Source organism: Ruegeria sp. BHSC223, from assembly GCF_059613025.1.
The window spans coordinates 1-52,179 of the sequence record NZ_JBXWRR010000021.1; the positions used below are offsets into that span (position 1 = coordinate 1).

47 protein-coding genes, 1 tRNA gene, 1 rRNA gene and 3 pseudogenes are annotated in these 52,179 nt (G+C 60.0%); 17 read left to right on the top strand and 35 right to left on the bottom strand.

The window, feature by feature from the left end:
* Positions 1-134 precede the first annotated feature (134 nt).
* Positions 135-647, top strand: coding sequence for a hypothetical protein (locus AC2FNY_RS19110; RefSeq protein WP_496803423.1), 513 nt, complete (start codon positions 135-137; stop codon positions 645-647).
* A 25-nt stretch (positions 648-672) separates the two neighbouring features.
* Positions 673-870: a hypothetical protein gene (locus tag AC2FNY_RS19115; protein ID WP_496803424.1), complete on the top strand. Its 198-nt coding sequence runs from the start codon at positions 673-675 to the stop codon at positions 868-870.
* Between the two features lie 178 nt (positions 871-1,048).
* Here the strand turns inward: AC2FNY_RS19115 and AC2FNY_RS19120 are convergent, their stop codons facing one another.
* The 7 genes from AC2FNY_RS19120 to AC2FNY_RS19150 form a co-directional block, all read right to left on the bottom strand.
* Positions 1,049-1,342, bottom strand: a complete 294-nt coding sequence (locus AC2FNY_RS19120; RefSeq protein ID WP_496803464.1) for a DUF7947 five-stranded beta-barrel domain-containing protein — start codon at positions 1,340-1,342, stop codon at positions 1,049-1,051.
* A 158-nt stretch (positions 1,343-1,500) separates the two neighbouring features.
* The gene (locus AC2FNY_RS19125; protein ID WP_496803425.1) at positions 1,501-1,905 is read right to left on the bottom strand and encodes a DUF7946 domain-containing protein; all 405 of its coding nucleotides are present in this window, start codon (positions 1,903-1,905) and stop codon (positions 1,501-1,503) included.
* 25 nt (positions 1,906-1,930) lie between these two features.
* The gene (locus AC2FNY_RS19130; protein ID WP_496803426.1) at positions 1,931-2,524 is read right to left on the bottom strand and encodes a hypothetical protein; all 594 of its coding nucleotides are present in this window, start codon (positions 2,522-2,524) and stop codon (positions 1,931-1,933) included.
* Positions 2,525-2,614: 90 nt separating this feature from the next.
* A complete protein-coding gene (tnpC, locus tag AC2FNY_RS19135) occupies positions 2,615-3,844 on the bottom strand; it encodes an IS66 family transposase (protein WP_496803427.1) in 1,230 nt (409 codons plus the stop codon).
* Between the two features lie 5 nt (positions 3,845-3,849).
* Positions 3,850-4,356, bottom strand: coding sequence for a hypothetical protein (locus AC2FNY_RS19140; protein WP_496803428.1), 507 nt, complete (start codon positions 4,354-4,356; stop codon positions 3,850-3,852).
* 319 nt (positions 4,357-4,675) lie between these two features.
* Positions 4,676-5,026, bottom strand: coding sequence for an IS66 family insertion sequence element accessory protein TnpB (tnpB, locus tag AC2FNY_RS19145; protein ID WP_496803429.1), 351 nt, complete (start codon positions 5,024-5,026; stop codon positions 4,676-4,678).
* Entirely contained in the window at positions 5,023-5,424 is a 402-nt protein-coding gene (locus tag AC2FNY_RS19150) for a hypothetical protein (RefSeq protein WP_496803430.1), read from the bottom strand. The genes tnpB and AC2FNY_RS19150 overlap by 4 nt, the downstream gene beginning before the upstream one ends.
* Positions 5,425-5,488: 64 nt before the next feature.
* On the opposite strand from AC2FNY_RS19150, the gene AC2FNY_RS19155 reads away from it, so the two are divergent.
* On the top strand, positions 5,489-5,770 hold the full coding sequence (locus tag AC2FNY_RS19155) for a hypothetical protein (protein ID WP_496803431.1): 282 nt from the start codon (positions 5,489-5,491) through the stop codon (positions 5,768-5,770).
* Positions 5,771-6,122: 352 nt separating this feature from the next.
* Here AC2FNY_RS19155 and AC2FNY_RS19160 read toward each other — a convergent pair whose 3' ends face one another.
* The 3 genes from AC2FNY_RS19160 to AC2FNY_RS19170 form a co-directional block, all read right to left on the bottom strand.
* On the bottom strand, positions 6,123-7,784 hold the full coding sequence (locus tag AC2FNY_RS19160; protein WP_496803432.1) for an alkaline phosphatase family protein: 1,662 nt from the start codon (positions 7,782-7,784) through the stop codon (positions 6,123-6,125).
* 112 nt (positions 7,785-7,896) lie between these two features.
* The gene (locus AC2FNY_RS19165; RefSeq protein ID WP_164130700.1) at positions 7,897-8,898 is read right to left on the bottom strand and encodes a DUF1214 domain-containing protein; all 1,002 of its coding nucleotides are present in this window, start codon (positions 8,896-8,898) and stop codon (positions 7,897-7,899) included.
* A 17-nt stretch (positions 8,899-8,915) separates the two neighbouring features.
* On the bottom strand, positions 8,916-9,983 hold the full coding sequence (locus AC2FNY_RS19170; protein ID WP_496803433.1) for a DUF1254 domain-containing protein: 1,068 nt from the start codon (positions 9,981-9,983) through the stop codon (positions 8,916-8,918).
* 75 nt (positions 9,984-10,058) lie between these two features.
* Between AC2FNY_RS19170 and AC2FNY_RS19175 the strand changes: the two genes are divergently transcribed.
* A complete protein-coding gene (locus AC2FNY_RS19175; RefSeq protein ID WP_164130702.1) occupies positions 10,059-11,078 on the top strand; it encodes an AraC family transcriptional regulator in 1,020 nt (339 codons plus the stop codon).
* Here the strand turns inward: AC2FNY_RS19175 and AC2FNY_RS19180 are convergent.
* Positions 11,061-11,753: a hypothetical protein gene (locus tag AC2FNY_RS19180; RefSeq protein WP_496803434.1), complete on the bottom strand. Its 693-nt coding sequence runs from the start codon at positions 11,751-11,753 to the stop codon at positions 11,061-11,063. The two genes, AC2FNY_RS19175 and AC2FNY_RS19180, sit on opposite strands and share 18 nt — an antisense overlap.
* Before the next feature lie 343 nt (positions 11,754-12,096).
* Between AC2FNY_RS19180 and AC2FNY_RS19185 the strand changes: the two genes are divergently transcribed.
* Positions 12,097-13,368: a tyrosine-type recombinase/integrase gene (locus AC2FNY_RS19185; RefSeq protein ID WP_496803435.1), complete on the top strand. Its 1,272-nt coding sequence runs from the start codon at positions 12,097-12,099 to the stop codon at positions 13,366-13,368.
* Between the two features lie 3 nt (positions 13,369-13,371).
* On the opposite strand, the gene AC2FNY_RS19190 is transcribed toward AC2FNY_RS19185, so the two are convergent.
* Positions 13,372-13,974, bottom strand: a complete 603-nt coding sequence (locus tag AC2FNY_RS19190) for a hypothetical protein (protein ID WP_496803436.1) — start codon at positions 13,972-13,974, stop codon at positions 13,372-13,374.
* A 627-nt stretch (positions 13,975-14,601) separates the two neighbouring features.
* Here AC2FNY_RS19190 and AC2FNY_RS19195 point away from each other — a divergent pair.
* From AC2FNY_RS19195 to AC2FNY_RS19235, 9 genes and pseudogenes are all read left to right on the top strand, one after another.
* Entirely contained in the window at positions 14,602-14,850 is a 249-nt protein-coding gene (locus tag AC2FNY_RS19195; RefSeq protein ID WP_496803437.1) for a helix-turn-helix transcriptional regulator, read from the top strand.
* Positions 14,847-15,086 (top strand): hypothetical protein, encoded by a 240-nt coding sequence (locus tag AC2FNY_RS19200; protein ID WP_496803438.1) that lies wholly within the window; start codon positions 14,847-14,849, stop codon positions 15,084-15,086. Before AC2FNY_RS19195 ends, AC2FNY_RS19200 begins: the two co-directional genes overlap by 4 nt.
* The gene (locus tag AC2FNY_RS19205; RefSeq protein ID WP_496803439.1) at positions 15,083-15,478 is read left to right on the top strand and encodes a VRR-NUC domain-containing protein; all 396 of its coding nucleotides are present in this window, start codon (positions 15,083-15,085) and stop codon (positions 15,476-15,478) included. Before AC2FNY_RS19200 ends, AC2FNY_RS19205 begins: the two co-directional genes overlap by 4 nt.
* Positions 15,475-16,485 carry a helix-turn-helix domain-containing protein gene (locus AC2FNY_RS19210; RefSeq protein WP_496803440.1) on the top strand — a complete coding sequence of 337 codons (1,011 nt, stop codon included), beginning with the start codon at positions 15,475-15,477 and terminating at the stop codon, positions 16,483-16,485. Before AC2FNY_RS19205 ends, AC2FNY_RS19210 begins: the two co-directional genes overlap by 4 nt.
* A 26-nt stretch (positions 16,486-16,511) precedes the next feature.
* Positions 16,512-17,171, top strand: a complete 660-nt coding sequence (locus tag AC2FNY_RS19215) for a hypothetical protein (RefSeq protein WP_496803441.1) — start codon at positions 16,512-16,514, stop codon at positions 17,169-17,171.
* Positions 17,172-17,648: 477 nt separating this feature from the next.
* Positions 17,649-19,085: an FAD-binding oxidoreductase gene (locus AC2FNY_RS19220; RefSeq protein WP_496803442.1), complete on the top strand. Its 1,437-nt coding sequence runs from the start codon at positions 17,649-17,651 to the stop codon at positions 19,083-19,085.
* A gap of 125 nt (positions 19,086-19,210) precedes the next feature.
* Positions 19,211-22,855: an adenylate/guanylate cyclase domain-containing protein gene (locus tag AC2FNY_RS19225; protein ID WP_496803443.1), complete on the top strand. Its 3,645-nt coding sequence runs from the start codon at positions 19,211-19,213 to the stop codon at positions 22,853-22,855.
* Positions 22,856-22,884: 29 nt separating this feature from the next.
* Positions 22,885-23,142 carry a DUF4242 domain-containing protein gene (locus AC2FNY_RS19230; protein WP_238906354.1) on the top strand — a complete coding sequence of 86 codons (258 nt, stop codon included), beginning with the start codon at positions 22,885-22,887 and terminating at the stop codon, positions 23,140-23,142.
* 479 nt (positions 23,143-23,621) lie between these two features.
* Positions 23,622-24,892, top strand: a pseudogene (locus tag AC2FNY_RS19235) (site-specific DNA-methyltransferase).
* A 55-nt stretch (positions 24,893-24,947) separates the two neighbouring features.
* Here AC2FNY_RS19235 and AC2FNY_RS19240 read toward each other — a convergent pair.
* Together AC2FNY_RS19240 and AC2FNY_RS19245 are read right to left on the bottom strand one after the other, a co-directional pair.
* Positions 24,948-25,517 carry a DUF3489 domain-containing protein gene (locus AC2FNY_RS19240; protein WP_496803444.1) on the bottom strand — a complete coding sequence of 190 codons (570 nt, stop codon included), beginning with the start codon at positions 25,515-25,517 and terminating at the stop codon, positions 24,948-24,950.
* Between the two features lie 95 nt (positions 25,518-25,612).
* Positions 25,613-25,843: a hypothetical protein gene (locus AC2FNY_RS19245; RefSeq protein ID WP_234140895.1), complete on the bottom strand. Its 231-nt coding sequence runs from the start codon at positions 25,841-25,843 to the stop codon at positions 25,613-25,615.
* Positions 25,844-25,959: 116 nt separating this feature from the next.
* Between AC2FNY_RS19245 and AC2FNY_RS19250 the strand changes: the two are divergent.
* Positions 25,960-26,438 (top strand): annotated as a pseudogene (locus AC2FNY_RS19250) (hypothetical protein); the annotation flags it as partial.
* A gap of 763 nt (positions 26,439-27,201) precedes the next feature.
* Here AC2FNY_RS19250 and AC2FNY_RS19255 read toward each other — a convergent pair.
* The 8 genes and pseudogenes from AC2FNY_RS19255 to AC2FNY_RS19290 all read right to left on the bottom strand — a co-directional run.
* A pseudogene (locus tag AC2FNY_RS19255) lies at positions 27,202-27,396 on the bottom strand (IS6 family transposase); the annotation flags it as partial.
* 77 nt (positions 27,397-27,473) lie between these two features.
* On the bottom strand, positions 27,474-28,130 hold the full coding sequence (locus tag AC2FNY_RS19260; protein ID WP_496803445.1) for a DUF3299 domain-containing protein: 657 nt from the start codon (positions 28,128-28,130) through the stop codon (positions 27,474-27,476).
* Positions 28,131-28,150: 20 nt separating this feature from the next.
* Positions 28,151-29,482, bottom strand: a complete 1,332-nt coding sequence (locus tag AC2FNY_RS19265; RefSeq protein WP_496803446.1) for an ABC transporter permease — start codon at positions 29,480-29,482, stop codon at positions 28,151-28,153.
* Positions 29,482-30,168, bottom strand: coding sequence for an ABC transporter ATP-binding protein (locus AC2FNY_RS19270; RefSeq protein ID WP_496803447.1), 687 nt, complete (start codon positions 30,166-30,168; stop codon positions 29,482-29,484). Before AC2FNY_RS19270 ends, AC2FNY_RS19265 begins: the two co-directional genes overlap by 1 nt.
* Positions 30,169-30,210: 42 nt before the next feature.
* Entirely contained in the window at positions 30,211-31,533 is a 1,323-nt protein-coding gene (locus AC2FNY_RS19275; protein ID WP_496803448.1) for a carbohydrate porin, read from the bottom strand.
* Complete coding sequence (locus AC2FNY_RS19280; protein WP_496803449.1) at positions 31,530-32,264, bottom strand: DUF3299 domain-containing protein; 735 nt, start codon at positions 32,262-32,264, stop codon at positions 31,530-31,532. The genes AC2FNY_RS19275 and AC2FNY_RS19280 overlap by 4 nt, the downstream gene beginning before the upstream one ends.
* 29 nt (positions 32,265-32,293) lie before the next feature.
* On the bottom strand, positions 32,294-33,922 hold the full coding sequence (locus AC2FNY_RS19285; RefSeq protein WP_496803450.1) for an amidohydrolase family protein: 1,629 nt from the start codon (positions 33,920-33,922) through the stop codon (positions 32,294-32,296).
* A 41-nt stretch (positions 33,923-33,963) separates the two neighbouring features.
* Positions 33,964-35,523: an amidohydrolase family protein gene (locus tag AC2FNY_RS19290; protein WP_496803451.1), complete on the bottom strand. Its 1,560-nt coding sequence runs from the start codon at positions 35,521-35,523 to the stop codon at positions 33,964-33,966.
* A gap of 193 nt (positions 35,524-35,716) precedes the next feature.
* On the opposite strand from AC2FNY_RS19290, the gene AC2FNY_RS19295 reads away from it, so the two are divergent.
* The gene (locus tag AC2FNY_RS19295) at positions 35,717-36,718 is read left to right on the top strand and encodes a helix-turn-helix domain-containing protein (RefSeq protein ID WP_496803452.1); all 1,002 of its coding nucleotides are present in this window, start codon (positions 35,717-35,719) and stop codon (positions 36,716-36,718) included.
* Positions 36,719-36,878: 160 nt separating this feature from the next.
* Here the strand turns inward: AC2FNY_RS19295 and cls are convergent, their stop codons facing one another.
* From cls to AC2FNY_RS19350, 11 genes are all read right to left on the bottom strand, one after another.
* A complete protein-coding gene (gene cls, locus AC2FNY_RS19300; protein ID WP_496803453.1) occupies positions 36,879-38,309 on the bottom strand; it encodes a cardiolipin synthase in 1,431 nt (476 codons plus the stop codon).
* A gap of 67 nt (positions 38,310-38,376) precedes the next feature.
* Positions 38,377-38,502, bottom strand: a complete 126-nt coding sequence (locus AC2FNY_RS19305; RefSeq protein WP_255455781.1) for a hypothetical protein — start codon at positions 38,500-38,502, stop codon at positions 38,377-38,379.
* A 14-nt stretch (positions 38,503-38,516) separates the two neighbouring features.
* Complete coding sequence (locus AC2FNY_RS19310; RefSeq protein ID WP_496803454.1) at positions 38,517-41,975, bottom strand: indolepyruvate ferredoxin oxidoreductase family protein; 3,459 nt, start codon at positions 41,973-41,975, stop codon at positions 38,517-38,519.
* Between the two features lie 150 nt (positions 41,976-42,125).
* Positions 42,126-43,511 carry an FAD-binding oxidoreductase gene (locus tag AC2FNY_RS19315; protein ID WP_496803455.1) on the bottom strand — a complete coding sequence of 462 codons (1,386 nt, stop codon included), beginning with the start codon at positions 43,509-43,511 and terminating at the stop codon, positions 42,126-42,128.
* A 3-nt stretch (positions 43,512-43,514) separates the two neighbouring features.
* Positions 43,515-43,919, bottom strand: a complete 405-nt coding sequence (locus AC2FNY_RS19320) for a RidA family protein (protein ID WP_496803456.1) — start codon at positions 43,917-43,919, stop codon at positions 43,515-43,517.
* 11 nt (positions 43,920-43,930) lie between these two features.
* The gene (locus tag AC2FNY_RS19325) at positions 43,931-45,379 is read right to left on the bottom strand and encodes a M81 family metallopeptidase (protein WP_496803457.1); all 1,449 of its coding nucleotides are present in this window, start codon (positions 45,377-45,379) and stop codon (positions 43,931-43,933) included.
* A 31-nt stretch (positions 45,380-45,410) separates the two neighbouring features.
* Positions 45,411-46,859: a M81 family metallopeptidase gene (locus AC2FNY_RS19330; RefSeq protein WP_496803458.1), complete on the bottom strand. Its 1,449-nt coding sequence runs from the start codon at positions 46,857-46,859 to the stop codon at positions 45,411-45,413.
* Position 46,860: 1 nt separating this feature from the next.
* Complete coding sequence (locus AC2FNY_RS19335; protein ID WP_496803459.1) at positions 46,861-47,382, bottom strand: TRAP transporter small permease; 522 nt, start codon at positions 47,380-47,382, stop codon at positions 46,861-46,863.
* Between the two features lie 4 nt (positions 47,383-47,386).
* A complete protein-coding gene (locus AC2FNY_RS19340) occupies positions 47,387-48,361 on the bottom strand; it encodes a TRAP transporter substrate-binding protein (RefSeq protein ID WP_496803460.1) in 975 nt (324 codons plus the stop codon).
* 43 nt (positions 48,362-48,404) lie between these two features.
* Positions 48,405-49,688 carry a TRAP transporter large permease gene (locus tag AC2FNY_RS19345; protein ID WP_496803461.1) on the bottom strand — a complete coding sequence of 428 codons (1,284 nt, stop codon included), beginning with the start codon at positions 49,686-49,688 and terminating at the stop codon, positions 48,405-48,407.
* Entirely contained in the window at positions 49,685-50,827 is a 1,143-nt protein-coding gene (locus tag AC2FNY_RS19350) for an NAD(P)/FAD-dependent oxidoreductase (RefSeq protein WP_496803462.1), read from the bottom strand. The genes AC2FNY_RS19345 and AC2FNY_RS19350 overlap by 4 nt, the downstream gene beginning before the upstream one ends.
* 99 nt (positions 50,828-50,926) lie before the next feature.
* On the opposite strand from AC2FNY_RS19350, the gene AC2FNY_RS19355 reads away from it, so the two are divergent.
* A complete protein-coding gene (locus tag AC2FNY_RS19355; protein WP_496803463.1) occupies positions 50,927-51,529 on the top strand; it encodes a helix-turn-helix domain-containing protein in 603 nt (200 codons plus the stop codon).
* 441 nt (positions 51,530-51,970) lie between these two features.
* Here the strand turns inward: AC2FNY_RS19355 and AC2FNY_RS19360 are convergent.
* Positions 51,971-52,047 (bottom strand) — tRNA-Met (locus AC2FNY_RS19360).
* A gap of 46 nt (positions 52,048-52,093) precedes the next feature.
* A 5S ribosomal RNA gene (gene rrf / locus AC2FNY_RS19365) occupies positions 52,094-52,179 on the bottom strand; the annotation flags it as partial.

Consider the following 52,179-nt stretch of genomic DNA (forward strand, 5'->3'; position numbering starts at 1 on the left):
TTCGATGTTCCGGATTTCTTGTCCATCTTCGCTCCATAATGGTTTTGATGAACCAGAAATCCTCCGTCGCTCAAACCCCTAAATCTGTCCGGTAGGTGCTGACGTCAGACACAGCACGCCTCAGGTCGCTATTGTTGTTCTACGATGAACTGCGAACAATAGTGCCGCACGTCGATCAATCTCACGTAGCCAATAGAGAACATGTTGCCGAACTCGTCGATGTTGGCTGCAAAATCGATTTCTTCGATCCATCATACCGCTACTCGGATTGGATTGACGATGGGGAAGCAGGCAAAGCTTTTGATCGGCTCGTTGCGCAATGCTCAAATAAGGCAACGAAAAAATGGAAATTTGACAAGATACGATTTGATGAGTGGGGTGTCGCTGATTGGGATCAGGAAGACGAAATCAATGAATTCGCTCGAAGTGGTTGGTCTATGATCGCCGCTCAGAAGATTCCGGAATCGAAGCTTGAAGAGTTGCGTCATAAGCGGGTCGCAATACCAATGCGGATGTACCGAAACCCGGAAACCGGACAGGTCGTTGAGGAAAACCCTGTCCTCATGTACCCGGAGATCGGCGATTTCATATTGGCTCGACTCGCGAGAGAAATTTCGCAGCAAGAACGGGTGGAGGAGCGAACTTGAGAAGGTTGACCGAGAGCTCGACAAGATGGTCGATGCCATTCTTCAGGGCTTCCCGCCGACGAAACTCAAAGACAAGGCCGAGAAGCTGGAGGCGAGGAAGGCGGAGTTGACCGAGCTTCTGGACAATGCCGACGAGCCGCCGCCGTTGCTGCACCCGAACATGGCACGGATGTATCAGGATCGGGTCGCGAAGCTCTGCGAGAACCGTAAGCGTTGCATCTAGCCCCCTATTTGAGGTCTATCGGCCACGCCTCCCCCATGTATGTTGGCGCTACGCGCCAATATGGCGGTTTCCAAACTGAACCCCACCTTGGCTGAGCGTAGTGACCTGCCAATGCTATCGGTACCTAGAAACTGATTAGCTGCAAATGTGTAAACAATCGCTCTCTTGCCTGATTTGGTTAGTCCAAAGGCGCGCGCTGGCAATCGGATAGGAGCAAACGCTTCACTTTTCCACTGGCTGAAGTAACTCTCCTTGCCCGCATGTCGATTTTACTGGGCGCACCAATATTGCTCCCGTGGAGCGACCAAGTGAGGTGCGCCAGATCGCCTGCGGGGAAATCACCATCTGGATGTATTGGGACCACCTTTTCAAATTGGTCTACAAACGCACGGCCATTTCTTGACAGTGCATTGTACCTAGTAACGTTTCCTCTCAGAACTTCCAACCCGACGGCTTCTTCCTGAGTATTCACCCAGTCTTTGGTTTCGGCGTCGAACTTTATCAACTCCTGCCTCGAGGTTCCAATCGAGATTGTACCGATGGTTCCATCGCCCCCAATCGGACGATGTCCGTCCTGCAAGCTTCCTTCTAGGGTCTCAGCCAGATGGTCCAAGTCGGCTGGAGGTTTTTTCAGAGTTGGCGGTTCCTTGCGTTCATAGAGATTTTTAGGTGCCGGGTTTCAGGTTCCGCATCGATTATACCAGTAGCTCTTTTAAATGCTGTTTTGATAAAGTCGTAAAAAGGTGCAGCTCCGAGCGCAACAGCAGCTCCTGTCGTGGCGGGGTTTGCCTCTATAAGCACCAACAAGTCGAAGATGAAGCTGCCTTGGCGAGCCGGTTTTATCACAATAGAAGCACCTTTCAGTGCGGTTGCTCGTGATACAACTTCACCCGTCATATAGGCATGGGTTGCGATGTGAATTGCGCGGGTGATCCCGTCCATAGACGTGACACCGTCGTATCCCGGAAGAGAGTTTTCATCTGCCAACCCACCTTCATACTTAATTTTCAATTTGTGCTGAGATTTTGGGATCAACCCTCTGCTCCACTTAGCTTTGTTGTCAGAGTTCTTTGACCAAAGTTCCGATGCTGTTGACGTCGGCCATGAGGATCAAGTTAGTGTTGTTTGTGATCTGCTTTTCCGAATACGTTCGGTTGGCGATGAGATCGGCAAAAAAGAACGAGCTGTTCGCCAAGCTACCGCTTGTGTAAGCTCTTCTCATAATATGGCATGCAACAGCACCGTACCTCTGAGTCAAAGGAGGCGTCTGAGTGGGCCAAAGACAATACGTTTGATGCACACCAGATTTAGACATCTGGAATAGCGGATCCACCGAGATTGCTATGCCCGCATTCGGGAATTTCAATTGCCTTGAGTTCTTCAATGACTCTAAAGTTGTGACTGCCCCAAACTTGGAATTGAAGCTTTCGAAGGCCGCCTTGTTGTGCTTTCGTTCGGTTGCGTTTGTTGGCCCATTGAGGATCGCTGCAGCCTCGGTTGAATTTCCAGAACAGTGCACCCGGACAGCATTTTGCAAAGGCTTATAGAAGTCGTACCCGCCGGGTCCTGTTAGCCGCTTTTGAATTTCTGAGATACGGCCACCCGTATCAAGCAAACAGATTTTAATAAATGTATTGAGAGAGAACGTGATCAAACGACACCCCTGCATTGAAAGCTGTGCCAGCGAACAGAGCTTCAATGTAAGGTAGATATCAGGTCGCTGTAACCCAGCGTTTTCGCCGATCTACCCGCCAATCAATAACTCTGAGGGAGCGTTCCAGGGCAGCAGCTTGTCGTAATCGCTGCGAGGCAATTTCGCCGCGATCTGGCCCAACATCCACTTCAGATAAGGTTCGACGTTCACCCCGTTAAGTTTGCAGGTCTCGACGATGGAGGCGAGAATAGCCCAAGTTTGTCCGCCCCTCTCACTGCCGACAAACAGGGCGTTTTTTCGCAGCAGGATGATTGGTTTGAACGTGCGCTCGACGGCGTTGGTATCGAGATCGATACGCCCATCGTCGACAAAACGCACCAAGTCGTCCCATAGCTTCAGTACATACTGGATCGCCTTCCCCATTTTGTTCTTCTTGAGATGGCGTTCGGAACATTCGATTAGAAAAGTCTTTAGGCGCTCCAATAGTGGAACTGAGAATTTCTGGCGATGCGCCCGTCGAACATGCGGTGGATGTCCCCGCACCTCCTTTTCAAACCGATACAGTTCAGTAATCATTTCTGTGATTGTTGCTGCGTCTTGCGTCTGGTTGAACTCATACTCGTCCGTGAAATTTCGTCGAGCGTGCGCCCAACACTTAACGCGGGTACTACCCTCTGACGATGTTCCTTTGTTTCCGACTTTCCCGTACCCCGGATACGCATCGGTTTGCATGATCGCTTCAACGCCGTGAAGGATTTCATGGATTTGGTGCATGGCTCGGGTGGGCCGGTGGTAGTAAAGAACGATAGGCGGGTCGACGCCGCCGAACGAACGATCATCTCGCAGCAGAGCGTACAGATATGTGGTGCGTGTCTTGCCCTTACCGGGTTGGAGTTGCGGTAGCGTGGTTTCGTCCATGAAGAGACGCGCGCCGGATTGCTTTAGCTCGGCCTCCATCAATTCAAACACAGACAATAGGGCTTCCGTGGCGACGCGGTTCAACCAATTCGTCAGAGTGCTTCGGTTCAGGTCAATACCTTGCGACTTGAGCATGCCTTGTTGGCGATACAAGGGCATCTGCCAGCCGTAGCGCATGGTTATTGTATGAGCCAGAAGAGCATTGGTGGCGCAAGTATGGGAGAAAAGCCGCGGCACAAAGGGCGTGCCCTTGATCTTCTCTTCTTTGAGGCAGCGGCATTTCGGGTATTTTCGAACTGCCACGTAGAATGTAGCTGGGACAACCTCCAGCGTTTCGCTGGTATCATGACTCAGAAAAGAACCACCACATCCACAACGGCACTTTGGGTCCGGCTCCCCCATATAGATCACTCGTCGTTCAAGGTGCTCTGGCCAAATTCGTTGGCCGCGACCACTACTGCTCTTTTTTGGGGGGGCTTTTTTGGGGGCTTGTTACCGGTCCCCAGATTGTTGCCGCTCCGCCGACCTGCCGATGGAATTGGTTGTTCCTCCGACGCGCTCTCACCCTCAAGCTCTTCTGGTGCTTTCCCTGTAGCCGGGTTGCGATCTGCATTCGGACCGAATTTCATTTTCTTCAGTTTGTCGCTCGTCCGTTTGTGCTCAGCGATCTCGTGGTCTTTTAGTCGGATGATGGCATCTTTCTTGAGTAGTTCCTCTTCGAGTTCGGCAATCTTGGCATTCTTGCGATCCCAAAGAGTATCGGCGCATTCGGCGAGGCGTACGCCTTCCGCCCCGGCAAAAGTTAAAATGTCAGCCTTCAGGCTTTCGAGCGTGTCGCACATGTTGCCGGACGCAGCGGACCGCTGCGCTCTCATAAATAGATGAGCGAACTTGATCGTTCGCCCTGTTTTCATGTTTCGGCGTTATCTTGAGTGCGGACTAAACCTATATCTTGCAACAAAAAAAGAAACGCGAAGGCAAAATATTCTCATTTTGATATGTGTAATCACAATGTTCAGAAAGTCGTGATTTCGGCTCACAAATGGTGCCTATTTTTTCATCACTTATGTTTTGACTTGTGCAGTCCGGGACAAATAGTACGAGTCACATCACCGTTTTTCCGGCGATTCTCTTCCCTAAGTTTGGGAAAGCAACGCGAATGGGCTTACAAATTTCGTGGATCAGCGGGTGGAGCAGAACCGACGTGCTCAGGCGCATCAATCAAGAAACCAGTCATCCCAATCTGGGATGATGGTATTGGGCGGTCTCGACACGCCGCCAGTCGAGGCCCTCGAACAAGGCTTCAAACTGGGCTTTGGTCATTGAGATGGTACCTTCAGTTAGCTTCGGCCAAACGAACCCCGCTCCCTCTATGCGCTTATAGACCAAAACCAGACCTGTCCCATCCCACATCAGTATCTTTATCTTGTCTCGCCCCTTCGACCTGAAGACAAAGAATGCTCCAGAAAGGGGGTCGAGGTCGAAGTTGCTGAGAACGTAATTGGCCAGCCCGTCCATCCCCTTTCGAAAATCGACAGGGGTGGTGGCGAGGTAAATCTTGTAGGTGTTGGACGGCGCAATCATTGGAGCTGCCCCGCGACCTGCACGAGTTTCACGAGATCGCCTTCGGAAATCCCCAGCGGAAACTCGATAGCGACACTCCCGCAGAGAATGCGTCCAAATCCTGTTTGGCTGCTACGGGTCGTTAAAGGCGGTTCGACTACTGGAGCGTCGCCCTCGACACTCAACGCAGCGAATGCCGGACCTTCCACTTGGATTTTTTCACCTCGACTGCGCCGGTCGGCAACCGACCACTTGCGGACGAGGCATTCATGAGCACCTATCTCTGCAGCCACATCACCGGCTGACTGACCTTCTTCCCGGATGCGTCGCGTGGCTTCCCATTTCAACTCGTTGGGCCAGATATTCTTTCCAGAAGGGGATTTTCGAATGGTGAAGCCCCAAACCTCATTCTCCGCCATGGTGGCCTCCAGTTTAGTTCCGGGGCCTAAATACCATTCGTTGCGCCAGTAGGGTTAGGGGGCAATGAGGGGGACAGATGCAACGCTTACCGAGAACCTGCAATCCGAGGAAGATCGAGGCGCCGCCGTCGATGTGCTTCGGTCACTGGTCGATGAGATTACCCTCGTGCCCGAGAACGGCGAACACTCCATCGTCCTTCGCGGCGACCTGGGGGCGATCCTGCGCTTCGCCGCCGGTAAACAAAACCCCGACTTCCTTTCGGAGGCCGAGGCTTTGGACAATCTGCTTTCGCAGAAATCGTTGGTTGCGGGAGTAGGATTTGAACCTACGACCTTCAGGTTATGAGCCGAAACCTTCGAATTCTATCATTCCAATAGTTTCAATAACTTAGCGCTCAAGTCTTTGAAATGACGCATCCTTTGATCTGCTCCTAGCCGTTTTCGCCGTTTTTCGTCGGAGCAAATCGTTCTCTAAACCGCACCCACGGGTTGACCAGACGTTGACAAGAGTACGGACGCCAAGCTCGCGACTACGATCGCGTGCATCATAGAAAGCACGTATGCTGCCGAACCAATATCGACACAGACGGCGGGAAGCGGTCCTTTTCTGCTACCGCGAACCCGTCAGGCGGTGAAGCTGGAAGCCGACATTCAATCCGACCCAATCACTGTCTCCGCTTTGCATCGCCGCGGGGCGCCTAATGTCCGATGACTTCCTCCAGCACCTCTCCTGCGGCGCCGTCGGGTGGGCGCGTGTCTGCGACCACGGAGAGCGTCAGGGCCACGTCGACCGTGTGCACCCGGCGCGAGACCCGTTGCGGCGCGAGGCCGAAACCGGCAAAGGCGATGGGCACATGGGTGTCATAGCGCCAGGGCGAGCCGTGGGTGACCGTGACCGAAAGACCGTCGAAATCGTTGATGAACCAGCCGGGACTGGTCACCAGATAGATGTCGCCCGACCGGTCGGGATTGTAGTTGTTGGCCACCGCCCGCATCAGCGCATTGTCCGGCAGGGCACCGATGCGAATGCGGGACGACGGCACGGCGAAGGCGATACCTTCGAAGGCTGACAGTTCTTCGGCGATGGCGGTTTCCAGCGCGACAAGGTCGATGTCGTCGCGACTGTGCACCTCGTCCGAGAGGGTGAGGTAGGGGTGGTCATAGCCCGCAATCAGCGGACCGCTAAGGCCAAAGCGCGCGCGGATACGATCGGCGGCGGGCTGGGTCGCCCAGTGCTCGGGGTTGACGTAGCCGCCCATCTCTCCCAACTCGGCCAGGTATCCCGGTGCCTCGGGTGTGCCGTGATCGGCGGAGAGGGCGATCAGGGTGTTCTCAAGCCCGATTTCGGCGTCGATGAACGCAAAGAGATCGGCCAGGGTACGGTCGAGCCGCAGCAGGTTATCCTCGGCCTCGAGGCTGGAGGGGCCGAAACCGTGGCCGACATAATCGGTCGCCGAGAAGCTGACCGATAGGTAATCGGTGACATCATCCTGACCCAGGCCCTCGGCGATGATCAGCGTCTTGGCAAAATCGGCGGTGATATCATCCCCGGCGGGGCTGAAGGTGAGGAGCGTGGGTAAATAGGGATCGTTCTTCCAGGACAGCGGATCGACGGTGGAATAGGGGTGCGGGAAGGTGCGCCCGAAACCGGCAAGGTCGGTTTCCCATTCCTGATCGTCGCGGTCTCCGAAAAGGTAGCTGTCGATGGGATGGATCAGCTCCCACGCGGTGCCGAGATAGTTTTGCACAAAATCCTTGGCGTTCCAATCGGTCACCCAGTCAGGGTAGCTGTCGTAGTAATAGCTGGAGGTGACGAATTCCCCGGCGGATTTGGAAAACCAGAACGCCTTGCCGGTGTGACCCGCCATCGAGACGGCGCCACGATCCTTGACCGAGACGCCAAAGACCTTGGCGCGGCCCTGGGTGGCGATGGTCAGTTCATCGGAAAAGGCGGTGGTCAGGATGGCGCGGGGTGAGCGGCCATCTGAACTGGCGGCAAGCTGGGTGGGGTCGACCTCGGTCTCGGGGTTCACGTCAGCGCCCCGGGTGAGGAGTGGATAGTCGGCGTCCTCGACATTGTAGACGGTGCGCCCGGTCGCGCGGTCGAACCAGAGGTTGCCGACCATGCCATGGGCCGCCGGATGCGCGCCGGTGGCCAGCGTGGTGTGGCCGACGACGGTTTCGGTATTGGCGTGGGCGTGGTGGGCGTTGCCATAGTAGACGCCCTGATCCATCAGATAGCGGAATCCGCCCGGCCCGAATTGGTCGTAGTGGCGGAACGGCAGGTCGCCGCGCAGTTGGTCGACGGTGATCTGGAGGATGAGGCGCGGCTTGTCCTCGGCTATTGCGGAGTTCGCCAAGGAAAACGCCAGGAAGACGGCGCAACTGGCCGTTTGGACAGGTGGCTTTGTCACCATCGAAGGCTCTTTCCTCTTGCCGGTCGGCCCGCGCGGTGCGCGGGCCGTGGCGTCATCAGTTTACGGGCAGGACATCCGGGAAGGTCCAGCTGCCGTCGAGGATTTCGGCACGCGGCTGGTAGAGCCGGACCGTGTAGTTCCAGCCCGGTGTGAGGGGGATGCAGTTGATCCGGCCGTCATCGCAGCCGCCGAAATGGATGGTGTAGGAGCCGTCCTCATTCGGGGTGGCCGAGGTGTTGTTGTAGCTGTTCCGTCCCAGATCGTTCGGCGCGAGGAAGCCGTCGGCGTCGTAGACGGTGATCGACCAAAACGCGTCCACCGGCACGTCTTGCAGCGTTACGGCGTGGGGGGTCTCGCCGTCATTCTTGTCGACGGCGTCGACGAAAGCACTGGCTGTCGTGGCCGGTTGCCCCGCCCAGCCCGCCATCCCGATCAGATGGCCAAGCGGGTCCACCTCGTCGCGACGGCCGAAGGCGATGCTGGCATCGAGGCCGACGGCAGCGGCGAGGTCGCTGATCGCCTTACGCGCTGCTGCAAGGTTTTCAAGGTCCCAGTCCGGCGCCTCGAAGGGGCCAGTTCCGCCGCCTTCGAGGCGTATTCCGTCCTGTACCGCATGAGCGCGCGCGGCATCGTCGGGATCGCCGGCGTCAACAAAGGTGCGGAACAGGAGCATCGCGAAACGGGTTCCGACCTCGTCCTCGGTCAGTTCATAGGCACCGGGTTCGGCATAGGCGAAGTTGTAATGGTCCTGGCTGATCACCAGCACCGACTGGAATCGCCCGTCACCCTCGGGCAGCGTCACCGTCACCGGCTCGGACAGGTCGATGATGGCGGCCGAATACAAGGTGTCCTGGTTGGGTCGGATGATCGGCTGCGGTTTGTCAGCGGAGGTTACTTCGCGCTCATGGGCGATCTCGCCGACGCCAGTTCCGTTGTTCTTCATGGAGAGCCGGAACATCGTGTCGCTCTCGGCGCGCATGAGGTTCTGGATCGTGATGTCCTCGGCAAAGACGGGCGCGGATGCCAAGAGCGCAACGGCAAGAAGGAGATTTCGCATGTTCTCTGTCCTTTCTGTCAATTCGCGGGTTCGACGCCGGGGAAGACCCAGCTTCCATCCAGCACCTCCGGCGCTGCTCGATAGAGCCGCACGGTGTATTGCCACCCCTCGACGAGCGGCAGGCAATTCACGCGCCCGTCCTCGCAGCCGCCCAGGTGCACGGTCATGGAACCGTCCGAATTGCGCGTTCCGCTGACGGAATTGACGACATAGGCGCCCATCGCGTTCGGCGCGAAATAGCGGTTCGCATCATAGAGGCTGACCGACCAGAAATCCTTGACCGGAACCTCGGCAGGCACTTCGATCTTGTATTTCCCGACCGGCAGGTTCGGCGAGATCCCGAGATAAAGTGCCTCATCCTCGGGCAATCCGCCCCAGCCCCCGGCCGTCCCGATGAAATGCCGCACCGGATCGACATCTTCCTTCTTGCCGAACATGTGGAAACTGTTCGGCAGGTAGGCGCCGACACCGACGGCGGCCTTAACAAGCCCCATGTAGCTCTCCTGGTCATAGGGCGGGACGATGAAGGGCTCGGACGAAGCGGCCTCGATCGACATCTGGTCCTGGATCGCATGGACGGCGGCCAGGTCCGCGGGGTCGGTCGCATCCAGCAGCACGCGCAGGTAGACGGCGACATAGGGCGTGTGGAACGTGTCCATGTCGAGCGTATAGGTGCCGCCGCCGTGGAAGACCTTGTTAAGGTAGTGATCCTGGTTGATGACCATCGCCGACATGTAGCGGTCGCCGACATCGGGAAGAGTGAAGGTGGCGCCCTCGCTGATATCGATGATCGCTGTGCTGTAGAGCGTATCCCGGTTCGCGCTGATGGTCGTCTGATTGTCGACGGGCATCATATCGCGGAAGTGGTAGAACTTGTTCACCCCTCTGGCGAGGGCAACATATTTGCCGAACTCGATGTCTGTCGCGGCACGGATAAAGTTGTCGACGACAACCGGGATTTCCCTGCTGTCGGCAAGTTGGTCCATTGTGGCGTCGAAGTTCTGGGCGTGAGCGGGACCAGAGATGATCGCGGCCAGGAATGTCAGAAACACAAATGTGCGGTTTGCCAATTGTTTACCTTTCATGAGTCGCCTCTCAAGCCTTCGTTTCCCTGGCGTTTTATCATAGTGCCACCGGTCATTTTGTGACAAAGAGACGCCATGAGACAGAAGTTGGTCAACATCATCGAACTGGCGCACGTCGTGGACATTCTCGACAGCTTCGTCCCGAAACACGTCGTCGAGAGTGCGCTTCGGACGGCCGGTCTCGACCGTAAGATGCTGTCAGAAGGAACCGGGTTTGTTTCCTACGCCGCTGAGGCCGTCATTCTGGAGTCCGTCGCCCGCGCGATAGGCGACCGCCATCTGGGTGCCAGGGTTGGCCAGGCCTTCGACTACTTGGCCTACGGAGCCTATGCGAACTATGTGCTGGGCGCACCCGATCTGGGATCTGCGCTCGATCGCGGCCGCCGCGCGTTGTCGCTGACGCATCCTGGCTCTGAAATCGTCTTCCGACAGACTGACACGCACGTTGTTGTCGGACGAGACTCGAAGGGCATGTCGGTCGTCGGCCACCGGCATCTCGACGAAGGGGCGCTGTTCGTTATCTCCAAAGTGGTCAGGTATTTCCTCGGGGCGGACTGGCGGCCCGATTGGTTCGAGCTTCCCGATGGGAGTAGCGACGACACCTTGATGCTGGCGGATATTCTCGGCGCACCTGTGAGGACTGGCGTCCAATCTCCGTCTGTCGCGATTCGGCTCAGCGACCTTGCCACGCGAAACCCGCAAACCATGCAAATGCAAAAGACTATTCCATTGGAGGAACTCGGAGCGCTCATGGGCGTTGAGCCGGTTCAGTCCATGAAAGGCATGGTTCTGCAAATCATGCGCGCTCATTTTCCGACAAATGTGCCGTCCGAGCGCAGCGTTGCGGCCCATATTGGGATCGGATCCAGGTCACTTCAGAGGGCTCTTCGCGCGGAAGGGACGGCATACAGGAAAATCCGAAGCAAGTTTATCGAGGAACAGGCGCGCGAAATGCTTCAGAAATCGGACATTCCGGTCGAACGGATCGCCGAAATGCTGGGATACAAAGAGCCGAAAAGCTTTCGCCGTGCGTTCAGGGAGTGGACCGGTTCGTCGCCAAAGAGCTTCCGGGGAAACCTAAGCGCAAACACTTGAGCCGTTGCCGCTGATCACATTCGCAGAAACACGACGGATTTTCTGGAAACCCAAGGTGTCCCGAAGTCTGCCAAAAAAGAAAATTCCGAATTTCCCAGACCTGCGCGTCGTCCGCTCTGCCGGTCTTTGCCGTTCCTGAGATTGTGCGGCTGCGGCGAATGGCAGGTCCGGTGACGCCGCATTGCGGAGACTGCAAACGGGGAGAGGGTCCGCAAAGGGCCGTTCGAGCCATAACCGTCCCTTCGGCGTCACATCCTTCATCTCTTTCTGCAACAGCAGCGCCACCTGTTCAGCGGTGAACTTGTACCCCTGCCCGTCGGGGATGCGCTCCGCAGAGATCGGATACTTCGGCCTGCGTGGATCGATTCCCGTGATCCTGAAGGTGTCGCGGCCGGTGCTGAACTGTCGGCCAAAGTCGGCCGGCGACAGCCCAAAGGCTTCAGCGAGGGCTTCAAATCGCAGCCTTTCGGGATCGAGCGCGCTCCCATCTGGGAGCGGAATGGAGACACGGAACCCTAGATCGAAACCCCAGCGCAGATCGACGCTCGAGATCTCTTTGGCTTCGACCACCAAGCCGTTGCGCGCGGCCACATCCTGGCAGGCTTTCAGCATCTCGTCCTGAAGCCGCTGGCAGAGGCCGGGTGTCAGGTTTCGGGGTGGCTTGGAGTTCGGCACGGTGCTGAGTTCCGGAAGGCAGGGACAGACTGGTTATGCCGAAAGTGGTAATGCATCTGCCGTACGTCATCAAACCCACCAGATGACTTTGCACCGGATCTGTCGCTGCGACCTGCAGTCGATACCGGAATTGCCAGGCTCAACCTTGATCTGAGATCATCGATCCCGTTTCACAATCACGGGACGCGCTGGGCGCAATCTTCCGACCTCTTGATCCGATTGACCGGAACGCCCCTCCCCGTCCCAATTCCTCCTTCCGCCTGTATTCCGGTCCCTGCCTTGTGATCGGACTTGATCGTGGCGCGGGTCTACGCCTGTGTCGGGTGACAAGGAGGTGAGTTGCATGGTCAAAAGGCTGAAACTGAATGAGAAAACCCTGCGCGAGGCCGAGCCGAGGCCAGGTGCCAGCTATCAGATCTTCGACACCGAGGTGATCGGTTTCGCGGCCCGGGTCCAGGCCTCGGGCGCGCGCACCTTCACCATCGACTATCGCCACGCCGGTCGGCAGCGCCGGATGACGATCGGCCGCTGGCCCGAATGGAGCGTGACGGCCGCGCGCGAGCGGGCCAAGGAGCTGCGCCGCGCAATCGACGAGGGGCAGGATCCTTTGTCGGCGCGGGAAGACCTCCGCGGCGCCCCGCGCGTCACGGACATGATCGACCGCTACATCGCCGAGCACCTGCCGAAGCTGTCCAAGACCAACGCGGGCGACCAGGTCTCGATGCTGAAGAAGATGGTCGAACCTGCCTGGGGCACCAAGCTCGTGACGGAGATCACCAAGTCCGAGGTCGCGCGGTTCCTCGATATCGTGGCAGAGGGCCGTCCCCGCCCCTGCAAGCAGAAACCCAACAACCGGGCCCGCAAGCTGCAAGGCCACAAGCCCACCCCGATCCGTGCCAACCGGATGGGCGAAGTGCTGCGCAAGATGTTCACACTGGCCATGGAATGGGAGTGGCGGCAGGATAATCCGGCCCAAGGTTTTCACCGACGCATCGAGCATGCCCGTGAACGCTTCCTCTCCCCCGAGGAGCTGATCCGTCTGGCAACCGTGCTCGACAACGCCGAGGATCAGCGCGCAGCCGCGATCATCCGCATCTGCATGCTGACCGGCGCCCGGGTCGGCGAGGTGCGGACAGCGCGGTTCGAACAGTTCAACCTAGACTACGCCATCTGGTCGAAACCGGCCTCGACCACGAAACAGCGCAAGATCCATCGTGTGCCGGTCTCGCAGGAAGTGGTGGCTATCGTGCGCCAGCGCCAGCTTGTCGTGCCGCGTGGCAATCCCTGGCTCTTTCCCGGCGACACTGTCGGTCAGCCGGTGCGGGAAATCCGCCGGTTCTGGGCGAGGGTCCAGAAAGATGCCGGGCTGGCCGACGTCCGCATCCACGACCTGCGCCATACCTTCGCCTCGCTGCTGGTCAGCGGTGGCTCCTCTTTGGAAATGATCGGCAAGCTGCTGGGTCACAGCCAGATGCAGACGACCCAGCGCTATGCGCATCTGATGGATTCCCCATTGCGCGCAGGGGTTGATACGGTGGCCAGCCTCCTGCGCCCGCGGCCGCGTCTCGTGCACGACGCCGCGCTGGGCGAGGCCGATCTCCCGAAATCGGCCTGACCGTCAGGCCGGCTCCTCACCCCGCAGCCGGTGCCAGAGTGAGGTCAGGCGCTTGCGGATGGTGCTTTCATCCGGCACCTCGCCCGACTTCGAGTTCTGCACAAACCAGTCCTGCACCAGAACGACCAGCGCGGTCTTTGTGTCGGGAATGCCTTTCTCGTAGAGAAACCAGGTCAGCCAGGCATACATCGCATCCCAGTCATAGCGCGGACTGGCTCCGGTGCTCACGGCCGGACGACGTAAAAGGTCACGCTCTTCTTCGAACTGCTGCAATGTCCCGGCATCGACCAGAAGGTCTGAGGACCGGACCAGTACACCATCGGCGGGGTCCGTGACCCTGATCCAGGTCTTGGAGGCCAGCGGCATCACCCGCCTGAGCCGGGCCTGCTCGTCGCTGGGACCGATCCTCCGGAACATCGGCATCAGTTCTGCGATCGGCACTGCAACCAGTCCGGCGATTGTGTCCCCGCCGCAAGTGACCGGAGGGATGCCCGCCAGAACCTGTAAATGCCCCGCCGCCGCCCAGCCCGCGACATCGGCCGGATGGCACCCCCAGCGAAACGCGATCTCATAAATGGAATAGAAGGCAATGGGCGGTAGGGGCATGCGGAAACTCCATTTGGGCATGCGGCATCCCGCGGCCCGAGCCGTCGGCATGCAGATTACAAAACCCGCTGTGACAGGCACGCGGGCGGAAATGAGGTGCAGAGCTGGTGTTCGAGAATACCCGGCGCCAAAACCAGAGCTGCCCCCAATGGGAGTGCAAGCTGCTGGCATTGTTCGTGTTTTTGATTCTGTTCGACTGCTCGCCGGGACGCTACGCAACTTCAGGATGCGTCTCAAGACTGCAGGTGGTAGCGTTCCGCGCGGTCAACTCCAGCGCGGTGCCACGCTGCCGAATGCCGGCGGAACACGACCGGAATAACCCTTTCCGGCAATTCCGGTCCCTTTAAATCCCGCCAATCCGACTGAATACCGGCCAATCGGCCCAACTTTGATCAGTCGACACCCTTCGCGCCAGTATCGACGCTCTGAAACGACCCAGCCTGGCGCCGATATTCGAGGTGACCTTTCTCGTCCACCCATGCCCCGCACCACGAAACCCCAATGAAACATGGGGCGGAATTGGGGTGCGGTGTTCAATTCCACCTTCCGCCTGTCTTCCGCCCCCAAGGCTCTGCTTCGCTGGCCCCGCGCCCCGAGTATCGGGGCGGATGTTGAACGGAGCAGATCATGAACGACCCCCTTCCGGATGCCTCAGAGGACATCCCGGACCTTCTGGCTGACTGGATCAGTCGCGAGCAGCTGGCCTACGCGCTCAGCCTCACCACGGATACGCTTTCCCGGTGGGAGGCACGTCGCAAGGGGCCGCCCTGCACCCGCATAGGCAGAAAGGTGTTCTATCGCCGCACCGCCGTGCAGGACTGGATCCGGGCACAGGAACAGGCGCATCCGGTCCACAAACCTCGGGGGCGGGCATGACAGCCCAGCCCCACAGTTCCGACTGGCCCGCCGAGCGCCTCGCCGAGGCCCGCGCCGTCCTCGCCGATGTCGCGCATCATTCCGACCCCCTGATCCGGCTGGCCTGCGGCGTGCTGATCCGGCACGGCGAGACCGCGGACGAGCGGGCGGCCGCGCAGCGGCTCCTTGTGGTCGTTGACGCGCGCCGACCGGTTCAGCGCGCCCAGCGCGAGGATGCCGGGAGGAGTGGGTCATGAAGCGGCGTGGCACACCTGAGGCCGATCTTCAGCGGGCCGTTGTGCAGGCACTGCGCTTCGCCCTGCCCCGATCTGCCATCATCCATCACTGCGCCAACGAGGTGACCGAGTCCGGCCCCCGCGGAGCGCGGCGCCAGGCGATCCTCGTCGGCATGGGTGTCCATGCCGGCTTTGCCGATCTGATGGTGCTCTGCGAGGGACGGGTGCTGTTTCTGGAACTGAAGTCGGTCAAGGGCAGGCTCAGCCCGGCGCAGGTGGCGTTCCGGGATGCGGTACTGGCGCACGGCTTTGGCTGGGCGCTGGTCCGCAGCCTTGACGATGCGCTGGGCGCGCTGGCCGATCATGGGTTTACCACCCGCATAGCAGCACCTGTGGGAAGGCCCGCACTATGAGCCACGAGGCGACCAACTGGGCAATCCGGCAACGTGGGCTGAAACCCACCACCAAGATCGTGCTCTGGCATCTCTGCGACCGGTTCAATCCGGATTATGGGTGTTTCCCGTCTCAGGCCCGGCTGGCGCATGACTGCGAGATCAGCCGCTCCACCCTGAACGATCATCTCGACCGGCTCGAGGCCGCCGGGCTGTTGCGCCGTGTGCCGCGGATCGACCCGGCGACAAAGCGCCAGCTGCCCACCCGCTACATTCTGGGCTTTGAGCCGGGCTTTACGCCGTCGGATGGGACCCCGCGTCCGAAAACCGGACACGGTGAAAAGAACCCCGCCGAGGTCATGGGCGATGCATCTTGCATGCCATGGGATGAGAACCTCACCACCCTGCCGTGTCCGGATTTCGGACATGGGATTGAGGCAAAAGCCGTGTCCGGATTTTCGACAAAGCCGTGTCCGGAAAATCGGGAATCCCGTGTCCGAAATCCGGACACTAACCTTGTAAGAGAACCACTAAGTAAACCAGTAAAGGAGGAGGAGGGCGCGCAAGCGCGCGCGGAGATCTCTGATCAGTTTTTTTGGGAGCTGCTCCAGGCGCTGGGCCTCGACCCTGCCGCCCTGCCCGGCTGGTGGCAGGGCTGGCCGCCCCGGCGACACGTCCAGCGCTGGCGCGACGCGTTGGGCCTCACAGAGGCCGAGATCATCGCCACGGCCCAGGCCACCCGCCAGGACCACCCCGAACCGCCCGATGGGCCGAAGGCGCTCGACCGCACCATGCAGCGCGCCGCCCAGCGCAAGGGAGATGATGCCGGACGGAAACGCCGGAAAGGCAAAACCGGAATGTCAGCACCAGCGGCAACGCCCAGCGCCGATGTGCCAGCCTTCTATGCCGCCTGGGTGAACTCCGACAGCCACCTGCCGGCCTGCGCCATCAGCAACACCATGCGCAACGCGATACTGGCCCGTGGGCTCGTGACCTCGGACCGGATGCGGGAACGCGGGGTGCTTTGAATGACAAACATCGAGGGGCAAAAACCATGAGTTACCAGGGGCGCATTGGCCGCTCGGGCGGCACGAGGGTGAAACGGGCGCTGGGCGTGCAGGCGGCGCTGGAATGGGCCTTCCGGGTCGAGAAGGCACAGCTTGAGTTGCCGCTGCCACAGGACGCAAACGAAGAGGGATTTGGCTTCGGCCTCGAATATGTCCTGCTGCACCGCGCGGCGCTGGGCTGCAAGATCGACGGCGGTCAGCACAAGATCGGAACCTACACCCACGAAGATGCCGAGGTCATCGCGGCAACCGTGGCCGGGATGCCGGACAACCTCGGTGGCAAGCGCATGGCGATCCGCGTGGCAGAACTCGCCCGCGCAGGACTGACGCCCGACTGGATGCCTGGTGCTGTCCCGCGTTGTGTTCCGGTCGAGGTGAAGCGCAATCAGCATGGGGAACGGGCAATCACAGTCGTGGGTGGTACCGAGCGCGTTCTGTCCCGCGGCAAGTGGCGGACGGTGGAAGTGCTGGCCTGCCCGGTCACCTACGTCCCGCACCCCCACCAGATCGAAGCTGCGCGGCGTGCCTACGCGGACTGGCGGCAGGCGCTGGGCTGGGTGCGGGATGGGTTGATTGAAGGGGGTATGTTGCGCACGGTCGAAGTGACAGAGGCAATGCCGAAGGTAAGGCCGTGGAGCCACAGGTGACGGGAGAAAATGGCTGTAAACAGCTGTTCTTTGAGCCCGGCACCAGCGCCTGCGGCGCGGACAAAACCGCAGTGGGCTGCAACGCCTCCAGGTCTTGCCTCCCGTCCAGGATCGCCTTGATGAATTCTGGCGGGTCTTATCAGATTGACTTGGCTTCAGGCAGGCAGTGCTGCTGCTCTGGCGAGCTCCTCGCCTGTGTCCGTGATCAGTCAGTTGATGCAGGACAGGTGCGACAGGTGCTGCAACCCGGCGATGGGCTCGACCTGGATTGAGATGCGTGCGGATGTGACCGACAGCACCCCGCGCCTTCTCAAGCCGGGATTCTCGGACAAGATTCCGAAAAGTGTTGACCCCAAAAGTTACGATACTTGGACAGCGAAGCTCCAACTGTAAGCAAGTTCACAGTGAAAAATAATGCAAAGTGTTCAGGTCGGTTGGAGGCGCGGTTCTATCGCCTTGTAGGTGGAGGAAAAAAGGATGACCAAGATCAACGCTCTGGATAGTGGTTCCGTATCAGTTGAAGACGACCTGATTGCCAACTTGGATGCGTCGCTGCGTGGCAATGTTTTTCAACCCGGAACGTCCGGCTATGAAAAAGCCCGGGTCATCTGGAATGCGATGGTTGATCGCAAACCAGCGCTGGTCATACACGCCAAGGGAGCCAGCGATGTGCAACAGGCGGTCAGGTTCGCGCGCAAGCACAACCTGATGATGTCGATACGGTCCGGTGGACACCAGATCGCCGGGCATGCGGTCGTGGATGGCGCTGTTTTGCTGGATCTCTCGGGCATGACATCTGTCAGCGTGGACCCGGATGCCAGGACCGCAAGGGTCGAACCAGGCGCGCTTCTGGGTGATGTCGACCGTGAAACGCAGGCACATGGTCTGATCGTTCCACTGGGCATCAACTCTACGACCGGCATCGCTGGGCTGACCCTGGGAGGCGGGTTCGGTTGGACGACGCGCAGGTTTGGCATGACGATCGACAATCTTATGTCGGCGGAAGTCGTGACCGCGGATGGCGGGATCGTGACGTGCAGCAAGGACCAGCACGCTGATCTGTTCTGGGCGCTGAAGGGCGGTGGTGGCAATTTCGGCGTTGTGACGGCCTTTCATTTCCAGCTGCACGCTCTTGGGCCAGAGGTGATGTCGGGGCTAATTGTTCATCCGATCGCGGACGCACCTGGTCTTCTGGAGAAACTGACGTCGATCACCGAGGCCGCGGATGATGCACTGACAGTCTGGACAGTTATGCGAAAGGCGCCGCCTCTGCCTTTCCTGCCGGAAGAATGGCATGGCAAAGAGGTTCTGATTTTTGCAGCTTGCTATGCCGGTGATATGGCCAAGGGAGAGAAGGCCATGGCCGACCTGCGCGCGCTAGGCGACCCCATTGTCGACGTTATCGGTCCGCATCCATTCGTCGGCTGGCAGGCCGCCTTCGACCCCCTCCTGACCCCAGGCGAGCGGAACTACTGGAAAAGCCATGACTTCGCGGGGCTGCCGAAAAAGGCGATCGATACTCTTGTCGCCGCAATCGGCAACCTGCCTGACCCGCAGTCTGAAGTCTTCATCGCGCATGTCGGCGGCGCCATGGCCCGTGTTCCAGTCGGCGATACGGCTTATCCCGAACGTTCGGCGCACTTCATAATGAACGTGCACACGCGATGGAGCACCGCAGAAATGGACGATGCCTGCATCGGTTGGGCGCGCAAATTGTTCGACGACATGAAACCGTACTCGACGGGAAGCGCTTACGTGAACTTCATGCCGGAAGATGAAGTCGACCGTGTCGACAATGTCTACGGGACGAACATGCGGCGGTTGTCCGAAATAAAGGCCAAATACGATCCAGACAACTTCTTCCGCTGCAATCACAACATTCGCCCGGCAGACAGCGCAAAAGCGGCGGAATAGGGAGCGTTTTTCAATGATGGAAGTCCGGAGAGGGAAACTTCGGGCTTCCTGCATGCTGCAGCCGATGCAAAGCGAGGTTCAAGACATCGGCGAAGAGAGAGGGGTCGCAATCGAAGGTAACCACCTTGATCGGCATTCCCGAAATCAGCATGGTATTTCGCATGGACGTTGAAATCGACACATGGTTGAGCGGACTGGATCTGGGCCGGTATGTTGATACGTTCCGCGAGAACGATGTTGACGGCAGGGTCTTGCCGCTTCTGTGCGACCAAGACCTCAAAGAACTCGGTGTCAGCCTCGGGCACCGAAAACTGATCCTTGCTGCAATCCAGGACATGTCGCACGACCGTGCAGAGGCTGCGGCCGATCCCGGGACGGCCGCCATAGACCCGAAAGCGGAAGAACACGGGCTTTCGACGCCTGCTACTGCGCCCGACAACGGCGATGCACCCGACGCAAAATCGTCCACCGTAGCTGCCGCCGAGCGCCGCCATCTCACCGTTCTGTTTGCAGATCTGGTGGGGTCGACCGAACTGACGAACCGCTTCGATCCCGAGGACATGCGCGCCTTGCTTCAGCGATATCAGGACGGTGTGGCCGGGGCGGCAAGCCGATATGGCGGGTATGTCGCGAAATATCTGGGCGACGGGCTGCTTGTCTTTTTCGGCTGGCCACGAGCTTATGAAGACCATGCGGTGCGTGCGATTAAGGCTGGGCTCGATGCGGTGCAGCGCGTGAGCCAACAGAGGGCACCGGATGGCAGCCCCTTGTACGTTCGCATCGGCGTGGCCAGTGGCGAAGTCGTGGTTGGCGACACGATCGGCGAGAACACTTATGAAGAAGGTGCCATGACAGGGCCAATCCTGAACCTGGCCTCGCGCATTCAGGAACATGCGCCGCCTAACAGCATCGTGTTGCCTGAAGAGGGAACGGAAGCGTCGCTGCACCGGATATTCGAGTTCTCATCGCTTGGAGAGGTGCATCTGAAAGGGTTCGAGGCCCCGCGCAAACTGTTGCAGGTGCGGGCCGAGCGCAGCGCAGAAAGCCGCTTTCGCGCGGCTCATGGCGAAGACTTGTCCAGCGTCCTCGTGGGCCGCACGCTTGAAAAGGGAATCCTCAAGCAGGCATGGCAACACGCGAAACGCGGCAAGGGCGAAGTCGTCCTGCTTTGTGGCGAGGCAGGTATCGGGAAATCGCGGATCACTGAGGAATTCCTGGCCGACGACGCAGTGGCGGGACATGCTGATATCATCCGGCTGAACTGTTCCCCCTACCTTACCGGCAGCCCATTCCACCCGGTCACGGACCGCATCTCGCAGGATGCTGGTGTCGCACCCGATTTCGACGATGACCGCATTCTGGAATACGTGAGGGCAATGCTCGAAGCAAGGCAAGGACTGGACTGGCGAAATGTGTTGCCCGTATTCGCGGCATTGGTGGCGCCTCGCAGCGAGGTCGCGCAAAAGGTGCTGGCGATGTCGCCGCAAGAACAGCGGGACCTCACCATCCAGACCTTGATCAACACCGTGAAAGTCCGGGCCGGCGTGCGGCCGGTCATCCTGTTCGTTGAAGATGCACACTGGATCGATCCTTCGACCAACGCGCTGCTCGACCGCTTCAAGGATATCTGCGCCGATCTGCCGTTGATGATCCTTGTCACCCATCGGCCAGACTGGGCGCTTGCTCAATCCGAAGGCGATCTGCATGTCCAAACCCTGCAACTGCGCCGGTTCGATGCCGATCACGTGGCGGAACTGGTACGGAACGTGTCAGGGCAGGAACCCGACCGGGACCTGATCGACTTGATCGTCCAGCAGACCGATGGCATACCGCTTTTCGTCGAGGAACTGACCCGGGCCATCGGGGCGTCAGGCGCGCGGGGCAAGATAAGTGTTCCGTCCTCGCTGAAAGGGACGCTGATGGCGCGCCTCGACGCGGTGTCGCAGAACGCGAAACAGGTGGCTCTCGCCGGGGCAGTGATCGGTCGCGAGTTCGAGCCGGCCCTTCTGACCGCCTCCATGACGGGAAGCGGGATCGACATACCCGCCTGTCTGGATGAGTTGCGCAAGGCCGGGCTCATCTTCGAAAGCGGTCACAGCCGGGGGAAATACGTCTTTCGCCACGCCCTGATACGCGACACGGCTTATCAGTCGATGCTGGCATCGACGCGACGGCAGCAGCACGCGCGCGTTGCCGAAGCCCTGAACGATTTGAGGTTGGCAGAAATCGCCCGGCAGCCTGAACTGGTCGCCCGCCACCTGACCCAGGCCGAAGACTGGCCCGCAGCTTTTCGGCGATGGCGCTCCGCGACCGAACTGGCACTGGCCCGTTCGGCCAGCCGCGAGGCAATCTCGAACGCCAACGAAACCCAAAAGGCCGCCCGCCATTTGGGCGGCGAAGAATCTAAGGCTGTCATCGCAGCAAAGATATTGATCGGCCGAAGCTATGACAGCGCCGGTCGCCTGCCCGACTGTATTGCGATCCTCGAGGAAGCGTGGAATGCCGCACGCAAGATTGGCGATGCCGAACTTGCCGCGGACGCGGCGAACCACTTTGCCGATGCAGCCATGATGGCCAGCGACTGGCATGCCAAGGCGATCCTGTTCTGCAATCAGGCCCTGGAGGACCTTTCGGAACAGGACGAAAAACGCCGGGCCGGGCTGAAAAGCCAGCTTGCGCGCGCCTACACGTTCACGGGGCAATACGAAAAGAGCAGCGCCTTCGGGCGAGAAGCCATGGAGTTGGCCGCCAAGCTTGGCGACCACAAGGCCCAGTTCTCGGTCATGATGTCACGCTTCGGAGCTCCGTTCATTGCGCGCAGCAAGGATGAGCGGGACCATTGGCGCGAAAACCTTCAGGCTATGCACAGCGTCGCCGAGAAGCTGGGTACTATAGATCAGGGCCGGGACCGGACGCTCAGCCTCTTTCTAGGGGCCGAAATGGCCGACCGCCAGCTGATGGATCATTCGCTGGACATGCTGACCGATATTTCAAAGAAGGAAAACCACCTCCAGCTTTACTGGGTGCAGGTTCACGCCCGTGCGATGATCGCGATCCTGGAAGGGGATTTCGAACTGGCCGAAAGATACGCGAACGAAGCGGTCAAGATCGGCCGCCGGACCCATGGGGAACATGTCGAAGGCGTTTACGGAGTCCAGATGTTCACAATTCGGCGGGAGCAGAACCGCCTTCAGGAAGTGGCCCCGGTAATCAAGCGCCTGATGTCGGAGAGCCCCGAAGACACGACATGGCAACCCGGCTTCGCAGTGATCGCAGTGGAACTGGGCTTCAGGGACGCCGCCGAGCGCATCCTGAACGAACTGGCCGAAACAGGCTTCGAACTGCCCAAGGACGCGCTTTACTCCACCACGCTTTCTTATCTGGCAGATATTTGCGTGGCGGTGGGACACGAGGAGCACGCAAAGACAGTCTACGAAAAACTGATGCCCTATGAGAAGCTGACCATTACCGCAGGCGCCACGACAGTTTGTGCCGGGGCAGCTTCGCGGCGGTTGGGCAGTCTGGCGGGGCTACTGGGGGATTGGGATGCGTCCGACCACATGTTCGAAACTGCCATCGAGATCGATGCCAAGATGAACGCATTGCCTTGGATCGCACACAGCAAGGCAGCCTATTCAACTGCGCTGCGGCGACGCGGGAGGAAAAAGGACATGGAGCGCGCCCTGCAACTTGAGGCCGAAGCGTTGGCAGTAGCCAGGAAACTCGATATGGTCAAGTTAAGGGCCAAGCTGGAAGCCACGACAATCTGAAAACGAATTCCCCGTATTGCGAGGATGAGATGCCGAGATTCATTATTGAAAGAAACTTTGCGGAAAAGCTGGAAGTCGACGACGAAGCAAAGAAGCATATCAAGTCGATCAACGACGAAGAAGGCATTGAATGGATTTTTTCCTTTCTCAGCGCCGACAAACGAAAGACGTATTGCCTTTATGAAGCCCCCGACGAGGAGAGCTTGCGCCGGGCAGCGAAGAGATTGAACATTCCAGCTGATGTAATCACGTCCGTGGACAGGATCGACCCAGGCATCTTCGCTTGATTGGAGCGTAAAAACTGCATTTTGTGCGTTTGCCTCGGCGACCAGCCCGCCTCAGGTCTTGTCAGAGGGCCTTGTTTTGAGGCAGACCAACAGGCACTTGCTGCAGTACAGCCACCAAGGTCTCATTGAGAGGCCGCTCCGGGCTTGTTCCGGCTGTTAGCTACAAAATACACGAAGGTCTGCTGTGAAGCAAACGCCCCCCGCTCCCATGGTTCCTCCCTGGCGCCAAACATATGCGGGGGGGCTCAGCGCGGCGGTTCGCTAGCGACTGGATTCCTCACCGGGGAATCCACCTGGAATCCACCTTCGGGGAAGCCACCCCGGACGGAAGCCACCCTTCTTGGAAGGCTTTGAATCTACTACACTTTTCAGATCGACAAAGCTGCCCCCCTTGACCTACCCATTGATCATCGAAGAATAGCGCCCGGAGGAAACCCCTCTCGGGCGCTTTCGTTTTTCCCACATCCGAGACCTGCCCCATGGACCTCGTCTTTGCGCCGAGCCAGATCGAAACCTGGCCGATCGAGCGGCTGCGCCCCTATGCCCGAAATGCCAAGATGCACGGCGAGGACCAGGTGGCGAAGATCGCCGCCAGCATGGCCAGGTTCGGCTGGACCGCGCCCCGCATGGTGGCCGAAGATGGCGAACTGATCGCCGGCCACGGTCGGGTGCTGGCCGCCACGGTCCTGGGGCTGACCGAGGTGCCCGTAATCCGGCTCAGCCATCTCGACGAGGCCGAGCGCCGGGCTTACCGGATCGCGGACAACAAGCTGACCGAACTTGGTGACTGGGACGAGGCCCTGCTGCGTGACGAAATCGCGGGACTGCTGGCCGAGGATTTCGACCTCGATGTTCTCGGCATCAGTGATGACGATCTGGATGCCCTGCTGCGCGGCCCCGAGGCGCTGGGCGGTGATGGCCCGGTCGAGGGTGAGGACGATGTACCCGATTTGCCGGTCACGCCGGTGTCGGCGCTGGGCGATATCTGGCAGCTCGGGCCGCATCGCCGGATTTGTGGCGACAGCACCAGCGCCGATGTGGTCGGGCGACTGCTGGGCGATGTACGGTCTTGTTGATGGTTACCGACCCGCCTTATGGCGTGGAGTACGATCCCTCCTGGCGCAACCATGCCGGCGCGGCGAAAACCAGACGCACCGGCAAGGTGCTGAATGACGACCGCGCCGACTGGCGCGAGGCGTGGGCGCTGTTTCCCGGCGACGTCGCCTATGTCTGGCACGGGGCGCTGCATGCCACGACCGTGGCCGAGAGCCTGACAGCGGCCGGTTTTGCCATCCGGTCACAGATCATCTGGGCCAAGGACCGGCTGGTGTTGAGCCGCGGGGATTATCATTGGCAGCACGAACCCTGTTGGTATGCCGTGCGCGCCAAGGGCAAGGGCCACTGGGCTGGCGATCGCAAACAGACAACGCTCTGGCAGATCGCCAACCGGGATCAGGACGCCGACACGGTGCATGGCACGCAAAAGCCGGTGGAATGCATGCGGCGGCCGATCCTGAACAACTCGAGCCCCGGCCAGGCGGTCTATGAGCCGTTCATGGGATCTGGCACCACGCTGATCGCGGCCGAGACCACCGGCCGGGTAAGCTTCGGCGTGGAACTGAACCCGGCCTATGTCGATGTCGCCATCGAGCGCTGGCAAGCGTTTACCGGAGAAGAGGCGGTGTTGGCGGAAACCGGCGAGAGTTTTTCAGCCCTCAAGAACAGCAGAGCCCGCTCTCCGGTAAGCTGACTTTCCGCCATTCTGCGGGATCAAGTTTCGGAGCTGGCAAAACGATACCGTTAAGTCAGTTTGTGGATGCCTTGGACAGGAGATCAATCCGGTACGCCATCCCCTTGCCCTCAACCTTCTCAGCGGTGATGGGCAGGCCCAGCTTCTTCTTCAGCGCCCCGGCAATCATCCCCCTCACCGTGTGCGACTGCCACGAGGTCGCAGCGGCAATCTCTGCGAGCGTCGCGCCCTCGGGCCTTTGCAACAACGCGATAACCTGCGCCTGCTTTGTTCCGGCGCGACTCTTGGGCCGGGAGGGAACCTCGGACGTCGCGCCCGTCTCCACTTTCGCCCTCCGCGCCCGGGCGACCGCACCCGCCGCCACCGGATCGATCCCGATGGCTGCCAGCCCGGTCTCGGTGGCAATGAGTGTGGTGCCGTGACCATCACCGGTCTCACGCCACAGGGGCTCGCCCCGGCGCAGGTTGGCGTCGACCTCTTCAAGCCAGCCGTGGGACATCATCTTGCCAACGACTGTCCTGGCGGCAGCGCCGTGCAGCCCGTCGGGCAGCGGCAGGGCCAGGTTCCCCGGCCGGGCTGACGCACGGGACAGGATGATCGATTGGGTATCGGTGAGTTTGGGCATCGTGGCCTCCGGTGTTCCGGCACGCGCCTGGCGCACCTTCTACGGAGGCAAGCCCCGCCAGATGGCGGGGTGGGTTTCGCGCGGCCGCAGGCGCCTCAGGCGGCGTGTTCGACCTCGCCAAAAAGGAAGTCGGTGATCTTGCGCAGATCGGCGGCGACAGAGTTGAGCGATCCGACGGCACCCCAGTTGATGGCCTCCTGGTCGAACTCAAAATGGTCGGCGCTGAGGGCTTTCAGACGATCGAGCATCACGTCGATCTCGGTCTTGGCGGCGATGAAGGCGCTCAGGGCCTCGTCGTTGCTCCGGGTCTTGCGGCGGGTGGTCATGGCGGGTCATCCTTGGGTGAGTTGCATCGTTTTCTTGCGATCAGACTCGCTCTGTCGCGCCAATCTATCAACTCAAATCCGAATGATATCATCGGCTTGAGTGGAGCATTCTGGCCATGCAAGAGATGAGCGAGCGGGAATATGCCGTCCATTCCGGCCTGTCCCGCGGCGGCGTGCAGAAGGCGCGCCGGAACGGGCGACTGGTGCTCTTCGACGATGGGTCGATCGATGCGGACGGCTCCGATGCGCGGCGGGCGGAGATGACTGACCCTGACCAACAATGCCGGTCCCTGGGCGGGGACGGATTGATCAGCGGTCCGGGAGAGACCTCGTCCTATCTGAAAGCGCGCACGGCGCTGACGGTCTACCAGGCGCAGGAACGCCAGCTTGCGATCCAAAAGAAGAAAGGCGCGCTGGTCGAACGGGCGCGGGCGGAAACGCTGGTGTTTCGCCTTGCGCGGCAGGAACGGGATGTCTGGGTCACCTGGCCCGGACGAGTGGCGGCATTGATGGCAGCGCAGATCTCGGCGGAGGTGGAACGACGCAGGGGGCATCGGTGACGAGCGAAACCGCGATCCTGCAGAGGTTGCTGGAAGATGCCCGCGCGACTCGCCTCGAATTCCGTTCCCTCGACCCAGAGCCGGTGAAGAATAACCGCAAGGGGCCGCGCGACCGCGATCTGTCTGTGCCCGACGCATTCGATCCCCGAAGCGCGCGTCCAGAGCTACCCGAAGCGCCATCGCCTGTTCCTCGCTCCTGCAGCGACAGATCCTCCCGTCGCCGGTTGTCCCCGCTTCAGAGCTGAACAACGCAACCCCTTCGCTGCAGCCCCATTACAGGACCTTCATCACTACTACGGGTTGCTCCGCCCCTGTGCCCCGCATCGGTAATCTCACCCTCACAGGGTCCGCCTGCTTGGGTTTCTCCCTTGTCATCGGGGCGAAAGGTTCCCGCGTTCCACACGAAAGCCTGATCTGGAGTCACGCCGCCTTCATGCCGGATGCCATCTGGGCAGAAATCAGGTCGCCCCCCAGACTCGTCCCAGGTTAACGAATTCCCCCCGGTTTCGACATCATCTTGCACTTTTCGACACCTCATCAGCGGTTCGCTTACGCTCGTCTCTCCAGACCATACCTGACGGGCTCGAAGCCCGCCTTATCTGCAACGCTCACCACCACGGCGCTTTACCGTCGCAGCTTGCAGTGGTTTGACGCCTGCCCCTGCGGCCGGCTTCGAGGCACCTACCCTCATCTTTCGCGTAGCTCGGCACCCGGAAAAATGCCGGAGCCTCGCGGCACACTCTCATCCAAATGCCACTGCCAGCGGCTGGATTTCATCCCTTCAATCCGCCGTTAGTTGATCTCATTGGCGAACATCGGCCCGAACCGGTGCCACCAGAACCGAACCGCCTCGTAGCTCACATCGATACCGCGCTCGTGAAGCAGATTCTCGACATTGCGCAGTGACAGGGGAAATCTGACGTACAACATCACCGCCAGACGAATGATCTCTGGGCTGCTGTGGAAATATTTGAACAGATCACGTTTCGGCATGCAGAGAAGCCACGAGAGTGCCCTGCCCGTCTGAACCGGATTCCTTCTGACACCGCCGTCTGGAGCCGACAAGATCCTCAGCTGCTATAGTCCTCGACCAGCAGCGGCTGCATCGAATAGCTGACAGAAACCGGAGCCTGTCCGTCGACATAGCCAACCGTCTGAACCGAACTCTGGGCGACCATGGTCCCGGTGATCCATACCGGGGTGAAGAGACCGCTAACCTCGATGCCCTCGGGATACACGACATGGACGATCTGGTTGGCGGGCGGCGGCGGAGTATGGATACAGGCGCCGACTGTGGGCACGAGAAGAAACTCGACAACCTTGCGACCCTTAAATTCCAGAGGGAGAACATAGCCCGGCAGGCGGACGCTCATGCCAACGAGGTCTTCGTTCACCTTGGTGGCCGCAGCTTCACGTTCTTCCATGATCGCGAGGCGCGCGGCGAACAACCCGTCGACATCGAGACCGTCCTCGGCCAATTGTTTGCGCAACGCTTGCGCTTCGGCGCGAGCTTCAGCGTAATCACTCCGCTCCGCCCGTGCTTCGAACCGCAGGATCTGGCGCAAGCTGTCCATCTGGTCATCGGTGAGGTTCTCGAACGGGTTCTCAATCACGGTGGCCGGAGGTGCAAGCGTATCCCACGAGATTTCCGGAGGTTCAGTCGCCTGTGCGAGACCCGGAGAAACGGCAAGCGAGAGTATCAAGACGAAGCGGGCGAACATGGTCATGGAGGAATCCCCTTCATTTATCATAGCCGAACCGACAGCCCGTCGGCCAGCGTCATGCGGTAGACCCGGACGGCCGGGATGAGCGAGGCGAGGAGCCCGGCCCAGAAGATGACGAAAAGGGTGGCCAATTCGCGCGCACCGAAGACATTCAATCCCAACCTCAGACCGAAACGGGCAGACAGGATCGGGTCGGTCACGAACGTGGCCACCGTGAGCAGAACAAGGCCGAGGATCAGCCCCGCCGCGGTGAGGATGGCAGCCTCGGTGACGATTAGCATAAAGATGCGTGTAGGCGTGGCGCCAACAGACCGCAGGATCGCGAATTCGCGGCGGCGGGTGTCGAGGGTCGCAGAGAGCATGACCACCATGCCGATCATTCCTGCCAAAGCCACGGCCCACGCCATCAGTCGCATCGCGCGCTCGGCTGTCCCGGTAATCCCCCAGAGCTCGGCGAGCGCAACTGCAGGGAGGACGGCGCTCAACGCATCGGAGGGGCGTTCGTTGACGGCCCGCTGCAGACCGAGGACATTCGTCCGATCGATCAGCCCAACGTAGACGGCATTAATCCGGTCCGGTTCGTGACCGTGTTTGGACTCCGTGCCTTCGTGTGCGCCATGATCTTCGTGCGCGTCATGCCCGTCATGATCGTCATGATCGTCATGATCGTCGGTGGGCATGGCGGCCGGGTCGAGGGGGTCGGCAGCAGGCGCGTCTTCTTCCGCATGCAGGGCGTCGAAGCCTTCGAGCGTGACAAAGACCATCCGGTCGACGGCGGTACCCGTCGGCGCGAGCACACCCGATATTGTGAAGGGCGCGTCGTCGTGCAGGTCGAAGGAAACCTCGCCCGAGCCGTGGGTGTTGACGATCACCGCACCGGGGGCATAGTCGAACCGCGCCGCAACCTCGGCCCCGACCACGGCGGCATCCGCCCCGTCATCGGCAAGGATCGTGCCTGCGGCGAGGGAGAGAGGCTGATCGCCAGAGTGCCGGAAATGCTCGAAATACGATGCATCCGTCCCGATCACCGGATAGCCGCGATGATTGTCGCCCATCTGGATCGGGACCGCCCAGGCCACCTCGGGCCGATCTTCCAGCCACTCGAAGCTGTCCCAGGTCATGCCCGTCCCGGTGCCGCCGACGCCGAAGACGGTGGCCATCAGGATCTGCACCGAATTGCCGCGCGGCGCCACGATCAGGTCGATCCCTGACGCGGAGTTGGCAAAGCTGTCGCGCGCGCCGTCCCTGAGCCGCTCGACACCGAGGATCAGCGCGACGCTGAGGCTGATGGCCAGCACGGTCAGGCCGGCCACGAAGCGGCGGTTCCACAGGCTGCGCAAGCTGAAAACCAGCATCAGGCCGCGCCCCCGTTGAGGGCCAGGAAATCAACACTGCGGTCGAAATGATGCTCCAGGCTGCGGTCATGGCTGACGAAGAGCAGCGCGCTGCCCGCTTCGGCGCATTCCCTTGCCAGCAGATCGACAAAGACCGCCTTCGCCGCCTCATCGAGCGCCGAGGTCGGCTCGTCCGCCAGGATCAGGTCCGGCTTGCCGATCAGCGCGCGCGCGGCGGCAACCCGTTGTTGCTGACCCACGCTGAGTTCGCTAGCCGGCTTGGATACCAGGGACGTATCCGACAGCCCTAGTTCGCCGAGCAGATGTCGGGCCGCTCCCGCAGGATCCTCGCCCGCACGCGCGAGCCGACGCTTGGAGAATCTACAAGGCAGAAGGACATTCTCGAGCGCGCTCAGCCACGGAATGAGGTTGAACACCTGAAAGATCATGCCGATATGGTCCACCCGGAACCGATCCCGCGCACCGCCATTCAACGCGCCTATGTCGTTGTTCGCGACCAGGATAGCCCCCGGTGAAACATCCACCACGCCTGCGATAGCTGAGAGGAGCGTGGATTTTCCGCACCCGCTGGGGCCAAACAAGAAATTCCTCTCACCCTGAGCCAGCGACAGGTTTGGTATGCGCAGCGTCGCTTTTTCCGACCCGGGCCAATTGAAAGTCAGGTTTTCGACGTGCAACGCCCTCATTCGATACCCCCCCTCGGTTTTTTTGACACAGCCCCAACAGGGTTAGAATACTGCTCTCAAACGTACTCCGAAGACCGCGATGGCGTCAGAACTCGGATCGCCGATCGGATTCACAACATATTGAACCTGAGGCGTAATCTGGAAGAAATCGTTCAGATCATAACGATAAAACGCTTCCAGCGTGTACTGATTCAGCGAACTTCCAGGTGCACGTCCCCAATTCAATCCAAGGCCGGCTAAGTCCTTGTCACCGCGTGCCTCGTATGCAGTCGCAAAGCTGATCGAACGATCCAGCGCAGTACCACCACCGTTTGCATATCCGACGCGGAACGTACGATGCCAGGAACCGGAACGGCCGCTTGCGGCAAATGAGATACCATGACCCTCCGGAACGCCGGCTGCAGTGCGTTCATCAACCTGCCAGACTGTAAGCTGCAAGAGCCGATCAAAGAGTGCCCCCCAATCAGGGGTCCAGCCGATTGCGAAATGCTTGAAGGTTTCGCCGGTCTCGAAAAGGTCTTTTGCGCTTCGACCTGGGTCAGATGGATCACCATTTGCGTGTGCGAAACCAGCCAGAATGACCCAATTATTATCGACCCGCCACCTGAGTGCAGCGCCCAAACCCTGACTGGGGGCCGGAAAGGTTGATTGCTGCTGAAACTCAAGATTTGTAAACGCCGTCCAGGGGTTCGCCAGCCCATCGACATTCACATAGTCGGTGACATCGACCTGTCCGATCACGAAACTGCCGCGACCGCTCGCAAAGCGCTGGCGCCAATAGAAATTGGTCAAGACCCAGCCCGCATCGCTGAAGGTGGATGAGAACAGACCGGCATACCCAAGAGACGGCCCAAGCGCCTGTGTGGACATCCTGTTTCCGATAGCGGATCGGTTCTCGACCTTGAAAACCAACGTGCCGTCGTTCGACGTGTTCTGACCCACGGCTCTCCATGTGCCATAGATGCGAAACGCATTCGAAGATGCGTCAGAAGGTTTTTTTTTGCCGGAATTCGTGCCCAAGTATTGGATTTGATTGTCGATACCGAAGGAGACGCCGGTTCGAGCTTCGAAGTTCTTTCTCTGGGCGATTGCCCCCTCAAGGAGACCAGTTCTCTGACCCTCGGCCTCAGCCGCGAGTGTGCCAGCTACACTGAGGCGCGACTCGAATCCGAGATCGTCCAAGCTTTGTGCATGCGACTGCTCCGGATATGTGAAAAGCAACAAAAGGGAGAAAATCACCAGTCCCGCCTTGCTCCTGCAGGGACGACGGCCGAGCAAAGACCCAGGTTGCGCAAAGATCATCAGTGAGCGCCCAAAGGAATTAAGCTGGTGAAACGCATCCAGGCTTCGTTTCAGGCTGTTCATTCCGAACCCTGCACGACGGCCAAAGGATCGATACCGCCCTGCGCGCCTTGGCCCATCTCGATCTCCGCGACTGGTCCCTGCACGGTGATCCTGTAAGCAGACAAATTCCACATGCTGGCCATGCGCACGGTGCCGTCCAACATGAATATTGTCTGATCTTTCGGGTCCGTAGACAAGGTGCCCATAACGCGGACTGGCACATACAGGTTCCTGGTTGGAAAACTTCCCTCATAACGGACGCGCACCAACTGGTTCGGCGGCGGTGCCGGTTTGTGACTGCATAGCCCAATCTCGGACACCAGGTAACCCACCGAAGCACCATCCGGGTCGGTTTCAGCGGGTATCAGGAACCCATCCAAGACAACTTCGGCACTGTCATAAGCAGGATTGGTTGCGAGCTTGGCGCGTTTTCGTTGAATTGCCACCTCCCAACGGGCCGCCAGCAGTTCCTCAATGTCATGGCCTTCTTGCGCCAGCGATTTGCGGGCCTCATTGACCTGAGCAGCAAGCCTGTTTCGCGTGTTGGCGTCAAACGTCTCGCTGTTCAATCGCTCTTGCAAGCGCACGACAGTGCGTAGGTCTTCCAGGTCCTTCAGTTCCATCTCGATGAATGGATCTTCGAAGGCCAACGCGGCAGGATCCGGCAGTTGGTTGAAATCGATGGCGCGGGGACCGGCCAACATCGGCGTGGCGGCCAGAATGGCCGCCACAGTTGTCAAAAAGAACCGCATTCCAAACCTCTCAAACGCACAAGGCAGTTTCAATTGCCGCCTTTCGGAGGAATCCCGGGTGCCACATCCGGCATCCCGGTCGAAAACTCTCGGTTCCACGCCTCTTCCGAGACCGGCTCGAAACGCGGCCCGGCCTCGGGCTCGAAACGGATCGGCTGGCCAGCGAACACTTCCAGCAGTTCGTCGTCGCGCACCGTGACCTCGCCGTTTACAATAACGGCCTTGAAACCTGTCGATGGGATCGAGCCCTGATCATAAGTGGAATTGTCGGTCACGATCTCGGGATCGAACACCACGATATCTGCGACCATACCCTCTTGTATCCGGCCCCGCTCCTGCATGGCCTTCAGCCCTGTCCGGCCCAAATGGTGCGCGGCGTTGTAGCTGAGGATCGACAACAGCTGCATAATCGGGATATCGTTCTCGCGCCCGAGGCGCAGCGTGGCAGCGCGCGCACCGGCGCCGCGCGGATGCATGTTGCCCAACTCCTCGAATGGAGTATTCCAAGGTGCGAGCAAGGGCTCGGCGAACATCGCATCGCTGGCCATGGTCGTGCCCTTGAGTGTCAGCCATTTCAAGGAGTCTTCGGGCGGCATCTTGAAGAGCACGATTTCCTTGGTCGGGGTTTCCTCCACGGCCTTGTTATAGCTTTCCAGCGTATAGAAATCTCCAGTCACAGGATCCTGCAACGTATCCTCGTAGCTGTGGCCCAGGCGATCTACCCAGTTTTCTGGCTTCAGGAAGACCGCGTTCAACGCCGTGGAGCCCGCAGCATAGGGATAGATCTCGCCCCAGATGTTGTAACCCTGTTCCTGCAAACGCTGAATGAGTTCGTGGCCAAGGCGCCAACCCGGGTTGTTGTAGTGATTGATCGTGGCCGGCGCGTCCAGAGCCAGCGCGTTGGCGATGATTTCCTGAAGGCCGAGATTCTCGAAAGTGGCGTTGTCAGGGGTAAATCGGGTGTGTACGGCTGTATGCCTGCCATAGCGGGCCGCAACCTTCTGCACTTCGAACATCTCGCGCGAGGTCACACCATCCCGCATGTAACCAAGGGTGCTGCCGATACCAAGACCACCGTCCTGAAGACCCTTGTCAATGATCCGCAGGATCTCGTTGCCCGTATCGTAGTCTGCCTCGGTCAGGCTCCAACCCGAACCCTTCCGAATCTCCAACGCCGCGGCGGGTCCATGAAGCAGGATTTCCTTGTCGGAGAACCCATCGAGAACGATGGCGCGGGCCTGCTCATGGCTGGAGGCGCATCCGTAATTCGCCTGCGTCACACCGGCACGCGACTCGTACCACTCGGCGATGATTGTGCCAGCGCAGCCCTCTTCGATGTCCAGGCTGGTGGTCAATCCGTCACGAAGCCCGATTGAATAACCCATCGGCTGCTGCCAGTGGAAATGGGTGTCGATGAAGCCCGGCCCAACGATGTGTCCGGACGCATCGATTTCCTTCGTCCCCGACAGGGGTTCCTTGGAAATCTCGACGATACGACCGTCCGAAATCCCGACATTGGCAATGCCGTCATACAGGGTTTCAGGGTCCATGACCCGACCATTCAGGATGACGAGATCGTATTCCTGGGCGTGGAGGGCGCTGGCCACAAATAACGCGGATGCAACAGCCGCCGCGGCAAAGGACGAATTCAGTTTCATTGGTATCTTTCGCTCTTCCTGGTGTCTTTCGGGGTTCTGTCTCACTGCGCCGGTTCCCTTCGGATCGGCTGTCCGTGCGGCGCGTCGAGGAGGAGGCTTCCGTCGCGAACGACAAAGCCGCCGTTCACGAGCACGGTCTGCACGCCGACGGCCGGTTGGTTGGCGTTCTCAAAGGTCGCGCGGTCCGCCACTGTCTTGGGATCGAACACCACGATATCGGCGTCCATACCCACCTGAAGCCGGCCCTTTCGGCGCATCTGTGGCACGAAGTCTTCCAAAGTCTGCGCCGGCATCAGAGACATCTTGCGGATCGCCTCGCTTAGCGACAGCACGCCGCGCTCACGCACGTATGAGCGCAGGATCTTGGCGAAGGTCCCGGCCGAGCGCGGATGGGCAAACACGTTGTCCGGCAGTGGCCACTCATCGCCGGTATAGGTCTGAATATTGCCGTCGTCGTCGAAATAGGACCAGAACGTCGCATCCGAAGCGATCAATGTGGCGGGATGCGTCACCGACATGTCGAGCATGGCGAGATCCTCGGACTTGCTTTCATCCAGGAAGTGCCAGGTGATGAAGGTGCCGGGCTTGTTGGCCTGGTAATCGGCGAGTTCGTCCTCGGTCATCCGGTCGGCGCCAAGCTGAAAATTCTCCGAGGTCGATTGCATTCGTTCCCGCCAGTCCGGCCCGGTGAACATGGCGGCGCCGATCACAGTGCTGGCCGCGCCGTAGGGATAGGCCTCGACGGTGATATTGATGCCCTGCGCCATCGCCTCTTCCAAGAGGGCCAGCGTTGCCTCGATGTCCGCCATCGAGGTACTGTTGATGTGGCAGATGTGCATATGCGCGCCGGTAATCGCCGCGTTGGAAATAAGTTCCTTCAGCGCCTCGAACGAGCTTTGCGGTTCGATGACGCTGGCGTAGCGGACATGGGTGTAGGTCGCGACGCCGTATTCATTGGCCAGTTCGGCCAACGCGAAGTATTCTTTTTGACCATATCCAGGCGCGTATCCGGCGTTGACCCCGATACCCAGTCCGCCCTCCTTCAGCCCCTGTTCGACCAGCGACAGGATTCTCCCGGTCTGGACTGGGTCGGCGATGTCCATCTTCCAGCTGTTTTCGGCCTGGGCCTGTTGGAAGAATTCGACGGTTGCCAGCGGGTCAGTGTTGTCGAAGGTGGCAATCCGGCCATAGGTCCAGCCCGCCGCCGCACCGTAGTTGATCGGCAGGCTCTTGGCAGCCTGTCCGTCGTACCAGTCGCCGATTGGCAATACGCCGGATTCAAGCTCGAGCGCTGTCGTCACCCCCTGCATCGCCTGCATCCGATAGTCGCCGATGCTCTGCCCATGTGCATGCAGGTCGATGAAACCGGGAGATACGACATGACCCGTGGCATCGACCACGATATTGCCCTCAAGCGGGAATTCGCTGATCGCCGAGATACGGCCATCTTGGATCGCTACGTTGCGAATTGCATCCAAGCCCGTCTCAGGGTCGATCACACGACCGTTCATGATGACGATGTCGTTGGCCAAGGCCGCGCTGGCAGTGGCAACCAAGATGGCAAAGGTGCAGCTAAAGTGGAGTGCGTTTTTCAAGAACATAAACGATATCCGTCACTGTTGATGGGCTTCAGGAGTCGTGGCGTTCGCGTTAGACCATACCTGTTGCCGACACATAATAGCGTACCGCTGATGGACAGCTGCAGTTGATTTCTGTCCTCACGAGATAAGTACATAGAAGCAATGCAAAAGCTTGCGTATCGTCGGGTCGAGTTTTCATACGTAGGACAGCTGAATGATTAATGATGGGATCGCATTCAACCGTGCACTGCAGCTTCAGCCGTTTCTTGAACTATTCGAACAGCTAGGCGGCAACACCGATCGAGTGCTCAGGGCCGCTCACCTCGAAAGCTTCGACCTCTCGGACCCCGCGACACTCATTACAGGCAATGCGCTTTACCGTGCGGAGCAGGAAATGGCTGATGCGCTCGGTGATCCCTACTTCGCGGCCCGCGCCGCAGCGGTGTTCGTGGAGGCTGGTCCAGTTTTTGTTCGAGAAAGCTTCAAAGCATCACGCACGCTGGCCGAGTTTCTTCCTCGTGCAATCCTCGAAATCGATCGGCAGATCAGCAATATCCACTATTCCCTTGAGATTAATGTGGATTTCACCGTGATCTTGGGCAAGAGAACTTTCAACCCGTCGGCACCGATCATTCAGGCCGATGCCGCACTCGCGAGTATTTGGGTAACCTTACTGAGATTGGCGGTCGCCCAAGAGTTCGACCGCTCGCGGATCTTGATCGTAGTGCAGGAAGACGCCGGCATTCCACCAGAGCTTGTACCAAAGCCTTCGATCTTGAAACAAAAGTGGAACGGCGTAAAGATCCGATTTCCCACGGAATGGTTACAGCTGCCATTGGAATTGAACTGGAAAATCCCGTCTGCCAGGCGCGGAGAGTTCGATGATATATCCCGACGCGAGGCCATAAAAGTTTGGTTGGAAATCGCTTGTCACAAAGGGATCTGCGAAGGATCCTTTGGCTTGAAAGACCTTGCCCATCGCATCGATGTGCATCCAAAGAGCTTGCAGCGCACCTTCACTTGGCTGGGGACGTCGTTCCAGAAGACTCGAGACAATGTTCGAAAACAGAAGGCACTAGAGATCCTTGGCAGCGAGCGATCCATGAAGAACGAGGAAATCGCCGAAATGCTCGGGTTTTCCAACGCCCCAAGTTTCTCTCGAGCATTCAAAAGATGGACCGGCGTCACACCTACCGAGTTTCGGTTGAAGCTGTGATCGGAGCTGTCATTTGAAGACGTATATGGACCCCGCCTGATTGCAACGGCCTGGTTGGACGTGGTTCGTTGATCAAGCTTGCTGAAGTATACCCGAAGGAAGCTTCGCGTTGCAGATCTGTGACCTGATCACTCACCCCCCGTCAGTTAGGGGTCGGTGGTTAAAGAACTGGCCCGACGGTTGCCAAAGCGTTGTTCCAAAGCCGCTCATGCCAAGGCCAGCCCTGTACCTGTTCCAGGGTGACCGCCATGCTTGCGGCTATGTATAGCTTCTGGCGCGCACGCAGTTCGGCGGTTAGCGTGGCATCATGGAAAAGGATGTTGTTTTCGTAGTTCAGGTCGAAACTTCGCCGGTCCATGTTCGCCGATCCGATCAGCGCTAACTCGCCGTCCACGGTCATGGATTTCGTGTGCAGAAGGCCGGGCTGAAATTCGTAGATCTTTACGCCCGCGGTCAGCAGATCCTCGTAATAGGACCGGCTCGTCGCCCCGACCGCGAAATCGTCGTTACGTGCCGGGAACACGATGGTCACATCGACACCCCGGTTGGCCGCGGCACAGAGTGCCGCCTGTATTGCCTCGGTCGGCACGTAGTAGGGCGTCGTGATGACAAGCTCTCGCAGTGCAGTGTACATGATGCTCTCGAACATCTCGGGCATCGCAGAATTTCGTACCGTCGGCCCCGTCGCCACCACCTGTGCGGTGAAGCCAGGCGTTTGCGGGCCCAACGGCGCGTCGAGGACATCGCTAATGTCCTCGTCGAAGTTGGCCATCCAGTCGCTGACGAAGAGGTGCTGCGCCTGTCGTACCACTGGCCCCTCGAAACGCATGACCGCATCAACCCAAGGCGCGTATATCGCCTTGGGCAGAAAGGCAGGGTCGGCGCAGTTCTGGCTGCCGCAATAGGTGACGCGGTTGTCTATCACGAGGATCTTGCGATGATCCCTAAGATCGACCCGGCCGTCGAAAACCCGCCAGAGCGGATTTCCGATCTGCAAAGCACGGGCCAGCTTCACGCCGGCATCGCCCATCGCCTTCCAATGCGGACTTCGGATCAGGTCCCGCGAGCCGAGATCGTCGACCATGGCGCGGCAAGTCACACCGCGCGCAGCCGCGCGCTTCAGTGCCTCGACCATCTTGCCGCCGTTACCGTAGGGTAACCAAATGTAGAACATCAGATGGACGTGGTCCCGAGCCCCGTCGATATCGGCGATCATCTCGTCGATCGCAGCATCGGAGTCTTTCATCAACCTGGCCCGGTTTCCGCCAACAGGGTAGTATCCGCTGATCGAGCGGCCAATGTTGAATAGCTGCGCGTATCGGTCCGGAACAGGGGGCGCGAGAACCTCGTTCTGCGCCGGTTCAGGTCCGCGCGGCTTCGGCAGTTCCCGAAGAATTCGTCTCAGCCGCTCGACACGCTTTTGGCCAATGCTCGTTTCGCCAAGGAAAAGGTAGGCGACGACGCCCGCGACCGGCAGCGCGAAAAGCACCGCTAACCATGCGACGCGCGCAGACGGATCACGGTGCGGCCGCAGAAGAACGCGCACCGCGCAGGCGAGCACCAAGGCATAGTGCAGGGCGATCCAGATCATAGGTTCGTGCCTCCTCGCTTGCGCCAGACGCTGCAAATGCCGCCCCTGCGCGAATGCGCAACTTCTCTCAGCCGAAATCCGTCTGACGCCGCTGGTGGCCGAACTCCTCCGGAAGCGTGCCGGTCGCCCGCCACAGGGCCCGCGCGCCGGTGTTCAGCTTGCCAACGGTGACCTTGTCGGATCGCAGTTTCATGTCATATTCTCCGGTCATGCCGCGTTGGCGGCGGGGGTGGTGACTGCCGCCTTCAACGCAGCGCGGCGTTTGTCGGCGGCTTCGGCGTGGCGTTCGCGCACAGGGCCGTAGCCGCGGATGTGTTCGGGCAGGTCCAGCAGTTCGGTCAGCGCCTTGGCGGTGGCATCCGACCAATTGGCCAGCGCGAAGTCGATATCGGCCTCATAGTCGGCCAGCAGCTTGCGGGCGAGTTTTGCTTCGGCATTGTTGCGGAACGGGTCGAGAAGGGTGCCGCGCAGCCCCCGGAACCGGTTCATCAGGCCGAAGAAGCGCATCGCCGTCTTGCCCTTGACCGCGCCCTTGACATGCTTGCCGGTCTTGGGATCGACGCCGCCATAGGGCCAGGCGCCGAAGTAGAAGGTCAGCTCCATGTCGCCTTCGAAGGTCTCTTCGAGTTGCTTGCGGAACTCGGGCTTGCTGTAAAGCCGCGCCACTTCCCACTCGTCCTTGACCGCCATCAGCTTGTAATAGCCCTTGGCGACGGCGCGCTCTGCGGCAGCGCTCAGGCCCGCGGTTTTCACCCGGCCGAGCATGTCGGTGTAACGCTTGGCAAAGGCCGCATCCTTGTAGGCGGTCAGTTCCGCCACGCAGGTGGCGATCACCTCGTCAAGCGGGGTTTCGCGACGGCTCTCCAGCAGGATCGGCGCGGCGTCGCCCGCCAGTTTCGCGGCTGCCTCGGGGTCGGCCATTGCAAGGCGCCCCAGGTCGAAGGCGCGCTTGTTCTTGTCGATCGCGACGCCGTTCAGCACGATCGCCCGGTGGACGGCTTCGAGCGAGAGCGGGATGCCACCCTGCTGCCAGGCCGCGCCCATCAGCAGCATGTTGGCAAAGACGCGGTCGCCCATGACCTTTTCCGCCAGATGCTGGGCGTCCATGCTGCGGACGCCATCGCCCAGAACGCGGGTCAGCCGCTCAAGCTGTTCGGCGCCGTACAGCCGCCAATCGGGGTTCTTGGAAAACTCCGAGGTCGGCACCACCGTGATGTCGGTCACCGCGACCGACTTGCCCGGCGTCAGCTTGGAAATCGCCTCGTCCCCGGCGGCGACGACAAGGTCGCAGCCGATAAGCGCATCCGCCTCGCCGGCGGCGATGCGGGTGGCGCGCATGTCGTCGGGCGACAGCGCGATCTTGATGTGGGAATGCACCGCGCCGTATTTCTGCGCCAGCCCGGTGATGTCGAGGTTCGACGAAAAATACCCGTCGGCATGCGCCGCCACGGCCAGCGTCTGGCCCACGGTCACCACGCCCGCGCCGCCGATGCCCGAGACCAGGATCGACCACGACCCGTCGATGGCGCGCGGGGTCGGGTCGGGCAGGAGGCTGACGTCGATCTCGGCGCTGCTCGCCTTGGCCTTGCGCGGCTCAGCGCCGCTGATCGTCACGAAGGAGGGGCAGAAGCCCTCGACGCAGGAGAAGTCCTTGTTGCACGACGACTGGTTGATCACGCGCTTGCGGCCGAATTCGGTCTCCAGGGGTTCGATCGCCATGCAGCCCGACACGGTCGAGCAATCGCCGCAGCCCTCGCAGACGGCGGGGTTGATGAACACCCGCTTGTCGGGGTCGACCCATTTGCCGCGCTTGCGCAGACGGCGGCGCTCGGTGGCGCAGGGCTGGTCATAGATCAGCACGGTGACACCGGGCAATTCGCGCAGTTCCTTTTGCACCAGTTCCAGCTCGGTGCGCGGATGCAGGGTGACACCGCCGCCAATGAAGGACTTGCCTTCGAACTTGTCGGTCTCGTCGGTCAGCAGCGCGATGCGCTCGATGCCCTCGGCCCTGAGCTGCGCGACCATCATCTCGGGCGTGATCTCGCCGTCATGCGGCTGACCGCCGGTCATCGAGACAAAGCCGTTGTGCAACAGCTTGTAGGTGATCGGCGCCTTGGCGGCGATAGCCGCGCGGATCGCCATCAGGCCGGAATGGAAATAGGTGCCGTCGCCCATGTTGGTAAAGACGTGTTTCTCGTCGGTGAAGGGAAACTGGCCCAGCCACATCACGCCTTCGCCCCCCATGTGGCTAATCGAGTTGGTCTTGGTCGGATCGCGCATCACCGCCATGGTATGGCATCCGATCCCGGCCAGCGCCCGGCTGCCCCCCACCACTTGCGTCGAACGCCCGTGCGGGCAACCGGCGCAGAAGGACGGCGGGCGGATCGTGCCTCCAGCAAGCGCGGGCGGAGCATCCGGCCGGTTCGGCATGGAGATACCGCAATCGGGGTCGGTTTCGTTCGCCACCCGTACCAGGACGCGGGTGACCATATTCGGGTCGATCTCGCCCGTCATGGGAAAGGCGCAGTCATCCGTCGCCGCCGAATATGCATGACCGTGGAACGTCTTGCCGACGATACGGGGGGTGAGGCCCGAGCCGTAAAGGATCGACCTGATCTGGTCTTCCAGAAGGGCGCGCTTTTCCTCGACGACAAGGATCGTATCAAGCCCTTTGGCAAAGCTGCGGATTTCCGCGTCATCCAGCGGCCAGACCATGCCGAGCTTCAGTCGCCGCACGGCCATGTTGCCGATCTTGCCGTCGAGATACCCCAGGCTGGCCAGCGCCTGGTTCAGATCCTGCCAAGCCTTGCCGGCGGCCACAATGCCGATCCGGGCCGTGTCCGAACCGTCCTGACGGTTCAGCCCGTTGGCACGGGCATAGGCAAGGACCTTGCGCAACCGGACCTCCCACAAAAGGCGTTCCTGATCCAGGATCGGCACGAAGGGCTTGATCGAAGTGTCGGGACCGGTGTCGTCGGGCACGGTGATCCTGGGGCTGTCAGGCGCGATAAGGACAGATCCGCCCCCTTCGACCACATCGGTGACCAGCTTCATCCCCACCAGGGTCGAGCCATACCGGCTCAGCGCAATGCCATGCAGGCCCAGGTCCAGCACATCCTGCGCATTGGCGGGCGCCAGCAAGGGCATGCCCAGTGACGCAAAGTTCATGTCCGAATAGCAGGCCACCGTCGAAGACTTGGCCCCGTGGTCATCCCCCACCAGCAGAAGCGTGCCGCCCTTGGGGTTGGTGCCCGCAAGGTTGGCATGGCGCAAAGGATCCATCGACCGGTCCATGCCCGGGGCCTTGCCGTACCAGATCGAGAACACGCCATCGACCTTGGCCCCGGGGAACAGACCCACCATCTGCGCCCCCCAGGTCGCGGTGGCGGCCAGATCCTCGTTCACACCGGGTTGGAAGTAGATGTTGTTTTCCTTCAGCACCTTGGCCGCCTGCCAGAGGTTCATGTCATAAGTGCCGACCGGAGAGCCGCGATAGCCCGAAATGTAGCCGCCCGTGTTCAGGCCCGCGGCCACATCCCGCTTTCGCTGCTGGATCGGCAACCGCACCAGGGCCTGCATGCCGGTCATGTAAACCCAACCCTCCTCCTGATGCAGCCGGTCCTCCAGCGTCATTTCAAGGCGTTTTACGGAGAGGTGCTTGTTCATTGGTGCGTTCCTTTCGCAGCCGGGTCACGTGACAAATTCCGTGATAGCAATTCGACGAACCGGAAGATTCATCCCGGCTTCAGATTGGGCCAAACCATTTGACCGTGTGTCTCAGTTTTTCAGGATTCCAGAATACCATTCCGAGCCATCTTATCCGACTGCCCCAATCGTCTTACCCGGGTTCAGGATATTGTTCGGATCCAGCGCGGTGCGGATGGTGTGCATGAGGGCAATGGCCGACGAGGTTTTCCCCAATTCGAACCAGGGCAACTTGTCCATCCCTATGCCGTGCTCAGCCGAGATGCATCCATTCATCATCGTAACCCGGTCATAGACGATACTACTGATGTCGTTCTTATAGTGTAACGTGTCCTGACCGATACTTACGACGACATGCAGGTTGTTGTCTCCCATGTGCCCGAAGCGCGCAAATCGGGTTTTCGGCCATCGCGTGGTCAGTGCCGTCTCCAGATCCTGAACAAAAAGCTCCATCTTGGAAACCGGCAGCGAAACATCGAAAGCCAGGAAGGGAGACAAGTTCCGGATGATAGCATCTATGTCGTTGCGGATTGACCACATGTCCCGTCGATCCGCTTCGGACACGGCGATGGCCATATCCTCGACAAGGCCATCTTCATAAAGCGCAGCCATCGCGGTTTCGAAGGCTTCCGGATCGCGGGCAGTTCCCGCTTCGCTTTCGAACAGAAGATAGACTCCAGAGACAATCGGCAGCGGTAGCCGCCCAGTCCTGTGGCCCGTTGTCATCTCGTAGACCTCTGGCCACATCACCTCGAACGCGGTCAGATCGTTGCCCAACGCCGCTTCGACCCGATGCCGCACCTCAAGGGCCGAGGCAAAATCGGGAGCCAGTGCAAAAGCGGTATTGACATTCGGCAGTTGCGGGCGAAGTCGCAATTGAGCGCGGGTAACGATGCCAAGCGTCCCTTCGGCACCGATGAACAGATGCTTGAGGTCGTAGCCGGAATTGTTTTTGATCATGGCGTTGGACAAATCGAGGATCTGACCCGAAGCGGTGACGACCTCCATGCCCAGGACCTGCTCGCGCATCATGCCAAAGCGAAAGGCTTTTTCGCCCCCGGCATTGGTCGAGATCATCCCGCCGACCGTTGCGCTGCCTCGGGAACCAAGGTCCATCGGGAATGATAGCCCCGCGTCTTCTGCCGCCTGTTGCAGGTTCTGCAACACCACCCCGGCCTGAACCGTTGCCACGCGGTTGACGGGATCGATGCTTTCGATCCGGTTCATCAGTTCCAGCGAAAGGTACAATTCCTTGCCGGTATGGCGAAGGCCGCCGACCAGCCCCGTGCTGCCGCCCATCGGGATGACAGGCGTCTTGTGCGCCGAACAGATTTCGAGGGCCTTAGCCAGTTCCTCGGTATCGCGCGGACGCAGGATGGGGACAGGCGGCATCGCCTCGCCAGTGACCGAGATCAAACGACCCACCGCATCTTCAGGCCTGACGATGCGGTCATTGCCGATTTGCTGCGAAATGGTTTCACAAACCGTGGTCCACATGGGTCAGCTTTTCTCATCAATCTCGGGGATTGCTGCGACAGCTTCAATCTCGACCAATGCACCAGGGATGGCCAAAGCAGAGGTAACTGTCGAGCGCGCGGGGAAGGCATCGCCGAATTCCGCGCTGTAGGCGACGTTGAACTCGGCGAAGTGCGCAAGATCAGTCAACCATACGGTTGTCTTGGCAACATCGGCCAGCGTCGCGCCGGCCTCGGCCAGCACGGCCTTTAGGTTCGCGATGGCTTGGCCGGTCTGCGCCCCGACGCCGCCATCGACAAGTTTGAAACTAGCATCCACGCCAAGCGCACCCGAGCAGAAGATCAGGTTTCCGACGCGGGTTGCCGGAACCAGTGGAACCTTGGCTCCGTTCGGCAGGACGGGGGGGAGACCGATGCGGTGAACTGTCATTGCTTGATCCTTCAGTTGAACGGGTTTTCGACCTTGGGCCAGAAGTTTCCATCGCGCTTGGTAAAGGGAATGATGGTCATGTCAGGCGTCACCGTTCCCGGCGTGCGCACATGGACCACCTGCGGGCTGATCCGCTCGAAATTCTGATAGAAATGATTTGTGGATTTCGGGATCAGGGCGCGCATCTGGGTGATGTCGATGCCCAGATCGGTATAGACCGAGGGCGAGAAATTCTGCGTGCGCAGCGAGGACACGATCAGGTGCACGCCGTCGGCATCAAGCCAAACGCCCGTGCCCATGGGCATATCTGTCTCGCCCAGTTTCTGGGTCATGTTCTCGCGGATGGCACGGACGGTCACGTCCAAATCCACTGCCTCGCCGGATTCCTTGCAGATCTTGCCGCCAAGACGCACCCGCATGCGCGCACCGACACCGGCATCCTGGCACATGGTGACCAGCACCGGATCCCAGAAGATGCCGTGGGCAATATCCTTCATCTCGCGCCGGAGGATCTCTTGCAGGAAAAAGGTGGAATCCGCCGGCGCGCCGCCGCCGGCATTGTCTCCCATGTCCGCAAGCGCGATCGGGCCATGGTTCGAGGCGGCAACGATGTCCAGCGCTTCGGAGATATCGGGGTAGTCCATCCGCAACCCATCGCGGATATTCCAAAGTTTTTCGGCGAAGGCTTTTGCCGTGCTGGCAGCCTTTTCTGCATCGCCGTCCGCGATAACCAGCGTTTTTGCACCGACGTCGGCTACATCGGCCCATGGGAAGCCATGAGTGAGCGATACCGACAGGATACCATCCTTGCCCTCGGCGTCCTTCATGGCCTGCACATAGGTCCTGGCAGGCTCTTTCATGGTCTCGATGATCGTCAGCATCCGGCAGTCCTGCGCCCGCATCACCGGCTTGGTCTTGCCCTCGGCGGCGTCGGCGGCCATCACGAACAGCTCGCGCGCGCGCTCGGGCGCATCGACATGCGGGTATTCCTTGAAGTTGATGATCAGCGTCGCGTTGTCCAGCATCGTCTGGGTGAGATGGTTGTGCGGGTCAAGCTCCAGCCCGATCACCTTGTCCGGCCCCATAATTGCCCGGGCGCGGGCCATCATGTCGCCTTCGCAATCGTCATAGCCGTCGGCGACCATCGCGCCGTGCATCGACATCAACAGGACATCGGGTTGATACCGTTCAATATCGGCGAGGATCTCGTCGCGGAAACCTTCGTAGACCGCGCGCACAGTCGGGCCCGCCGGCTGCGCCGCAGCGGTCAGGCTTTCGATGACCTCCCAGCCTTTTTCCTCTGCCATACGGCACCATTCGTGCAGGGGCGCGCTGAACAGCATGGCGGGCTGGCGCGTCGCCTCGCGCGAGACCATGCCAGCCTCGAAAGCGAGCCGGCCAGTGGGCATCGGTGAAAACGTATTGGTTTCGGTTGCAAGGCAGGCAATAAGCAGTTTCACGGCAGTCGGTCCTTGGTCTTATGCGATGCGATCAGGCGAAGGGGTTCTCGACCCTGGGCCAGAAGTTTCCGTTGCGCTTGGTGAAGGGGATGTTGGGGATGTCCGGCGTAACCGCACCGGGCGATCCGACATGGATTACCTGCGCGCTGACGCGGTCGAAATTCTGGTAGAAATGGTTCGTGGATTTCGGGACCATGATCCGCAGGCGCCCGATATCCAACCCGAGATCGGAGAAGACCGATGGCGAATAACACTGCCCGCGCTTGGACGACAGGATCAGGTGGACACCATCGGCTTCCAGCCAAACGCCCGTGCCCATTGACATCGACATTTCATTTACCGTCTGAAACATGTTCTCGCGAATGCCGCGCACGGTAACGTCGAGATCTATCGCCTCGCCCGACTCGGCGCATATCTTGCCACCGATCCGCACCCGCATGCGCGCGCCGACGCCCGCGTCCTGGCACATGGCTACAAGCACGGGATCCCAGAACTGTGCGAGGCCGACATCCTTTATCCCGCGGCTCAGGATTTCCTTTAGAAAGTAGGTGGAATCCGAGGGTGCGCCGCCCCCGGCATTGTCACCCATGTCCGCCAATGTGACTGGAAACTCGTTGGCTGCTTCGGCGATGTCGAGCGCGGTGGAAATATCCGGGTAGTCCAGACGCAGACCATCGCGGATATCCCAAAGCCGAGCGGCGAATTCTTCGGCGACACTTGCCGCCTTATCCGCATCAGCGTCGGCGATCACCAGTGTCTTGGCCCCGACATCGGCCACGTCCCCCCAGGGAAATCCATGCGTGAGCGAAACCGACAGGATGCCAACCTTACCCTCGGCGTCTTTCATCGCCTGCACATAGGATTTGCCCGGTTCCGTCAGGGTTCGGATGATGGTCAGCATTCGACAGTCATGCGCGCGCATCACTGGGCGGGTCTTTCCTTCGGCGGCGTCAGAAGCCATGTTGAACAGCTCGACCGCCCGGTCCGCAGGGTCGATATGGGGATATTCCTTGTAGTTGACGATCAGGGTCGCGTTGTCGAGCATGGCCCGGGTCAGGTGATTGTGGGGATCGAGCTCGAGCCCGATCACCTTGTCCCTGCCCATGATGGCCCGCGCGCGCTGCATCATGTCACCTTCGCAATCGTCATAGCCCTCGGCCATCATCGCCCCGTGCATGTTGATCAGGAAGATGTCCGGACTTTGCGCTTCGAGATCACGCAGGATTTCATCGCGAAATTCTTCATAGACGGCGCGGGTCGTCAGCCCCGCGGGCTGTGCCGCCGCGGTCAGGCTTTCGGCGACCTCCCAGCCCCGTTCCTGCGCCATACGGCGCCAGACATGCAGCGACACATTGTGCATGCGCGGCTCTACCTTGCTTCCTTCGCGCGTTAGAAGCTGTGCTTCGAAGGCAAGACGTCCGGTCGGGATCGGCGAGAAACTGTTGGTTTCCGTGGTCAGCGCCGCAATCATCAGCTTCATGTCATGTCTCTTTCGGCTGCATCAGTGCTGTCGACAGATTTGCCAGCAAGTGAAGCATGATCAGGCCAAAGCCGATTGGAATGGCCATTGCGAAAACGGACATCGGTACGTCGAGGGTTTCTGCCGTGACCCGCGTGTTTCGGGCGATATACCCTGAGGCAATCTTCCCGTTCAGCCCGTAGAGGCTGTACCAAAGGATCGGCGCGACAAAGATGAACGCGCCGATCGCACGCACCACCGCGTAGATACGCCCCACCCCATCAGTACGCTCTCGTGCGGCGGGGAACAGCGACGGATCGACCTGGAACCGGAAGGCACAGGATGCGCCGAGCAATCCGGCCCAGACCATGAGGTATCGTGCAAGCTCCTCTGTCCAGGCCGGCGGTTGATCGAGAAGATAGCGTGCGGCGGCCTGCCATCCCGCGATCAGCACCAGCGAAGCCACCGCCAGCACCGCGCCCCAAAGGGCAACGCGGTTCAGGAAAGCCGAAAAGCGATCAAGCCAGGAAACCGCCGCGCGCATCGTATTATTCTCCGATCGCAGCCTGCCAGGCGGCCAACGCGCCTTCGGGCAGGGGCACCATGTTGTGCAGGGGCGCGCTCAGTGCCTTGAATTCGGCCCAGGCTTCTGGGGTCAGTTCGGTCACCTCGATGCCGGCTTCGCGCAGCTTGTCCATCTCGGCCGACCGGGTCGCGAGCCACGCGCGGTTAGCCTCGGTGGCGGCCTTGGCAGCGTCCATTACGATCGCCTGCTGTTCGGCCGAAAGCCCCTGGTACCAGTCCTCGGACACGATGATGGTGCGGCTTCCCAATCCGACCTTGGCGTTGGTGAAATACTTGATGAACCCGGTATGCCCGAACATGATCGGAACCATCGGAGGGTTGATGTAGCCATCCGCGATGCCGGTCTGAAGAGCGTTGGGCACTTCGTCCCATGCCACGATGGTGCCGTTGGTGCCCCAGAGCTTGTAGACGCCGATCTGGTTTTCATCCAGAGCCCGCATCCGCAGATCGGCGAGATCAGCCGCTTTTTCGACAGGGTGCTTGGTGTTGAAGATCCCGGCGGCAGACCCCAGCGCGGCCATGCCGATGACGCGCACGCCCTGTGGGATGGTACCTGCGTTGATCTTGTCCATCATGCCGCTGGCAAGACCGCGGTCCACGCTTTCCCAATCCGGGAAGAGATAGGGCAGCGTGGTCGGAATGAGGTGACCGTCCAGCGCGCCGACGCCCTTGGTGTCGGACAGGGATACTTCGAGCAATCCCTGCTGCACCTGGTCCATCTTCTCGGCCTCGCCACCCAGCGCGCCGCGTTCGTATTCCACGGCTTCCATGCCGTTGGCGTTCAGATATTCGGAGAACGCGTTTGCCCAGACATAGGATCCGGAGTTTTCCAGGTCCTTGGCAGAATCGAGTGCGATCTTGATCTCTGCCGATACGGGGCCGGCGATTGCCAGGGTCAGCGTGAGGCAGGCGGGCCCCACAAGTTTCATGAATGACATTCTAGTTCCTCCTCTTTTCCCCCTGCTTTCGGGGAATTTGTTTTCAGTTCCACAATCCAAACGCGCGCGGCAGGTAGAGGCTGATCTCGGGGACGAAGACCAACACCCCCAGCACCAGAATTTCGACCAGCACGAACGGGATGACAGCGCGGGCCAGGGTCCAGTAGTTCAGCCCCGTGACCGTCGAGACGATCAGCAGGCAGCCGCCCATCGGTGGCGACACCAGGCCAATGGTCAGGTTGAAGCAGATCACGATGCCCAGATGCACGGGGTCTGCCCCGTTGGCCAAGGCGACCGGCGCTACCAGTGGAACCAGCAGGGCCAGCGCCATGGGGATGTCCAGAAACATGCCCGCCAGGATGAAGAGCAGATTCATCGCCAGCATGAAGCCGACAGGTCCCAGTCCCAGATCGGTGATCAGGGCCGAGATCGCCTGCGGCACCTTTTCCAGCGATGCCAGATGGCCAAAAGCGGCGATGGCGCACAGAACCACAAAAATGGAGCCGGTCAGCATCGCGGTGCGGCGAAGACTTTCGACCACGTCCTCGAGTTTCAGCCCCTCGTAGAAGATGGCGGCCAGGGCAGCGACGATGACGGCGACGGCGGCGGCCTCTGTCGGCGTCATCCAGCCCAGAACGATCCCGCCCACGATGATCAGGGGCAGCAAGAGCGCAGGCAAGGCCCGGGCGATTGCAGGCAGGATCGGCGGCGCCTCTCCCTTTTCGATACGCGGATGGTCGTCGCGCACCGCGTAGTACCCGTTGAGGGCAAACAGAGCGCAGGCAAGCAAAAGGCCGGGAAAGATGCCGGCCACGAAAAGGGCGGCCACCGAGGTCTGCATGATCGCGCCGTAGAAGATCAGGATGATCGACGGGGGAACGATCGGGCCAATGATCGAAGAGGCCGCGGTGATCGCCCCGGCATAGAGGCGTGTATAGCCGCGTTGTTCCATTGCAGGCACAAGGGTGTTCGACAGCGAGGCGGCGTCGGCAACCGCCGAACCGCTGATCCCGGCAAAGAATACCGAGGTCATGATGTTTACGTGCCCCAGTCCCCCGCGAATGCGCCCGACCATGGCCATGGAAACATCGATCAGCGCCTTGGTCACACCGCCCCGGTTCATCAACTCGCCCGCGAGGATGAAAAGCGGCATCGACAACAATGCGAAAACGCTGATCTGCGAGAAGACCTTTTGCGGCAGAATGGCAAGATAGCGGGCGTTTTCGGTCATCAGGAACGAGACGACCGCCGTGGCCCCGACCACATAGGCCAGCCCCAATCCCGATGCGAGCAGGACTGCAAGCAGTATCGGAGCCAGCCAGATCATGCGCCGATTCCTTCGCGCCCGGGCCGGATGCTATCCGGTTTCAGGTTCTCAGCTTGAATGTGCTCGGGAATTTCCAGCCCCATAACCTCGGCCGCGGCCAGTTGCGCCAGGGCGGGAGCGGACTGGATCCCATATCCGCCCTGCCCGGCCAGCCAGTAGAAGCCGTCGACCTGGCGCGAAAAACCGACGACCGGGCATTTGTCCGCCACGAAGCTGCGCAACCCGGCCCAGGAGTTCTCGATCCGTCGCACCGAAATTTCAAAGGCGCGTTCGATCCGGTCGACGCAGATCGCGATGTCCATCTCGTCAGGCTGCACATCGCAAGGCGGTTCGGGGTCTTCATTTGCAGGCGAAACCAGAAGTTTGCCTGCGTCCGGTTTCAGGTAGAACTGCTCGTCGACATCAACCACAAGGGGCAATCCATGCACGTCGCACCCTTGGGGTGCCGCGATCATCAAGGCCGAGCGACGCTTGGGGACAAGACCGATGCACTCGGCCCCGGCCAGCCTGCCCACTTCGTCGGCCCACGCCCCTGCGGCATTGATGACGACTTGCGCCGTTACTTCGGAGCTCCCGGCCACGATCTTCCAGCCGTCCCCGGTTTTCCCAAGCGCGATGACCGGAGCACGGGTCAGTAAGGTCCCTCCGCTTGCCTTGAAGCGCCGCAGGTAGCCCTGATGTAATGCGGCCACGTCGATCTCAGAGGTCCCGTGGTCCCACAAGGCCCCTATCGCGTAACCATCGCGCAAGAGCGGAAGACGGGCTTGCAGTTCCTCGGCGTCGATTCGTGTGACGGTGGATGCATCGGCCAGTTCGTGCTGCATCGCGTCGAGACTGTCCTTCTGATCTTCGCGTGCCACAAAGGCCGCGGCGATCGGCTTGAGAAGGTCCTGGTCGACGAACCCCTGCGGCGGGTTTTGGAAAAACTCCAGCGTAGCCCGCGTCAGTGCGCGGATCGGCTGCGGACCATAGATGGGCGCGTAGACGGCCGCAGACCGGCCGGTAGTGTGGTAGCCCGGCTGGCTTTCCTGTTCGATAAGAACGACCCGCCCCGATGCAGCGAGTTCCGCCGCGACCGACGCTCCGGCGATGCCCGCGCCAATGACGGCAAAATCACAATCTGATGACGAATTCGGCACGCTTCACAGTCCCAGGGTCGGTTTCATTTTCAATTTCGGTAGCAAGACGCTACAATATTTTCCAATAGGAAAACAACGTAAATTTTCCAATAGGAAAAAATGCAGAAAATTCTGAACGATCTCGAGCCCAGTCCCACCGCGACCGAAACCAGTCTGGGAGCGCGTGTCCGGCAAATCAGGAAGACGCGGAAGTGGACCTTGAAAGAACTGTCCGATCGAACCGGCCTTGCGATTTCGACGATTTCCAAGATGGAACGTGGCGAGATTTCATTGACTTATGATCGCTTCATGCGGCTCGCCCAAGGGCTCGGGCTGGACGTGGGCGAGTTGTTCGATGCCGAGGCGGAAGGTTTCGCGCATGGGACAATCACGGTCACACGCGCGGGCGAAGCACCGATTCATCGTTCCGCCACATACGACTATGACATGCTGGCGTCAGACGTGAGCGGCAAGCACATGGTGCCCATGGTCGGGCGAATCAAGGCGCATAGTTTCGCGGCCTTCGATGACTTCATCTCTCACCCTGGCGAAGAGTTCATCTATGTGCTCGCAGGAGAGGTCACCGTTTTCCTCAAGGGGCGAGATGCGATCACCCTCGGGCAAGGCGACAGCATCTATTTCGACAGCGGTATCGGCCATGCATATGTCTCGGTCGGAGATCAGGATGCAATGGTTTTGGGTGTGTGTTGGAAGCCGACGTGAACCAACGGGAGAGGTGTCACTTGTGGACAAATATGGACCCCACCTGATTGCAACTGCCTGATTAGGTCTGGTTCGGCGATCACGATTGCTGACGTATATCCGGCTTTCTTGTGCGGCCCGATATTTCGTCTCCGCGCGCCCCGATGGGTTTCTGCGTGCTCCCGCCTCAACGGCTCCAAGGCATGGGTATTGGCCTTGCCGGTGAGCTACTCCCCAACTCTTGTACAGATTTCCGGGTTGTTTAAGCTACGGCCTTCACCTGCTGATCGGTTTCAATGCGGTTAAAGTAGACCACGGCGGGCGGTTGACCGCCATGGGCAGACGCAACAAGCCCCCACGCAGGGGGCCTCGTCGAATGTTGACTGAGCGTTGACCAGAATTGCGCAAATACGAAAGCGCCCTGTGGGGCGCCGTGCAAGCAATTGATAACGCGCAGGAATTTGGTTGCGGGAGTAGGATTTGAACCTACGACCTTCAGGTTATGAGCCTGACGAGCTACCTGGCTGCTCCATCCCGCGCCGGTTGTTTTTGTGATCGTATTAGAGAGAATTGAGTATTTATTAGGTTTGGCGGTGACCTACTCTCCCGGGGCTTGAGCCCGAGTACCATTGGCGCGGAGGCACTTAACTTCCGGGTTCGGGAAGGGACCG

Coding starts and splice junctions, on each gene's coding strand:
- AC2FNY_RS19270 (WP_496803447.1), bottom strand. CDS start 30,168: ATGAGGGCGTTGCACGTCGAAAACCTGACTTTCAATTGGCCCGGGTCG.
- AC2FNY_RS19290 (WP_496803451.1), bottom strand. CDS start 35,523: ATGTTCTTGAAAAACGCACTCCACTTTAGCTGCACCTTTGCCATCTTG.
- AC2FNY_RS19275 (WP_496803448.1), bottom strand. CDS start 31,533: ATGAACAGCCTGAAACGAAGCCTGGATGCGTTTCACCAGCTTAATTCC.
- AC2FNY_RS19195 (WP_496803437.1), top strand. CDS start 14,602: ATGAACGACCCCCTTCCGGATGCCTCAGAGGACATCCCGGACCTTCTG.
- AC2FNY_RS19340 (WP_496803460.1), bottom strand. CDS start 48,361: ATGTCATTCATGAAACTTGTGGGGCCCGCCTGCCTCACGCTGACCCTG.
- AC2FNY_RS19295 (WP_496803452.1), top strand. CDS start 35,717: ATGATTAATGATGGGATCGCATTCAACCGTGCACTGCAGCTTCAGCCG.
- AC2FNY_RS19265 (WP_496803446.1), bottom strand. CDS start 29,482: ATGCTGGTTTTCAGCTTGCGCAGCCTGTGGAACCGCCGCTTCGTGGCC.
- AC2FNY_RS19140 (WP_496803428.1), bottom strand. CDS start 4,356: ATGAAAACAGGGCGAACGATCAAGTTCGCTCATCTATTTATGAGAGCG.
- AC2FNY_RS19240 (WP_496803444.1), bottom strand. CDS start 25,517: ATGCCCAAACTCACCGATACCCAATCGATCATCCTGTCCCGTGCGTCA.
- AC2FNY_RS19220 (WP_496803442.1), top strand. CDS start 17,649: ATGACCAAGATCAACGCTCTGGATAGTGGTTCCGTATCAGTTGAAGAC.
- tnpB (WP_496803429.1), bottom strand. CDS start 5,026: ATGATTGCGCCGTCCAACACCTACAAGATTTACCTCGCCACCACCCCT.
- cls (WP_496803453.1), bottom strand. CDS start 38,309: ATGATCTGGATCGCCCTGCACTATGCCTTGGTGCTCGCCTGCGCGGTG.
- AC2FNY_RS19285 (WP_496803450.1), bottom strand. CDS start 33,922: ATGAAACTGAATTCGTCCTTTGCCGCGGCGGCTGTTGCATCCGCGTTA.
- AC2FNY_RS19190 (WP_496803436.1), bottom strand. CDS start 13,974: ATGCCCCTACCGCCCATTGCCTTCTATTCCATTTATGAGATCGCGTTT.
- AC2FNY_RS19200 (WP_496803438.1), top strand. CDS start 14,847: ATGACAGCCCAGCCCCACAGTTCCGACTGGCCCGCCGAGCGCCTCGCC.
- AC2FNY_RS19355 (WP_496803463.1), top strand. CDS start 50,927: ATGCAGAAAATTCTGAACGATCTCGAGCCCAGTCCCACCGCGACCGAA.
- AC2FNY_RS19175 (WP_164130702.1), top strand. CDS start 10,059: ATGAGACAGAAGTTGGTCAACATCATCGAACTGGCGCACGTCGTGGAC.
- AC2FNY_RS19245 (WP_234140895.1), bottom strand. CDS start 25,843: ATGACCACCCGCCGCAAGACCCGGAGCAACGACGAGGCCCTGAGCGCC.
- AC2FNY_RS19185 (WP_496803435.1), top strand. CDS start 12,097: ATGGTCAAAAGGCTGAAACTGAATGAGAAAACCCTGCGCGAGGCCGAG.
- AC2FNY_RS19345 (WP_496803461.1), bottom strand. CDS start 49,688: ATGATCTGGCTGGCTCCGATACTGCTTGCAGTCCTGCTCGCATCGGGA.
- AC2FNY_RS19335 (WP_496803459.1), bottom strand. CDS start 47,382: ATGCGCGCGGCGGTTTCCTGGCTTGATCGCTTTTCGGCTTTCCTGAAC.
- AC2FNY_RS19305 (WP_255455781.1), bottom strand. CDS start 38,502: ATGAAACTGCGATCCGACAAGGTCACCGTTGGCAAGCTGAACACCGGC.
- AC2FNY_RS19150 (WP_496803430.1), bottom strand. CDS start 5,424: ATGGCGGAGAATGAGGTTTGGGGCTTCACCATTCGAAAATCCCCTTCT.
- AC2FNY_RS19280 (WP_496803449.1), bottom strand. CDS start 32,264: ATGCGGTTCTTTTTGACAACTGTGGCGGCCATTCTGGCCGCCACGCCG.
- AC2FNY_RS19310 (WP_496803454.1), bottom strand. CDS start 41,975: ATGAACAAGCACCTCTCCGTAAAACGCCTTGAAATGACGCTGGAGGAC.
- AC2FNY_RS19215 (WP_496803441.1), top strand. CDS start 16,512: ATGAGTTACCAGGGGCGCATTGGCCGCTCGGGCGGCACGAGGGTGAAA.
- AC2FNY_RS19320 (WP_496803456.1), bottom strand. CDS start 43,919: ATGACAGTTCACCGCATCGGTCTCCCCCCCGTCCTGCCGAACGGAGCC.
- AC2FNY_RS19210 (WP_496803440.1), top strand. CDS start 15,475: ATGAGCCACGAGGCGACCAACTGGGCAATCCGGCAACGTGGGCTGAAA.
- tnpC (WP_496803427.1), bottom strand. CDS start 3,844: ATGGGGGAGCCGGACCCAAAGTGCCGTTGTGGATGTGGTGGTTCTTTT.
- AC2FNY_RS19315 (WP_496803455.1), bottom strand. CDS start 43,511: ATGTGGACCACGGTTTGTGAAACCATTTCGCAGCAAATCGGCAATGAC.
- AC2FNY_RS19165 (WP_164130700.1), bottom strand. CDS start 8,898: ATGCGAAATCTCCTTCTTGCCGTTGCGCTCTTGGCATCCGCGCCCGTC.
- AC2FNY_RS19260 (WP_496803445.1), bottom strand. CDS start 28,130: ATGACCATGTTCGCCCGCTTCGTCTTGATACTCTCGCTTGCCGTTTCT.
- AC2FNY_RS19155 (WP_496803431.1), top strand. CDS start 5,489: ATGAGGGGGACAGATGCAACGCTTACCGAGAACCTGCAATCCGAGGAA.
- AC2FNY_RS19115 (WP_496803424.1), top strand. CDS start 673: ATGGTCGATGCCATTCTTCAGGGCTTCCCGCCGACGAAACTCAAAGAC.
- AC2FNY_RS19330 (WP_496803458.1), bottom strand. CDS start 46,859: ATGAAGCTGATGATTGCGGCGCTGACCACGGAAACCAACAGTTTCTCG.
- AC2FNY_RS19205 (WP_496803439.1), top strand. CDS start 15,083: ATGAAGCGGCGTGGCACACCTGAGGCCGATCTTCAGCGGGCCGTTGTG.
- AC2FNY_RS19230 (WP_238906354.1), top strand. CDS start 22,885: ATGCCGAGATTCATTATTGAAAGAAACTTTGCGGAAAAGCTGGAAGTC.
- AC2FNY_RS19170 (WP_496803433.1), bottom strand. CDS start 9,983: ATGAAAGGTAAACAATTGGCAAACCGCACATTTGTGTTTCTGACATTC.